At 69.6% G+C, this 54,574-nt stretch carries 56 protein-coding genes and 4 pseudogenes (2 of these 60 only partly in view); 31 read left to right on the plus strand and 29 right to left on the minus strand.

Going from position 1 to position 54,574, the window contains the following annotated elements:
• Positions 1–92, plus strand: partial view of an MFS transporter gene (locus tag ACTWQA_RS34490; protein WP_443163169.1) — the final stretch only. The gene continues 1,309 nt to the left of window position 1, outside the view; the window shows 92 of its 1,401 coding nt (coding positions 1,310–1,401); its start codon lies off the left edge, out of view; its stop codon occupies positions 90–92.
• On the opposite strand, the gene ACTWQA_RS34495 is transcribed toward ACTWQA_RS34490, so the two are convergent.
• Both ACTWQA_RS34495 and ACTWQA_RS34500 read right to left on the minus strand, forming a co-directional pair.
• On the minus strand, positions 85–555 hold the full coding sequence (locus ACTWQA_RS34495) for an SRPBCC domain-containing protein (RefSeq protein ID WP_443163170.1): 471 nt from the start codon (positions 553–555) through the stop codon (positions 85–87). The two genes, ACTWQA_RS34490 and ACTWQA_RS34495, sit on opposite strands and share 8 nt — an antisense overlap.
• A 33-nt stretch (positions 556–588) precedes the next feature.
• Entirely contained in the window at positions 589–1,002 is a 414-nt protein-coding gene (locus ACTWQA_RS34500) for a PPOX class F420-dependent oxidoreductase (RefSeq protein ID WP_443163171.1), read from the minus strand.
• A 117-nt stretch (positions 1,003–1,119) separates the two neighbouring features.
• Between ACTWQA_RS34500 and ACTWQA_RS34505 the strand changes: the two genes are divergently transcribed.
• The 3 genes and pseudogenes from ACTWQA_RS34505 to ACTWQA_RS34515 all read left to right on the plus strand — a co-directional run.
• Positions 1,120–1,701, plus strand: a complete 582-nt coding sequence (locus ACTWQA_RS34505; RefSeq protein WP_443163172.1) for an alpha-amylase family glycosyl hydrolase — start codon at positions 1,120–1,122, stop codon at positions 1,699–1,701.
• On the plus strand, positions 1,688–1,957 hold the full coding sequence (locus ACTWQA_RS34510; protein WP_443163173.1) for a hypothetical protein: 270 nt from the start codon (positions 1,688–1,690) through the stop codon (positions 1,955–1,957). The genes ACTWQA_RS34505 and ACTWQA_RS34510 overlap by 14 nt, the downstream gene beginning before the upstream one ends.
• A 149-nt stretch (positions 1,958–2,106) precedes the next feature.
• Positions 2,107–2,229 (plus strand): annotated as a pseudogene (locus tag ACTWQA_RS34515) (hypothetical protein); the annotation flags it as partial.
• A gap of 177 nt (positions 2,230–2,406) precedes the next feature.
• Here the strand turns inward: ACTWQA_RS34515 and ACTWQA_RS34520 are convergent.
• The 4 genes from ACTWQA_RS34520 to ACTWQA_RS34535 form a co-directional block, all read right to left on the minus strand.
• The gene (locus ACTWQA_RS34520; protein ID WP_443163174.1) at positions 2,407–3,183 is read right to left on the minus strand and encodes a cytochrome d ubiquinol oxidase subunit II; all 777 of its coding nucleotides are present in this window, start codon (positions 3,181–3,183) and stop codon (positions 2,407–2,409) included.
• 9 nt (positions 3,184–3,192) lie between these two features.
• Positions 3,193–4,446 (minus strand): cytochrome ubiquinol oxidase subunit I, encoded by a 1,254-nt coding sequence (locus ACTWQA_RS34525; RefSeq protein ID WP_443163175.1) that lies wholly within the window; start codon positions 4,444–4,446, stop codon positions 3,193–3,195.
• A 97-nt stretch (positions 4,447–4,543) separates the two neighbouring features.
• Positions 4,544–5,212, minus strand: a complete 669-nt coding sequence (locus tag ACTWQA_RS34530; RefSeq protein WP_327587742.1) for a response regulator transcription factor — start codon at positions 5,210–5,212, stop codon at positions 4,544–4,546.
• Positions 5,209–6,333: a sensor histidine kinase gene (locus tag ACTWQA_RS34535; protein WP_443163176.1), complete on the minus strand. Its 1,125-nt coding sequence runs from the start codon at positions 6,331–6,333 to the stop codon at positions 5,209–5,211. Before ACTWQA_RS34535 ends, ACTWQA_RS34530 begins: the two co-directional genes overlap by 4 nt.
• 31 nt (positions 6,334–6,364) lie before the next feature.
• Here ACTWQA_RS34535 and ACTWQA_RS34540 point away from each other — a divergent pair, with 31 nt between their 5' ends.
• The gene (locus tag ACTWQA_RS34540) at positions 6,365–6,583 is read left to right on the plus strand and encodes a hypothetical protein (RefSeq protein WP_305919608.1); all 219 of its coding nucleotides are present in this window, start codon (positions 6,365–6,367) and stop codon (positions 6,581–6,583) included.
• Between the two features lie 9 nt (positions 6,584–6,592).
• Here the strand turns inward: ACTWQA_RS34540 and ACTWQA_RS34545 are convergent, their stop codons facing one another.
• Complete coding sequence (locus ACTWQA_RS34545) at positions 6,593–7,609, minus strand: fatty acid desaturase family protein (protein ID WP_442942103.1); 1,017 nt, start codon at positions 7,607–7,609, stop codon at positions 6,593–6,595.
• 131 nt (positions 7,610–7,740) lie between these two features.
• Positions 7,741–9,021: an FAD-dependent oxidoreductase gene (locus tag ACTWQA_RS34550; RefSeq protein WP_443163177.1), complete on the minus strand. Its 1,281-nt coding sequence runs from the start codon at positions 9,019–9,021 to the stop codon at positions 7,741–7,743.
• Between the two features lie 64 nt (positions 9,022–9,085).
• Here ACTWQA_RS34550 and ACTWQA_RS34555 point away from each other — a divergent pair, with 64 nt between their 5' ends.
• The 3 genes from ACTWQA_RS34555 (at position 9,086) to ACTWQA_RS34565 (ending at position 11,632) form a co-directional block, all read left to right on the plus strand.
• Entirely contained in the window at positions 9,086–9,688 is a 603-nt protein-coding gene (locus ACTWQA_RS34555) for a TetR/AcrR family transcriptional regulator (RefSeq protein WP_443163178.1), read from the plus strand.
• 36 nt (positions 9,689–9,724) lie between these two features.
• Positions 9,725–10,693 (plus strand): NAD-dependent epimerase/dehydratase family protein, encoded by a 969-nt coding sequence (locus tag ACTWQA_RS34560; RefSeq protein WP_443163179.1) that lies wholly within the window; start codon positions 9,725–9,727, stop codon positions 10,691–10,693.
• A 261-nt stretch (positions 10,694–10,954) separates the two neighbouring features.
• Positions 10,955–11,632 (plus strand): glycosyltransferase family 2 protein, encoded by a 678-nt coding sequence (locus ACTWQA_RS34565; protein ID WP_443163180.1) that lies wholly within the window; start codon positions 10,955–10,957, stop codon positions 11,630–11,632.
• On the opposite strand, the gene ACTWQA_RS34570 is transcribed toward ACTWQA_RS34565, so the two are convergent.
• Positions 11,602–12,540, minus strand: a complete 939-nt coding sequence (locus ACTWQA_RS34570) for a beta-ketoacyl-ACP synthase III (RefSeq protein WP_443163181.1) — start codon at positions 12,538–12,540, stop codon at positions 11,602–11,604. The two genes, ACTWQA_RS34565 and ACTWQA_RS34570, sit on opposite strands and share 31 nt — an antisense overlap.
• 47 nt (positions 12,541–12,587) lie before the next feature.
• Between ACTWQA_RS34570 and ACTWQA_RS34575 the strand changes: the two genes are divergently transcribed.
• Positions 12,588–13,187, plus strand: coding sequence for a TetR/AcrR family transcriptional regulator (locus ACTWQA_RS34575; protein WP_443163182.1), 600 nt, complete (start codon positions 12,588–12,590; stop codon positions 13,185–13,187).
• On the opposite strand, the gene ACTWQA_RS34580 is transcribed toward ACTWQA_RS34575, so the two are convergent.
• The 7 genes and pseudogenes from ACTWQA_RS34580 to ACTWQA_RS34610 all read right to left on the minus strand — a co-directional run bounded on the left by ACTWQA_RS34580 (position 13,096) and on the right by ACTWQA_RS34610 (position 16,860).
• Positions 13,096–14,316 (minus strand): MFS transporter, encoded by a 1,221-nt coding sequence (locus ACTWQA_RS34580; protein ID WP_443163183.1) that lies wholly within the window; start codon positions 14,314–14,316, stop codon positions 13,096–13,098. The genes ACTWQA_RS34575 and ACTWQA_RS34580 overlap by 92 nt on opposite strands.
• A gap of 87 nt (positions 14,317–14,403) precedes the next feature.
• Positions 14,404–15,069: a CGNR zinc finger domain-containing protein gene (locus tag ACTWQA_RS34585; protein WP_443163184.1), complete on the minus strand. Its 666-nt coding sequence runs from the start codon at positions 15,067–15,069 to the stop codon at positions 14,404–14,406.
• Positions 15,070–15,214: 145 nt separating this feature from the next.
• On the minus strand, positions 15,215–15,427 hold the full coding sequence (locus ACTWQA_RS34590; protein WP_305919599.1) for a hypothetical protein: 213 nt from the start codon (positions 15,425–15,427) through the stop codon (positions 15,215–15,217).
• Positions 15,428–15,464: 37 nt separating this feature from the next.
• Entirely contained in the window at positions 15,465–15,815 is a 351-nt protein-coding gene (locus tag ACTWQA_RS34595) for a nuclear transport factor 2 family protein (RefSeq protein WP_305919598.1), read from the minus strand.
• 3 nt (positions 15,816–15,818) lie between these two features.
• Complete coding sequence (locus ACTWQA_RS34600) at positions 15,819–16,136, minus strand: DUF3140 domain-containing protein (RefSeq protein WP_443163185.1); 318 nt, start codon at positions 16,134–16,136, stop codon at positions 15,819–15,821.
• A 29-nt stretch (positions 16,137–16,165) separates the two neighbouring features.
• Positions 16,166–16,543 (minus strand): annotated as a pseudogene (locus ACTWQA_RS34605) (LuxR C-terminal-related transcriptional regulator); the annotation flags it as partial.
• Between the two features lie 38 nt (positions 16,544–16,581).
• On the minus strand, positions 16,582–16,860 hold the full coding sequence (locus ACTWQA_RS34610) for an ATP-binding protein (RefSeq protein ID WP_443163186.1): 279 nt from the start codon (positions 16,858–16,860) through the stop codon (positions 16,582–16,584).
• Positions 16,861–16,931: 71 nt separating this feature from the next.
• Here ACTWQA_RS34610 and ACTWQA_RS34615 point away from each other — a divergent pair, with 71 nt between their 5' ends.
• On the plus strand, positions 16,932–17,138 hold the full coding sequence (locus tag ACTWQA_RS34615; RefSeq protein WP_443163187.1) for a hypothetical protein: 207 nt from the start codon (positions 16,932–16,934) through the stop codon (positions 17,136–17,138).
• Between the two features lie 234 nt (positions 17,139–17,372).
• Here the strand turns inward: ACTWQA_RS34615 and ACTWQA_RS34620 are convergent, their stop codons facing one another.
• The 4 genes from ACTWQA_RS34620 to ACTWQA_RS34635 form a co-directional block, all read right to left on the minus strand.
• Complete coding sequence (locus ACTWQA_RS34620; RefSeq protein ID WP_443163188.1) at positions 17,373–18,098, minus strand: CAP domain-containing protein; 726 nt, start codon at positions 18,096–18,098, stop codon at positions 17,373–17,375.
• Positions 18,099–18,214: 116 nt separating this feature from the next.
• Positions 18,215–19,237, minus strand: coding sequence for a LacI family DNA-binding transcriptional regulator (locus tag ACTWQA_RS34625; protein WP_443163189.1), 1,023 nt, complete (start codon positions 19,235–19,237; stop codon positions 18,215–18,217).
• Between the two features lie 67 nt (positions 19,238–19,304).
• Entirely contained in the window at positions 19,305–19,574 is a 270-nt protein-coding gene (locus ACTWQA_RS34630) for a sulfurtransferase TusA family protein (RefSeq protein ID WP_443163190.1), read from the minus strand.
• Positions 19,575–19,638: 64 nt separating this feature from the next.
• Positions 19,639–20,652, minus strand: coding sequence for a LacI family DNA-binding transcriptional regulator (locus ACTWQA_RS34635; RefSeq protein WP_443163191.1), 1,014 nt, complete (start codon positions 20,650–20,652; stop codon positions 19,639–19,641).
• A gap of 111 nt (positions 20,653–20,763) precedes the next feature.
• Between ACTWQA_RS34635 and ACTWQA_RS34640 the strand changes: the two genes are divergently transcribed.
• From ACTWQA_RS34640 to ACTWQA_RS34665, 6 genes are all read left to right on the plus strand, one after another.
• Positions 20,764–22,044: an ABC transporter substrate-binding protein gene (locus ACTWQA_RS34640; protein WP_327587760.1), complete on the plus strand. Its 1,281-nt coding sequence runs from the start codon at positions 20,764–20,766 to the stop codon at positions 22,042–22,044.
• Positions 22,041–22,955, plus strand: a complete 915-nt coding sequence (locus ACTWQA_RS34645) for a carbohydrate ABC transporter permease (RefSeq protein WP_443163192.1) — start codon at positions 22,041–22,043, stop codon at positions 22,953–22,955. Before ACTWQA_RS34640 ends, ACTWQA_RS34645 begins: the two co-directional genes overlap by 4 nt.
• Entirely contained in the window at positions 22,952–23,716 is a 765-nt protein-coding gene (locus ACTWQA_RS34650; RefSeq protein ID WP_443163193.1) for a carbohydrate ABC transporter permease, read from the plus strand. Before ACTWQA_RS34645 ends, ACTWQA_RS34650 begins: the two co-directional genes overlap by 4 nt.
• Positions 23,709–25,505: a glycoside hydrolase family 127 protein gene (locus ACTWQA_RS34655; protein WP_443163194.1), complete on the plus strand. Its 1,797-nt coding sequence runs from the start codon at positions 23,709–23,711 to the stop codon at positions 25,503–25,505. The genes ACTWQA_RS34650 and ACTWQA_RS34655 overlap by 8 nt, the downstream gene beginning before the upstream one ends.
• 98 nt (positions 25,506–25,603) lie before the next feature.
• Positions 25,604–29,515, plus strand: a complete 3,912-nt coding sequence (locus tag ACTWQA_RS34660; RefSeq protein ID WP_443163195.1) for a galactose-binding domain-containing protein — start codon at positions 25,604–25,606, stop codon at positions 29,513–29,515.
• Positions 29,516–29,580: 65 nt separating this feature from the next.
• Positions 29,581–31,617, plus strand: coding sequence for a histidine kinase (locus ACTWQA_RS34665; protein WP_443163196.1), 2,037 nt, complete (start codon positions 29,581–29,583; stop codon positions 31,615–31,617).
• A gap of 47 nt (positions 31,618–31,664) precedes the next feature.
• On the opposite strand, the gene ACTWQA_RS34670 is transcribed toward ACTWQA_RS34665, so the two are convergent.
• Positions 31,665–32,306 carry a TetR family transcriptional regulator gene (locus tag ACTWQA_RS34670; RefSeq protein ID WP_443163197.1) on the minus strand — a complete coding sequence of 214 codons (642 nt, stop codon included), beginning with the start codon at positions 32,304–32,306 and terminating at the stop codon, positions 31,665–31,667.
• Positions 32,307–32,402: 96 nt separating this feature from the next.
• Here ACTWQA_RS34670 and ACTWQA_RS34675 point away from each other — a divergent pair, with 96 nt between their 5' ends.
• Genes ACTWQA_RS34675 through ACTWQA_RS34685 form a run of 3 tightly spaced genes read left to right on the plus strand, consistent with a single transcriptional unit; the run spans position 32,403 to position 36,108 of the window.
• Positions 32,403–32,867, plus strand: coding sequence for a 2Fe-2S iron-sulfur cluster-binding protein (locus tag ACTWQA_RS34675; RefSeq protein ID WP_327590971.1), 465 nt, complete (start codon positions 32,403–32,405; stop codon positions 32,865–32,867).
• Positions 32,864–33,853 carry an FAD binding domain-containing protein gene (locus ACTWQA_RS34680; RefSeq protein WP_443163198.1) on the plus strand — a complete coding sequence of 330 codons (990 nt, stop codon included), beginning with the start codon at positions 32,864–32,866 and terminating at the stop codon, positions 33,851–33,853. Before ACTWQA_RS34675 ends, ACTWQA_RS34680 begins: the two co-directional genes overlap by 4 nt.
• Positions 33,850–36,108, plus strand: a complete 2,259-nt coding sequence (locus ACTWQA_RS34685; protein WP_443163199.1) for a xanthine dehydrogenase family protein molybdopterin-binding subunit — start codon at positions 33,850–33,852, stop codon at positions 36,106–36,108. The genes ACTWQA_RS34680 and ACTWQA_RS34685 overlap by 4 nt, the downstream gene beginning before the upstream one ends.
• Here ACTWQA_RS34685 and ACTWQA_RS34690 read toward each other — a convergent pair.
• The gene (locus ACTWQA_RS34690) at positions 36,086–36,640 is read right to left on the minus strand and encodes a TetR/AcrR family transcriptional regulator (RefSeq protein ID WP_443163200.1); all 555 of its coding nucleotides are present in this window, start codon (positions 36,638–36,640) and stop codon (positions 36,086–36,088) included. The two genes, ACTWQA_RS34685 and ACTWQA_RS34690, sit on opposite strands and share 23 nt — an antisense overlap.
• Before the next feature lie 71 nt (positions 36,641–36,711).
• Here ACTWQA_RS34690 and ACTWQA_RS34695 point away from each other — a divergent pair, with 71 nt between their 5' ends.
• On the plus strand, positions 36,712–37,161 hold the full coding sequence (locus ACTWQA_RS34695) for a nuclear transport factor 2 family protein (RefSeq protein ID WP_443163201.1): 450 nt from the start codon (positions 36,712–36,714) through the stop codon (positions 37,159–37,161).
• Here ACTWQA_RS34695 and ACTWQA_RS34700 read toward each other — a convergent pair.
• A complete protein-coding gene (locus tag ACTWQA_RS34700) occupies positions 37,154–38,437 on the minus strand; it encodes an ArsB/NhaD family transporter (RefSeq protein ID WP_443163202.1) in 1,284 nt (427 codons plus the stop codon). The genes ACTWQA_RS34695 and ACTWQA_RS34700 overlap by 8 nt on opposite strands.
• A 385-nt stretch (positions 38,438–38,822) precedes the next feature.
• On the opposite strand from ACTWQA_RS34700, the gene ACTWQA_RS34705 reads away from it, so the two are divergent.
• The 6 genes from ACTWQA_RS34705 (at position 38,823) to ACTWQA_RS34730 (ending at position 44,676) form a co-directional block, all read left to right on the plus strand.
• Positions 38,823–40,388, plus strand: coding sequence for a pectate lyase family protein (locus ACTWQA_RS34705; protein WP_443163203.1), 1,566 nt, complete (start codon positions 38,823–38,825; stop codon positions 40,386–40,388).
• Between the two features lie 10 nt (positions 40,389–40,398).
• On the plus strand, positions 40,399–41,346 hold the full coding sequence (locus ACTWQA_RS34710) for a pectate lyase family protein (protein WP_443163204.1): 948 nt from the start codon (positions 40,399–40,401) through the stop codon (positions 41,344–41,346).
• A gap of 115 nt (positions 41,347–41,461) precedes the next feature.
• Positions 41,462–42,700 (plus strand): FAD-dependent oxidoreductase, encoded by a 1,239-nt coding sequence (locus ACTWQA_RS34715; protein WP_443163205.1) that lies wholly within the window; start codon positions 41,462–41,464, stop codon positions 42,698–42,700.
• Positions 42,701–42,844: 144 nt separating this feature from the next.
• A complete protein-coding gene (locus tag ACTWQA_RS34720) occupies positions 42,845–43,177 on the plus strand; it encodes a hypothetical protein (protein WP_443163206.1) in 333 nt (110 codons plus the stop codon).
• Positions 43,174–43,887 carry a hypothetical protein gene (locus ACTWQA_RS34725; protein ID WP_443163207.1) on the plus strand — a complete coding sequence of 238 codons (714 nt, stop codon included), beginning with the start codon at positions 43,174–43,176 and terminating at the stop codon, positions 43,885–43,887. The genes ACTWQA_RS34720 and ACTWQA_RS34725 overlap by 4 nt, the downstream gene beginning before the upstream one ends.
• 48 nt (positions 43,888–43,935) lie before the next feature.
• The gene (locus ACTWQA_RS34730) at positions 43,936–44,676 is read left to right on the plus strand and encodes a class I SAM-dependent DNA methyltransferase (RefSeq protein WP_443163226.1); all 741 of its coding nucleotides are present in this window, start codon (positions 43,936–43,938) and stop codon (positions 44,674–44,676) included.
• Positions 44,677–44,681: 5 nt separating this feature from the next.
• Here ACTWQA_RS34730 and ACTWQA_RS34735 read toward each other — a convergent pair whose 3' ends face one another.
• The gene (locus tag ACTWQA_RS34735) at positions 44,682–45,065 is read right to left on the minus strand and encodes a nuclear transport factor 2 family protein (RefSeq protein WP_443163208.1); all 384 of its coding nucleotides are present in this window, start codon (positions 45,063–45,065) and stop codon (positions 44,682–44,684) included.
• Positions 45,066–45,188: 123 nt separating this feature from the next.
• On the opposite strand from ACTWQA_RS34735, the gene ACTWQA_RS34740 reads away from it, so the two are divergent.
• The gene (locus ACTWQA_RS34740; RefSeq protein WP_443163209.1) at positions 45,189–45,848 is read left to right on the plus strand and encodes a maleylpyruvate isomerase family mycothiol-dependent enzyme; all 660 of its coding nucleotides are present in this window, start codon (positions 45,189–45,191) and stop codon (positions 45,846–45,848) included.
• Between the two features lie 153 nt (positions 45,849–46,001).
• Here the strand turns inward: ACTWQA_RS34740 and ACTWQA_RS34745 are convergent.
• Positions 46,002–46,340, minus strand: a pseudogene (locus ACTWQA_RS34745) (SGNH/GDSL hydrolase family protein); the annotation flags it as partial.
• 222 nt (positions 46,341–46,562) lie between these two features.
• On the opposite strand from ACTWQA_RS34745, the pseudogene ACTWQA_RS34750 reads away from it, so the two are divergent.
• From ACTWQA_RS34750 to ACTWQA_RS34760, 3 genes and pseudogenes are all read left to right on the plus strand, one after another.
• Positions 46,563–46,667 (plus strand): annotated as a pseudogene (locus ACTWQA_RS34750) (TetR family transcriptional regulator); the annotation flags it as partial.
• Positions 46,668–46,810: 143 nt separating this feature from the next.
• Positions 46,811–47,104, plus strand: a complete 294-nt coding sequence (locus ACTWQA_RS34755) for a TetR/AcrR family transcriptional regulator C-terminal domain-containing protein (RefSeq protein WP_443163210.1) — start codon at positions 46,811–46,813, stop codon at positions 47,102–47,104.
• Between the two features lie 95 nt (positions 47,105–47,199).
• A complete protein-coding gene (locus tag ACTWQA_RS34760; RefSeq protein ID WP_443163211.1) occupies positions 47,200–47,961 on the plus strand; it encodes a DUF429 domain-containing protein in 762 nt (253 codons plus the stop codon).
• A gap of 101 nt (positions 47,962–48,062) precedes the next feature.
• On the opposite strand, the gene ACTWQA_RS34765 is transcribed toward ACTWQA_RS34760, so the two are convergent.
• From ACTWQA_RS34765 to ACTWQA_RS34780, 4 genes are all read right to left on the minus strand, one after another.
• A complete protein-coding gene (locus ACTWQA_RS34765; RefSeq protein ID WP_443163212.1) occupies positions 48,063–48,347 on the minus strand; it encodes a hypothetical protein in 285 nt (94 codons plus the stop codon).
• Positions 48,348–48,502: 155 nt separating this feature from the next.
• Positions 48,503–49,903 carry a hypothetical protein gene (locus tag ACTWQA_RS34770; protein WP_443163213.1) on the minus strand — a complete coding sequence of 467 codons (1,401 nt, stop codon included), beginning with the start codon at positions 49,901–49,903 and terminating at the stop codon, positions 48,503–48,505.
• Positions 49,900–51,759: a hypothetical protein gene (locus ACTWQA_RS34775; RefSeq protein ID WP_443163214.1), complete on the minus strand. Its 1,860-nt coding sequence runs from the start codon at positions 51,757–51,759 to the stop codon at positions 49,900–49,902. The genes ACTWQA_RS34770 and ACTWQA_RS34775 overlap by 4 nt, the downstream gene beginning before the upstream one ends.
• Before the next feature lie 104 nt (positions 51,760–51,863).
• Positions 51,864–52,094, minus strand: coding sequence for a hypothetical protein (locus ACTWQA_RS34780; RefSeq protein WP_443163215.1), 231 nt, complete (start codon positions 52,092–52,094; stop codon positions 51,864–51,866).
• Positions 52,095–52,363: 269 nt separating this feature from the next.
• Between ACTWQA_RS34780 and ACTWQA_RS34785 the strand changes: the two genes are divergently transcribed.
• Positions 52,364–54,574, plus strand: partial view of a SpoIIE family protein phosphatase gene (locus ACTWQA_RS34785; RefSeq protein ID WP_443163216.1) — the 5' portion only. It continues 501 nt past the right edge of the window; 2,211 of the gene's 2,712 nt are visible here — the first part of the coding sequence; the start codon lies at positions 52,364–52,366; the stop codon falls past the right edge of the window.

The raw sequence follows: 54,574 nt of genomic DNA on the forward strand, positions 1-54,574 counted from the left end.
TCGCCGCCGTGATCGCCGTCACCGGCGTGCTGGCCGGGCTGACCCTTCCCCGCGCGCCCCGGCGGTCATTGGAGTCCGAAATGGTCAGGTGAAGGCCGGGTTTCCCTCGACGAGCGCGGCCAGGTTCGCCAGGGCCATCCGCATGCCCGTCTCGTTGTCGGCGGCCGGCACACTGTCGGGGATCCCATCGTGCACGATGACGACCTCGGTGCCGGGGCCGGCGTCGGTGAGCGTCGTCGTCATCGTCATGGTGCCGCGCAGCGCGGGATCGTCGGTCTCGAACTCGAGCACCTCCACCACCCGCTCGTCCGGAACCAGCTCCGCGAAGTGGCCATGGTAGGTGTCGGTGTGCGAGGCCGACTTGCCGGTCGGTCCTGGCGCGTCGTAGGTGAGGGAGATCCGGAACGAGCCGCCTACGCGAGCGTGGAACTCGTGGACGTGGCTGCTCATCCCCGCCGGCACCCGCCATTTCCTGATCGCGTCCGCTTCCACGAGCGCCCGGTAGACGGCTGAACGCGGCGCATTCACGTGCTGAGAGACCCGCGTCGAGTACACGCGATCGACCTTAGCGACCGACCCGGACAATTCTCAGTGGTGTACTGCGCGCCGCGTCGCGTACCAGGTCTCTCCGGCTGGCTCGCCCGCCAGGTTCCAGCTCCACGACACGGTCGGCGTGATCCGGCTGTAGAGGCCCGGGCCGACCATCCCCACCCGTTCGACCGGCTGCTCGGCCAGTCCGTAGACCCGCACGCCACGCGCGACGAACGGATCGAGCGACAGCAGGTCGTCGACGACCAGGGCCACCTTGAGGTTCCCCGCCTTCAGGTTGCGGAACTTCCGGGTGTTCAGAACCTGCTCGCCGACACCCCCGACCCAGAAGCCCTTCCCGTCGAACTCGAACGCGACGGGCACCACATCGGGCTGCCCGCCCCCGGACACGGTGGACAGCCGGGCGAGCGGCTGCGACTGCAGGTAGGCGATTTCTTCATCGGTGAACGACATGTCTTCTCCTTTCACCGTCCATACGAACGGGATCCTCCGGAATCGACACAGCCGATCTATAGCATGAGCGAAACCGCAGAGCAGGTAGAACGCATCCGTGGCGAGTAGCGGGAGCGGATGCGACTGACGTATACCTCCGACGTCTGGTGGAAAAGCGCCGTCGTCTACTGCCTCGACGTGGAGACGTTCAAGGACGGCAACGGCGACGGCGTGGGCGACTTCCGCGGGCTGACGCAGCAGATCGATTATCTCGCCGGGCTCGGCGTGACGTGCCTGTGGCTCATGCCGTTCTTCCCAACCCCCAACAGGGACGACGGATACGACATCACCGACTTCTACAGCGTCGACCCGCGCCTCGGGACGCTGGGCGACTTCGTGGAGTTCATGCGCACCGCCCACGACCGCGGCCTGCGGGTGATCGCGGACCTCGTCGTCAACCACACCTCCGACCAGCACCCCTGGTTCGCGCAGGCGCGGAGGAGCAAGGACTCGCCGCTGCTTCTACCAGCACCAGCCGGACCTGAACGTCGGCAACCCCGAGGTCAGGGACGAGATCGCGCGCGCCACGTGCTTCGACTTCATCGGCATGCAGAACGCCTGGCTCGCACTGGCCCGTGCGGACGCACGCCCGCTCGCCGCCGCCCTGCACGAGCGCCCCCAGCCGCCGAAGGACTGCCAGTGGGCGATGTTCCTGCGTAACCACGACGAGCTCACGCTGGACAAGCTGAGCGAGGAGGAGCGGCACGAGGTCTTCCGGGCGTTCGGCCCGCGCGAGGACATGCAGATCTACGGCCGCGGGCTGCGCCGCCGCCTGCCCACCATGCTGGGTGGGGACCTGCGGCGCGTCAAGATGCATGGCGGTCCGCATCCCGATGCAGTGGTCGGAGGACGGCGGCTTCAGCCAGACGGAGCCGGTACGAGATCCCCGAGGGCTCCTTCGCCCCCGACCGGGTGAACGTGGCCGGCCAGAAGCGGGACACCGGCTCCCTCCTGCGCTGGTTCCAGCTCCTCATCGAGCGTTACCGGGAGTGCCCCGAACTCGCGTGGGGCGACTACACGGTGCTCGACAGCGGCCACCACGCCGTCCTGGCCCATCGCTGCGACGTGGACGGCGCCACGGTCGTGGTCGCGCACAACCTCTGCGACACGGCGGTGGACTTGGAGCTGACACTGACCGGGCTGGAAGGCAACGAGCTGACGGATCTGCTGGTGGACGGCACGCTCGAAGTGTCGGAAACCGGGCTGGCCCGGGTGCCGCTGGACCCGCACGGCTGCCGCTGGCTGCGTGCCGCGCCGCCGGAGGTGCCGCCGGAGGACGCCTCGGTCAAATCACAGGGAGATACAAGCTCCCGTGGCGGCCGGCCAAGCGGACATCGCCAGTACGGCGCTGATCAGGGACTTCATTCAGAGATAGGACGCGCCGGTCACCCGGTGCCGGAAGGTCCACCACACCCATCCCTGCGCCGCCACCAGCAGCGGGATCAGCGTCAGGATCACCGGCACCAGCAGGGACCCGGCCGTGCCGGGGTGCAGCGGCAGCCGCAGCCCCGCCAGCACTCCGACGGCCACCAGCGCGGCCGCGGTCAGCGCGTACGTGCGGACGTCCACCCCCAACCAACCAGCCCCGACCGACCTCTCGGGTCCAGCTTTGCCGGACAATACGGCCGCCCGCTCCCGCAGCGCCCCGCGCAGCCGCAGCGCCGCGAACGTCAGCCCGTGCGTGGCGAACAACGCGGCCACTGCGAGGGCGGGCAGCAGGGCGATCGGCCCCTGGATGCCCAGCAGCACATGGCTGAGCAGCAGGCCCCAGCTCAGCGCCAGACCCCAGCTGCCCGCCACGGTCGCGCCGTCCCAAAACCCCGCCCACCGCCTGCCCGGCACCCGCCCGCGCAGCCACAGCCCCATGTCCCGCACGACCCACGCCAGCAGCAGCGCCACGACCACCGAATAGTTCCCGCTCAGCAGCTCGCCCTCCAGCTCGGGGAAGAGCCCCGCGAGCACCCCGGCCGTCGCCACCAGCCACACCTCGTTGCCGAGGAAGAACGGCGCGATCGCGGCGATCACCTCGCGCCGCTCGTCCGCCGAGCGCCCCAGGTACGGCAGCGTCATGCCGACCCCGATGTCGGCCCCGGCCAGCACGAGGTAGCCGAGCGCGAAGAAGGCCAGGATGAAGATCTCCATGATCGGCTCCTAGAAACTGAGAACGGGGGCGGCGGGGGTGTCGAGCGGGCGGTCGCCCAGGGCCACGGCGCCGGGCCCGAGCCGGGCGTGCCTGGCCAGCAGCCAGTAGTTGACCAGGATGAGGACGGAGAAGACACCGGTGAAGGCCACGATCGAGAGCCGCATCTGGCCCGCGGTCACCGGCGACATCGCGTCGGACGTTTTCAGCAGCCCGTACACGGCCCAGGGCTGCCGTCCCACCTCACGGAAGATCCAGCCAGAGATCATGGTGACGAACGGCACCGGGATCATCAGCGTCAGCAGCCAGTGCCAGAGCCGGAATCCCCGCACCACCGGCCGGAAGGCCATCAGCAGGAAGCTCAGCAGCGCGACCAGCGTCATCACCACCCACAGCAGCATCATCGTGAGTCCGGCGCCGGACACCCAGCCGATCGGCGGCAGGTAGTCGCCGGGCCCGTGCGCGGCGACCATCGCCGCCTGGACCTCGGCCCGCTCGGCGGCCGATCCCGACCAGGCCGCGAGCTTGCTCGGCTGCATGGTCTCGAACCCGAGCCCGCCGAACGTCACCGTGAACATCGCCGCCGGCAGCGCCACCCCGATCCCGAGCCGCAGGGACTTGCGGAAGAAATCCTGCTCGGCGGTGCGCTTGCGCAGGTGGTACGCGCTCACCCCGGCCATGAAGAACCCGGCGGTGATCATCGCGCCGCCCATCACGTGCCCGAACGCGACCTGTGCCGCCGGGTTGGCCACCATCGCGCCGAAGTCGACCAGCCGCAACGTGTCGCCGTCCACCACGTGGCCGACCGGGTTCTGCAGGAAGCCGTTCGCGATCAGGATCCAGAACGCCGACGCGTAAGCCGTCAGCGTGACGATCCAGATCAGCGCCAGGTGCGCCCACCGGTTCAGCTTGTTCCAGCCGAAGATCCACAGGCCCAGGAACGTGGACTCGATGAAGAACGCCACCAGCGTCTCGATCGCCAGCGCCGAGCCGAAGACGTTGCCCGCGTACTCGGTGAGCCCACTCCACGACAGCCCCAGCTGGAACTCCATGACCAGCCCGGTGACGATGCCCATCGCGTAGTTGATGATGTAGAGCTGGCCCCAGAACCGTGTCATCCTCAGGTGGACCGGGCTGCTGGTCAGCGTCGCCCTGGTCTGGATGACGGCCACCAATGTCGCCAGGCCGAGCGTCAGCGCCACGAAGAGAAAATGCGCGCCCGCGGTGAGCGCGAACTGCAGGCGGGCGAGGTCCACGGTTTCCATGCTCAGAGCATCCGGGCACGGCTACGCCCGCCGCGTCCCCCTCAGGCGGTCACCCGCGTGCATCCCAGGGATGTAGGGCGCCGCTCCGGCGTACAACTCAGGGGGTAAGCCAGCCTGGAGTGATCATGCCGGCCTCGTAGGCGAGCACCACGACCTGGGCTCTGTCGCGGACCGACAACTTCGTCATGATGCGGCTGACATGCGTCTTCGCGGTGGCGGGGCTGAGCACGAGCCGGGCCGCGATCTCGTCGTTCGACAGGCCCGCGGCCACCAGCGTCATGACCTCGCGCTCGCGCTCGGTGAGCGCGTTGAGCTCGGGCCCCGGCTCGGGGCGCTTGACCCGGCCGGCGAACTCGGCGATCAGCCGCCGGGTGACCGACGGTGAGATCAGCGCGTCGCCCCTGGCCACGACCCGGACCGCGTGGATCAGCTCGGCCGGCTCGGTGTCCTTGACCAGGAAGCCGCTCGCGCCGGCCCGCAGCGCGCCGTAGACGTAGTCGTCCAGGTCGAACGTGGTCAGGATGATCACCTTGACGCCGTCGAGCCGCGGGTCGCCGGCGATCTGGCGGGTGGCCTCCAGGCCGTCGAGCTCGGGCATGCGGATGTCCATCAGCACGACGTCGGGGCGGTGCTCGCGGGCCCCGGTGACGGCCGCCGCCCCGTTGGGGGCCTCGGCGACGACCTCGATGTCGTCCTCGTCGCTGAGTATGGACCGGAACCCGGCCCGGACCAGGGTCTGATCGTCGGCGAGTAACACGCGGATCATCGCACTCCGTTCAACGGCAGACGGGCGACGACGCGGAAGCCGCCCTCGGGGCGGGGGCCCGCCTCCAGGGTGCCGCCGAGCGCGCTCGCCCGTTCGCGCATGCCCTGCAGGCCGAAGCCGCTGCCTCCCTCGTAGGAGGCGCCCGGCCCCTCATCCTCCACGCGGATCATGATATTTCCGGACGTGTTGCTGACGGTCAGCGTGGCCTGGGTCGTACCGGAATGGCGGGAGACGTTCGTCAGCGCCTCCCTGATGATGCGGGTGGCGGCCAAGTCGACCTCGGTCGGCACCGCGTCGAGCGGGCCCGCCAGCTCCGTGCGCACCTCCAGGCCGGAGGCGGCGACCAGCGCGTCCAACCGCGTCAGGCTGTCGGCGGGCGCGGTCGGCGCGTGCTCGTCCACCTGCCGCAGCACCCCGAGCGTGGTGCGCAGCTCGCGCAGCGTCTCCTTGCTGGTGTCCTTGATCGTCCGCAGTGCCGCCTCGGCGTCCTCGGGCCGCTTCTTCAGCCCGTGCAGCGCGGCGGCCGCCTGCACATTGATCATCGAGATGTTGTGTCCGAGCACGTCGTGCAACTCGCGGGCGATGCGCAGGCGCTCCTCGCTCTCGCGGCGCATGGCCTCCTCCTCCTTGCTGTGCTCGGCGTCGATCGCGCGCCGCTCGGCCTCCTCCAGGTAGGCGCGCCGGTTGCGGGTGACCCCGCCGAACGCGATGGCCGCCACCACCCAGCCGGCGATCGCGGCGAACATGCTGTCGTCCACGTGCCGAGGGCCGTCGAGCTCGCCGATCCCCATGCCGAGCAGCAACACCGCGCCCACCGTGATGGCCGCGATGAGGCGGCCCCGGTCGGCGGCGGTGTAGAGGACCATGAACGCCAGCACGAGCAGCGGCCCGTCGAGCCCCGCCCCCGGATAGTAGATCGCGACGGACACGGCCACGACGATCAGAGCCGCCACGGGATAGGCGCGCCGCGCCAGCAGTCCGGCGCAGGCGATGATCGGCAGCACCACATCCAGCCCGTTCGGCTGCCTGTCGCCGCGGAAGGCGTAAGTGATCAACACCCCGGCCAGCACCGACGCGATCGCCACGAGTGACACGATCGTGCTGGTGGACGGCCTTCGCATGCCTCCCATTCTGTAAGGGTAGAGCCGATGAATGAGCACCAAGGACGAACTCCGGCAGGTCGAAGAGGACCTGGCACGGCTGCGAGCCGAGAACCGGGACATTCGCGAGCAGATGCGCGACATGGGCGTGACCGACCAGATCGAGAAGGCGGCCATCATCAGCCAGGCGGATGAGCAGATCGAGCTGATCGCCGATCTCGAGCTCCGCCGCGACTGGCTGCTCCAGCGACTGGCCGAGGGAAAAGAGTGATGAGGCGGCTCATCTCCTTAGCGGAGCGCCGACCTCGTGCAGGTGTCGCAACGCCTGCCCGTACGAGTCGAGCAGCCCGGTCTGCAGGTAGCTGACGCCGATCTCCGCGCAGTACTGCTGGACGATGGGTTGCGCCCGGCGCAGGCTCGGGGCCGGCATGTTGGGGAACAGATGATGTTCGATCTGGTAGTTGAGCTGGCCGAGCGCCACGTCGGTGAACCAGCCGCCCCTGACATTGCGCGACGTGAGCACCTGCTTACGCAGAAAGTCGAGCTTGTCCTCCTTCGTCAGCACGGGCATCCCCTTATGGTTCGGCGCGAACGTGCTCCCCAGGTACAGCCCGAACAACCCCTGATGCACCACTAGGAACAGCAGCGCCTTGCCGACCGGCAACACCGCGAAGACCGCTCCGAAATACGCCGCGAAATGCACGACCAGCAGTGCCAGCTCTGGTGCGCGCCGCTTGGCCGAGGGCTTGAACAGCGCTTTGACGCTGGCCACGTGAAGGTGCCAGGCCTCGAGGGTGAGCAGCGGGAAAAACCAGTAAGCCTGATATTTCGCGATGAAGCGCGGCAATCCCCGGCTCTTGATGGCCTGATCGGTCGACCAGACGATGACCGCGGGGGAGACGTCCGGGTCGTGGTCCTCATGGTTGGGATTGGCGTGGTGGCGATTGTGCTTGCTGGTCCACCAGCCCCAGCCGAGCCCGACGCCGAGGTTGCCGATCAGCAGTCCCGCCACGTCGCTCGATTGCCGCCTTCTGAAGACCTGCCGGTGCCCGATGTCGTGGGCGACGAACCCGAACTGCGCGAACACCACGGCCAGCGCGGCCGCGACCAGCAACTGCAGCCACGAGTCGCCGAGCCAGGCGAACAGCGTCCAGCAGCCGACGTAGACGACGACGGCGATGGTGATCCGCGTCGCGTAATAAAAGGGACGCCGGTCCAGTAGACCGGCGTCCGCAATGGTGTGGGCTAGTCGGGCGAAGTCGCTTCCCCGAGTGTCGAGCGTGCCAGGGCTGACCACAGGTCTCCTTACCTCGCGGTGCACGTTGCCTCAACCCTGTCGTATCGGGGCGGCGTGCGGTAGCCCGTCTTGTCACAGGGCTGAGAGCAGTCTCAGCGCCGGCCGCGCGTCCTGGCATGCAACAGCCCGCGTCAGGAGAAAACCTTGGCCTTGAGTGAGGGGACCCTGTGGACGAGGCGGAGGAAGGACTTGAAGCCCATCCGCGCGATCCGGTTCTCTCCGACGAACTGCTGAGCCGAGCGCAGCGAGTCGCGTACGGCGGCGAAGCCGTACTCCCGCATCTCGGCTTCGTACCCGGCGATGGCCTCGATCGGGTCGCCGCCGGCGGTCAGGGCGCGGCACAGCAGGCGGGCGTCGCGCAGGGCGGTGTTCGCGCCGATGCCGCGCATGGGGGTCATGCTGTGGATGGCGTCGCCCAGCAGGGTGATGTTCGTGGTCGGCCAGGGGTCGATCGGGATCGAGGTGCGGATCGGCAGCAGGCTGACGGTGTCGGGATGCGACAGGTCGATCATCCTGCGGAGGTCCGGGTGCCACGACCTGATCATCTGTGCGACGGTGTCCTTGAGCTGCTCGCCCGACATTTCGGAAATGTCGGATGGGAACCGCCCGGCCGCCGCGCCGACCGCCCACAACACGTAACTGCTGGTGTTGTCCATCAGCGCACCCTCCTGCTCGGTCATCCCGATCCCGCCGGCCTGCTCGGTCGTCCCGATCCCGCCGGCCGCGGGCGCGAAATCGCTCAGGTCGTGCGGTGCGCAGAACAGCCCGATGCCCTTGGGCGGGATGATGTTGTTGGGCCCCTCCACTAGCCGTGGCGCCAGCAGCTTCCTGGTCTCGTCGGTGAGCGGGAACTTGCCCGCCACGGTCGTGATCCCGGTGTCCACCCGCTCGGCGTGCGGCAGATACTGCCGGCGCACCCGCGAGTTCCCGCCGTCCGCGGCGACCACGATGTCCGCGGTCTCGCTGGTGCCGTCCGCGAAGAACAGCTCCACCCGCCCGTCGGGCAGGCGCTCATACCTCTCGTACGTCTTCCCGAACCGTACGACGTCGTCCAGCCCCGACAGCAGCACTTGCCTGAGCGTGATGCGGCTGACCGAGTGGTGGTCGTCGGCAGGATCGGCCGCCTGGGGCGTCTCGATCAGCGTCAGCAGGTCGAGTTGCTCGGTAAGGAAGCCGAAGTCCTGGCCGCCCTGCCCGGTCGTGTCCAGGAAGGACCGCCACAGGTGGTCCGGCAGGCAGTCGCGCAGCGCGCGGGCGCCGTTCGGATCGATGTGCACCCGGTATCCCTGCAGCCGGTCGGCCGGTGTCCGGTCCCGCTCGTAGACGGTCACGTCGCAGCCTGCCTTGCGCAGTCCCTGGGCCAGGCAGAGCCCGCCGATCCCGCCACCGATGATCGCAATGTGGTGTGTCATGACTCCAACTATCAACCGTTTGGATAATTCTGTCAACCATCCGGATGGATGATAGAGTGCGGGCATGAGACGAGCACCGGAGGAGAGGCAACGCGATCCCGAGCGCACGAAGGCCCGGATCCTGCAGGCGGCCCTGGAGGAGTTCGCCGCCAAGGGGTTCGCGGGGGCGCGGGTCAACGAGATCGCCGCCAGGGCCGGGGTGAACAAGCAGCTGATCTCGTACTATTTCGGCGGCAAAGAGGGCCTCTACCAGGCGATCACCACCCGCTGGCAGAGTGAGGAGAGCGTGTTCGCCGACCGCTCGTCCTCCCTAGGTGCCCTCGTGGCCGGATATGTGCGGGCCAATGCCGAGCGACGGGACTTCGGCAAGCTCCTGGTCTGGCAGGGGCTGACCGACGACGGCCCGCCCGATGCCGCGTTCGCCGAGGACGTGCGCCGCGACCTGGAGGGGCTGAGGAAGCGCCAGGAGGCGGGTGAGCTGCCCGCGGATCTCGATCCGGCCGCCGTGCTGGTGGCGTTCTTCGCGATGGCCGCGGCCGGCATCTCGTTCCCGCAGCTGGCCCGGGCCGCCTTCGACCTAGATCCCGCCTCGCCCGATTTCGTCGGGCACTATGCCGAGCAGCTGGAGAAACTGGTCGGGCACCTGGCCGAGGTCACCGATTCGTAAGATCCGCCGGACCTGGGCGGGTGTTGGATCGGCGGCATGCGCGTGCTCCTCACCGGCTCCGCCGGCTTCATCGGCAGCCACGTCGCCGAAGCGCTCGACTGCGAGGTCATCTCCGCCGACCTGCGTACCGGCGTGGACGTGCGGGACGGCGCGGCCCTGGACCGCCTCCTGCCCGGCGTCGACGCCGTCGTCCACCAGGCCGCCAAGGTCGGTCTCGGCGTCGACGTGGCCGACCTGCCCGACTACGCCTCGGTCAACGCGTACGGCACGGCGACCCTGCTGGCGGCCATGGCCAGGCACGGCGTCGGGCGGCTGGTGCTGGCCTCCTCCATGGTCGTGTACGGGGAAGGCGCCTACGACTGCTCCCGCCACGGCCCCGTCCGCCCCGGGCCGAGGCGGTCCGCGGACCTGGAGCAAGGCCTCTTCGACCCTCGCTGCCCTCAGTGCGACAGCGTCCTCTCCCCTTCGGTCGTCGAGGAGGACGCCCCGCTCGACCCCCGCAACGCCTACGCCACGACCAAGCTGGCCCAAGAGCATCTGGCCGCCAACTGGGCCCGCGAAACCGGCGGCATCGCCGTGGCTCTGCGCTACCACAACGTTTACGGCCCCCGCATGCCCCGGAACACGCCCTATGCCGGAGTGGCGTCCATCTTCCTGTCGGCTCTGCTGTCCGGGCGGGCGCCCCAGGTCTTCGAGGACGGCGGCCAGCGCCGCGACTTCGTCCACGTACGCGATGTGGCCAGAGCCAACGTGCTGGCGCTCCGGGCCGGCGTGGCGGGGGCGTTGACGCCGTACAACATCGCCAGCGGCACCCCGTACACAGTCGGCGACCTCGCCACGGCCCTGGCCATCCACACAGGCGGCCCAGACCCGGTGACCACAGGCGCCTACCGCCTCGGCGACGTCCGCCACATCGTCGCCTCTCCAGCCCGGGCGGTCGCCGACCTGGGTTTCACGGCCGAGATCTCCTTCGAAGACGGCATGAAGGAGTTCGCCCGGCGTTAGAGGCTTTGACCGTGTTCCGCAAGACAAAGATGCGCGACGATCGCGAGGTCAAGCGGGCGCGGCGGAGGCGTACGAGGCCGCACGTCTCGCCCACGAAGGGGAAAGGCCGTCAGAACGATGCGCGAGCAGCATGACCTGGCGCGTGAGACGGGGATGACGCAGTCGGCGGTGGCGAGACTCGAGGCTGGAATGATCGAGCACGGCCCGCACGTCACCGGTCCGTAAGGATCCGGGCCGGGCGGAGGCTTTAGCGTCGGGCTTGTGATCGATGTCGTGTTGCCCTGCTTGGACGAGGCCGAGGCGTTGCCGTGGGTGCTGGAACGCATGCCGCCCGGCTACCGGCCCATCGTGGCCGACAACGGCTCCACCGACGGCTCCGACCAGGTGGCCGCCGCCCACGGCGCCCTGGTCGTACGGGAGCCGCGGCGCGGTTTCGGCGCCGCCTGCCACGCCGGCCTGCTGGCCGCCACCAGCGACGTCGTCTGCTTCATGGACGCCGACGCATCCCTCGACCCCCGGCAGCTCCCGCTGGTCACGGCCCAGGTCGTCGGCGGGGACGCCGATCTGGTGCTGGGCCGGAGGGTGGCCGCGACGGCGGGCGCGTGGCCGGCGCACGCCCGCTGGGCGAACGCCGTCCTGGCGCGCCGGCTGCGGCGCGCCGCCGGGATATCGGTGCACGACCTCGGGCCGATGCGGGCCTGCCGCCGGACCGCGCTGCTCGGCCTGGAACTGGCCGACCGGCGCTTCGGTTACCCGCTGGAGATGGTGCTGCGGGCCGCCGCCGCGGGGTGGCGCGTCGCGGAGACCGAGGTCGACTATTTGCCGCGCGCCGGGCGTTCCAAGGTGACGGGGACCGTACGGGGCACGTTGCGGGCCATCAAGGACATGCGGTCGGTGCTGTCCGACCATCAGGGGCAGCGGACCACCATGCCCGCATAGGACAGATTGCCCCCGAAGCCGAAGAGCAACATCGGCGCCCCGCGCCGCACCACCCCCTGCTCCAGCAGCTTCGACAGCGCAAGGGGAACGCTCGCAGCCGAGGTGTTCCCCGACTCCACCACGTCGCGCGCCACGACCGCGTTGACCGCGCCGAGCTTCTTGGCGATGGGCTCGATGATGCGCAGGTTGGCCTGGTGCAGCACCACCGCCGCCAGGTCCTCGGGGCGCACGCCGCCGCGCTCGCAGGCCCGCCGGGCGATCTCGGGCAGCCGGGTGGTGGCCCACCGGTAGACGGTCTGGCCATCTTGGGAGAAGCGCGTCGGCGTGCCTTCGATGCGTACGGCGGCGCCCAGCTCAGGCGCCGACCCCCACACGACGGGCCCGACCTCGGCCTCGGCCGCAGCGCTCAGCACGGCGGCCCCGGCGCCGTCCCCGGTCAGCACGCACGTGGTCCGGTCGGTCCAGTCGGTGACCGACGTCATCTTGTCCGCCCCGACGACCAGCGCGTTCGTGGCCGCGCCTGCGCGGATCGTGTGGTCGGCCACCGCCAGGGCGTGCGTGAAGCCCGAGCACGAGACTCCGACGTCCATCAGGGCCGCGGACGGCACGCCGAGCCGGGCCGCGACGCGGGAGGCGATGTTCGGGGCGCGCTCGGTCTGCGTGCAGGTGGCGATCAGTACGAGGTCGATGTCGGCCGGGTCCAGGCCGCTGCCGGCCAGGGCCTTCGCGGCGGCGTGCCCGGCCAGGTCCGCCACGCTCTCGTCGGGCCCGGCCACATGCCGGGTACGGATGCCGACCCGCTGTCTGATCCACTCGTCGCTGGTGTCCACCATGCCTGCCAAATCATCATTTGTCAGGATTTGAACAGGCTGGTGGTGGCCTGTAGCGACAAGTCGTGATCCGCTCATACGCCGGGACTATAGCAACCGAACGTTCGGACGCTAAAGTGGCTCGCATGAGCCCGCGCAAGTCCGTCGCCGAAGCCCTCGGCACCCGTTCAGCCATCCTCGACCGCTCGGTCGCCGTCGCCTCGGTCGAAGGGCTGGAAGGGCTCACCATCGGCCGCCTCGCCGCCGAGCTGGGCATGAGCAAGTCCGGCGTGCTCGGGCATTTCGGCTCCAAAGAGGCGCTGCAGCTCGCCGTGCTCGACCGGGCGGCGGACATCTTCCGCGCCGAGGTCTGGGAGCCCGCCCGGCCCGCCGGCCCCGGGCTGCCCAGGCTACGTGCGCTCTGCGAGGCATGGATCTCTTACCTGGAACGCGGGGTCTTCCCCGGCGGGTGCTTCTTCGTGGCGGCGGCGCACGAGTTCGACGGCCGTGAGGGGCCGGTCCGGGACGCGGTGGAGGCGCAGTTCGATGCCTGGCGTGGGCGGCTGTGCAAGGAGGCGCGCCGCGCCGCGGCGGCCGGCGACCTGCCGGCGGGCACGGACGCCGACCAACTGGCGTTCGAGCTGCTCGGCCTCATCATGGCAATGAACCATACGCTTCAACTGCACCGCGATCCCGATGCCGCGGCCCGGGCCCGCCGCGCCGTGAACGCCCGCCTCGGCGGCTGATCACGAGGGCGAGCGCGGCCAAGCTGAGAAGTCCTCCCACGAGCGCGGTGCTGCGTACGCCGAAGCCGGACAGCAGGCCGCTGCCGATGAGCGCCCCGGCGGTGATCCCGACGTTGAATGCGGTCGACGAGCCCGCCCCGGCGAGATCGACACTGCCGGGGGCGACTTGCAACACCCGGCCGGCCAACGCCGTGGCCAGAGCGGCGAAGGACAGACCGGACAGCGCGACCAGCGCGGCCGCCGCCACCGGCACGCTGCCGAGGACGTACAGCCCGAGGAGCGCCACGGCCTGTGCCGCCACCGGGACGGCGATCGCCGCCCCTGCGTAGCGGTCGACCAGGTGCCCGCTGAGGGCGACGCCCAGGACCGAGGCGATGCCCCGTAACAGCAGCAGCGGCCCGATCGCCCCGGCGGAGAAGGCGCTCACCTCGGTCAGGAAGGGTGTGACGTAGGTGAGCGCAGTGAACGTCCCGGCGACCACGAGGGCGGACATCACCAGCAGTCTCCAGTACGCGCGGGCGTCGGGGGCGGTCCCCGTGGTCGCGGGGGCGTCCGCGGCCACGGTGGCCGGCAGCAGCAAAGCAATCGCCACCAGGGCGAGGAAACCGACCGCGCTGAGCGCGACGAAGGATGCCCGCCAACCGGCCTGCTGGCCGAGCCATGTCCCGGCAGGCACGCCCAGCACTGTGGCGAGATTGCCGCCGGCCAACACCACGGCGATGACACGGCCGTGTACGCGTGGCGGGAACAGACCGGTCGCGGTCGAGATGACGACGGCCCAGAACACCGCCTGGCTGACCGCCATGATCACCCGGGCGCTGAGAAGGACCGCGTAGCTCGTCGCGGCGGCCGAAAGCCAGGCGGCCACGACGAACACGGCGAGCAGGCTCGTCAGCAGGAGGCGGCGCGGCATCCGGTACGTCAGCCGGGTCAGTGGGAGGGTGGTGATGACGACCACGAGCCCGTAGCCGGTCACCAGCAGGCCGACGGCCGAAGGCGAGGTCGACAAATCCGTCGCGATCAATGTCAGCAGCCCGATGGGGAGTGTCTCACTCGTGACGTAGATGAACGTGGACATCGAGAGCGCGGCCAGCGCGCCGATCGACCGTGCCGTGCTGCGCCTGTCCATGCTGCTTCTCCTGTATCCGCTTTTACCGGTAGCAGATCGACGGGTTTCAGGTCTCTGGGCGACGGGCGGACATCGGCGAAGCGGGCTTCAGGACCCCGCCGTCGCCTGCCGGGCGGCGCGCCGGCGTTCGGTGAGACGGCGCGCCTTGACCTCCGTCCCGCAATCGGCCATCCGGCACCATCTCCGTGAGGCGTTGCGGCTGCGGTCGAGGAAGATCCAGCCGCAGCCGCCGCTCTCGGTCGGGCAGCGGCGCACGCGCCCGATGTCGGCCGTGCGCAGCAGGTCGAGGGCGGCGTCCACGGCGCGGTCCGGCACCAGGGACTCGGGGATGACGCCGACCACCAGCCGGACCGCGGAAGCCCCTCGCGGATCCGGTGTCAACCTGGAGCGGCCCGCCGCGGCGAGCCAACGGCAGTGCAGCCGGTCGAGCGCTGCGCTGGAGGCCGCGACGTCGATCGGCCCCACATCCAGTGCGGCGGTGGCGAGCAGAGTGAGGTGCAGTGACTCCCGGATGTCCCGGCAGGCGGCCAGCGCGGCGTGCGCCGCGTCAGGGTCGCGGTCCCAGGCTTCGGCGACCGCCGGGGCCTCGGTTTCGATGATCAATCCGGCTCGGAGCGCCCACAGCAGCAGCGTGGCCGGTGCCGACACGTAGTCCCGTGGCTCCCAGCCGGGGACCGGGACCCCCCGTTCCAGGGTGTTGACCAGATCCAGAGCCGGATGGCCGCCCACCAGCGGCAGCTCGGACACGTCCATACGTCGGGATGCTACCGATCAACTCAGTTTTGGAGGTAGCACCGGAAGGGATACATTAAGGTCGCCCCAGCCGATCAGTGCTTGGGCGTAGCACGTCGAAGACCGGCCCGGCAGCGCGGGCGGGCCGGCGCAGTGCCCTGGGCGGTCAGTTCGCGGCGAGCCGGTCGAAGAGCTCCAGCGCGGCCTTGCGCACGTCCTCGGGAGACAGCCCGTCCAGCGTCTTCCTGGCGTGCGTGATGTCGCGCGTGGTGGCCAGCGTGATGGCCACGGACGAAGCGGCAGCGCGGTCGATCGATCCCGTCGGGGCGGCGTCGGCCAACTGCTGGGCGCTCGCGGCGAGGTCGAGGTTGTCTCTCAACGAATCTCCTCGGGTGAAGACGGTGCGGCCCATTGCATCATCTGGCGTCGTGTCTCATCCACCATTCGGTGAATTCCCGGCATCGCCCGTCTGGCACGAACCGGATCACCCAAAGGTTGCTATAGGTTTTGTCGGGATACGTGGTGACTCCTTGAATGACGCCGACGTCCTCGGTGACGCACACCGGATGCCATTCGAACGTGGCCTCGCCTGGCTTGTCCTTCCGGTCCAGCCATTTCACGACGATCTCGTCGCGTCCGTGCCAGGGCACGCTGTAGGGCTCGGTGTAGTAGAGGGCGTCCTCCGTGAACAGGGCGGAGATGTCGTCGGGATCGTTGGAGTTCCACGCTCGCACGTAGCCCTCGATCCACGGCCGCGGCTCGACCATGGCTCATCCTCTCAGCGGATCGTGCCCGACGGTCATAAGCTCGCGCCGCGAGTCGTCGTCCGTCCGGTCGCCCATGGTCTCGACAAGCTCGACGACCTGCCGCATGACGTCCAGGTCATCCTTGGTCAGATCGCCCTTCCGCTTGCTCAGGACGTGGAGGACGCCCCGCCCCAGCTCATCGATGCCCAAGTCGGGGTCAGGGGGGAAGCTCTTCTCGTCCGAGGCGTCGGCCAGCAGGTACGCGCGCAGCTCCTCGGAGCTCATGTTGACCACGCGGTGGAACTCTTCCCAGAGCATGTCGTTGTCGAAGCCCTCAGTCATAGGGCCTCGTCTACCCGTTGCTCCTCGCGTTACGCACCCGGCACGGCCAGCCCCGACTCGTACGCGGCGATCACGGCCTGCACCCGATCCCGCAGCCCCAGCTTGCTCAGCACGTTGCTGACGTGCGTCTTTACCGTATGCTCGCTGACCACCATGGCCTCGGCGATCTCCGCGTTGGACAGCCCGCGCGCGATCAGCAGCAGCGACTCGCCGGCCGCCACCACCCGCACCGCGTTCACCAGCTCGTCGCGCCGCACGTCCTTGAGCAGGAAGCCGCTCGCCCCCGCCCGCAGCGCGTCGAACACGTAGTCGTCCAGGTCGAACGTGGTCAGCATCAACACCCGGCACCCGCTCTCCGCGCACACGATCCTGGCCGCCTCGATGCCGTCCATCCTGGGCATGCGGATGACGAGCTCCTGATCGTCGGCCACCACGACGTGCACGGTCATGACGCCGCCAGCGGCAGCCGTACCGACACCGCGAAGCCCGGACCATCCTGGCGCGGCCCGGCCGTGGCCGCGCCGCCGTAGGCCGTGGCCCGCTCACGGATGCCGATCAGCCCGTTCCCGCCGGAGGGGAGTGCCCGTCCCGCGCCCGTCCCGTTGTCGGTGATGTCGATCATCAGGGTGTGGTCCTCCCAGGTGAGCCGGATGTCGGCGCGGTCCGCGCCGGAGTGCTTGACGATGTTGGTGAGCGCCTCCTGGGTGATCCGGTACGCGGCCACCGCGCAGTCGGACGCGAGCGGGCGCGGCTCGCCGGACTCGGTGAGCCGCGCCCGAGGCGATCGCGTCGAACGTGGCCTCCGCCTTGTCCGGGTCGCTCCGGACGACCACGGGCCCGGCCTCGGCCTGCGTCCGCGGCCCGCACCACAAGGGCTACCAGTCCGTGCCCGCGGACTTCGAGGACGCCATCGCCTACGGTGCGGGACACGTGGTCGGCATGACCGCGACCAGCGTCACCTCGACCTGGGCCTCGGGCGATCTCATCTCCACCGCCGCGTGATGAGCTCAGGCGAAGCAGCGCCTGAGCTCATGATCCAAAAATCAGCTGATTTCGATGAGGTAGGGAGGTACTCAGGCGGTGGTCCGCGCACTCAGTAGAGCATGGAGCCGTGTGGGGGCCGGCTCCCAGGCGTTTGTCGCGAAGGAGGGGACGGCACGTGCCGCGGCTCGGAACGAGCGGTCTGCCAACCGCTGGGCCGATCCGCGGCACGCGCCGGATTCACGCTGGTGCCGTTCAGCGTGCGGCGAAGACCTGGGTCCAATACGAACCTGAGGCGACATAGCCGACGCCGATGTGGGTGTAGGAGCAGTCCAGGATGTTGCGCTTGTGGCCCGGGCTGTTCATCCAGTCGTCCATGACGGCGGCCGCCGAACGCTGACCGTAGGCGATGTTCTCGCCCCACGAGCTGACGGGTGAGAAGCCCGCGGCCGCGATGCGGTCATCGGCCTCTTTCCCGGTGGGTGAGGTGTGGTCGAAGTAGTCCTTGGCGACCATGTCCTGGGAGTGGCCGTAGGCGGCCCGGCGGAGCTTGCCGTCGTGCTGGAGGGGCTTGCATCCGGCCTTGGCCCGCTGCGCGTTCGCCAGAGTCACGACCTGGTTCTCAAGCGTCGTGCCGACGGTTGACGGCTTCGACGTCGAGCGGGCGGACGGGGACCGGGTGGTCTTCGAGGGCCTTGGGGCGGCTGTCGGCTTCTTGGGGGCTACGGGCTTGCGGGTGGCGGTGGGCCGGGGGGTGGCCTTCCTGGTCGGGGTCCCGGCGGTCGTGGGTTCGGGGGTGATCTCCACGCCGGCGTAGTGGCCAGGAGCAGCTGGGGGCGAGGCGGACTCGCGCGTGGCGGTGGAGGCCATGTCCTGGGCGGAGGTCTGCACCGAAACGGCGGCGAGCAGCCCTACCCCAACCAGTGCCAGAGACGCCGCACCGACGCCGAGCCCGGTTGCGAGCTTTCTGCTGAACGGCACGACGAACCTCCTCGGTGCCAATCGCCTTCGACCCCACGCAGGGCGAACAGGATGAAACGGGCGCTACTGTAGCATCCGCCGACCTGTTTATGGCTGAATGCGGTGTTTAGTCGGATTTACACCCTTGCTGGCGCGGGCGCGGGTCCCGTGCTGCCGCGCGGCGTCAGCACCCCCGCCTGGTCCTCGTACGGCGGCACGCTCTCGCCCGCGATCAAGGCCAGCAACCGCTGGGCCGCGTGTGCCCCGTAGGCCGGGATGTCGCGGGTGAGCGCCGTCAGCGGCGGCCGTACGACCTGGGCCAGCGGCGAGTCGTCCCAGGCCACGATCGAGAGGTCGTCCGGCACCCGCACCCGCATCTCCTGCGCGACGGACAGGCCCGCCACCGCCATGATGTCGTTGTCGTAGATGATCGCGGTGGGCCGGTCGGGTGAGCTGAGCAGCCGACGGGTGGCCCGGGCGCCTTCGTCGCCGGTGTAGTCGGTGTGCACGGTGACGTGCTCGGCCGCTCCCTGGCAGGCCTCGGCGAACGCCTGGTCGCGGACGGCGGTGTGGACCAGCTCCGGCAGCCCCGCCACCCGGGCGATGCGGCGGTGGCCGAGCGCCACGAGATAGCCGACGGTCTCGCGGACGGCCTGGCCGTCGTCTGACCAGATGGCCGACAACGAGCCGGACTGGGAGGGATGGCCGATGACGACGACCGGCATGCCGAGCCGCTCCAGCTCCGTCACGCGGGCGTCGGCATAGTGCAGGTCGACGAGGAAGACGCCGTCGATGCGGCTCTCGCCCCACCAGCGCCGGTAGACCTCGCTCTCCTTCTGGTGGCTGGTGACCACCTGGAGCAGCAGCGCGTACGACCGGTCGGCGAGCACGCCCTCGATGCCGCTGATCAGCTCCATGAAGAACGGCTCGACGCCCAGGATCCTGGCAGGACGGCACAGCGCGAGGCCGACGCAGTTGGCCCGGGCGCCGTTGAGCGCTCGGGCGGCGCTGTTGGGCCGCCAGCCGATCTCGTCGGCGATGGCGATGATCCTGGCCCGCGTCGCTTCGGACACCCCCGGCTGGCCGTTGAGCGCGTAGGACACCGCCACCTTGGAGACGCCCGCCCGGCTGGCGATGTCGGCGATCGTCGGTCGCTTCACGGACTTCCTCTCTGAACCGGGTAATCACTCATACTGTAGGCCAACCCGGATCGGAGGCATTAACCGATTAAGCCACGTGCCAAGGTCTCGCGTCGTCGGTCTCCTCGGCGGCCCCGGCCACGCGCAATGCGTACGTGGGGCGCTCGGCGCCCTCCACCGGCCCCAGATACGTGTGCCCGGTCAGGTGGCACCAGGCGGGCAGGTCCACGGGCGCGGCCGGGTCGATGGCGATCAGGTGGATGACCGCGCCGGGACCGGCCCGGCGCACGTGGCCGCGCAGCTCGATGAGCAGCTGAACGCACAGCTTGTCGCCGCCGTCCACAACGAGATCAGGCATATGCCTAGGAAACCACCCCGGCAGAGCGATCCCGCACGCGGTCACCACGCGCTCAAGGTGACGATCAGGAGACGCCGGGCGGGGACGTGGAGTCGCGGATGACGAGCTGGCAGGGCATCTTGTGCACGCCGGGCGTCGCCTTGCCGTCGATGGCCGCGAACAGGTGCTGGGCCGCCGTCCTGCCGAGCAGCTCCAGGTTCATGTCCACAGTCGTCAGCGCCGGCCGGGTCTCGGTGGACAGCACCTCCCAGTTGTCGTAGCCGACCACCGCGATGTCGTCGGGCACCCGCCGCCCCCGCTCCCGCGCCGTCTCCACGAACCCGGCCGCGACCTGGTCGCTGCCGCAGAAGACGGCGTCGATCTCGGGCTCGGCCATGAGCAGCATCTCGGCCGCGTGCCGCCCCCACCGCTGCGACCACGGCCCCGACAACGTCTGGCCGACCTGCTCGAGACCGGCCTCGGCGAGCGCCAGGCGCAGCCCTTCCTCGCGGTCTCGCGCGGCCTTGTAGTGGGTAGGCCCCGTGATGTGCGCGATCTTGCGGCGTCCCATGGCCAGCAGGTGTTTGACGGCCATGGCCGCGGCCCCCACGTCGTCCGGCACGAACGACACGTCGCCGGGATCCTCGGAGGGCCCGTACGCGTACACGACCGGCACCGGCAGGTCCTTGCTCACCGACGGCCGCGGGTTGGTGCTCTCGCCCACCACGATCAGCCCGTCCACCCGGCGCGACAACAGCGCCCGCAGATGGTACTGCTCCCTGATCGCGTCGCCCCGCGCGTCACACAGCAGCACGGCCATCTCGCCGGCCCCGAACGCGTTCTCCGCGCCGAGCAGCACCGGGATGCCGAACCGGCCGACGCTGTCGGAGGTCAGCAGGCCCACGGTGCGGGTCTGGCCCGACAACAGTCCCCTGGCCAGAGCGTTCGGCTGGAAGGAGAGCTCCGCCGCGGCGGCCAGCACGCGCTCGCGCGTGGCCGCGCGCACATCCTGGCGCCCGTTGAGCGCCTTGGACGCCGTGGCGATCGACACCCCCGCCAGCGAGGCCACATCACTGATGGTCGCCCGCCTAGTCGCCATTCTTCGAAACCCTTTTCGGTCGCCTGTGAACTGCATAGAACCCTAACACCCATTGACAGTGAGACAGGTTTCTTCTACGTTTCCGAAAACCTTTAAGTCCAGGAGCACATCATGAGACGAAGGCTGGCCGGGATCTCCCTCCTCGGTGTGTTAGCGCTCACAGCAGCGGCCTGCGGCAGCAGCGGCGGAGGCGGCGGTGGTGGGGGCAGCACGCAAGCAGCGGACAGTCCCGTGACGATCACGATGTGGACCCGCGCCGCCACGCAGGCGCAGAGCGAGCGGCTGGTCCAGGAGTACAACAAGACCCACAAGAACCAGGTGAAGCTCACCGTCATCCCCACGGACAACTACCAGCCGCGCATCGCCGCCGCGGCCGGCGCCAAGCAGTTGCCCGACGTGTTCGCGGCCGACGTCATCTTCGTCCCGAACTACACCTCCCAGGGCCTGTTCATGGACATCACGGACAGGGTCTCCGCGCTACCGTACAAGGCCGGGCTCGCACCCTCGCATATGAAGCTCGGCACGCTCGACGGCAAGATGTACACCCTGCCGCACACCCTCGACCTGTCGGTCTGGTTCTGGAACAAGGACCTGTACCAGAAGGCCGGGCTCGACCCCGAGCAGGGCCCGAAGACGCTGAAGGAGTTCGCTCAGCACGCCACCACCATCCAGGAGAAGCTGGGCAAGGACGGCAAGGTCCACGGCACGTTCTTCGGCGGCAACTGCGGCGGCTGCTACGTCTTCACGTTCTGGCCGTCCGTCTGGGCGGCCGGCGGTCAGATCATGAACCCCGACGGCACGCAGTCGCTCAACGACCAGCCCGCGATGACCGACGTCTTCAAGATCTACCGCGAGCTGTACGAGAAGAAGGCCACCGGCCCGACGACCAAGGAGGAGCAGGGCCCGACCTGGACCGGCTTCTTCCCCAAGGGCGAGATCGGCGTCATGCCGATGCCCTCGACCACGCTCGGCCAGATGCCCAAGGACATGAAGATCGGCGTCACCCCGATCGCCGGTCCCGACGGCGGCGAGTCGACGTTCGTCGGCGGCGACTCCATCGGCATCTCCTCCACCAGCAAGAACGCCGACGCCGCGTGGGAGTTCCTGTCCTGGACGGTCTCCGACCAGGCCCAGGTCGAGGTCATGGCCAAGAACAAGGACGTGCTCGCCCGTACCGACCTGGCCGGCAACAAGTACTCCGCCGAGGACCCGCGCGTGGTGATGATCAACTCGCTGGTGGCCAAGGGCCAGACCCCGTTCGCCCTGCGCTTCGGGCAGACGTTCAACGACCCGCAGGGCCCGTGGCTGCGCTTCGCCCGCGAGGCCGTGTTCGGTGACACGTCGAAACTCCCGCAGCTCAACACCGAGATCACGAAGTCGCTGCAACAATGACCTTGACGATCACGCGATCCGGGCGGCGGCCGGCACACTCCGCGCCGTCCGCCCGGTGGCGGAGCAGGAAAGTCCAGGGCTGGCTGTACGCGGCGCCGACGGCCGTCATCGTGGGCGTGCTCTTCATCGCGCCCCTGGTGCTGGTCGTCTGGATGTCGCTCAACCGCTGGCCCCTGCTCGGCCAGGCCACGTTCAACGCCCCCACGAACTACCTCAAGATCGCTGACAACCCGCTCTTCGTCGACGCCGTCCTGTTCACCCTCAAGTACACCGCCATCACCACCGTCGTGCTGTCCGCGGCGGCGATGGGCCTGGCCCTGCTGGTGCAGGACCGCAAGCCGGGCATCGCGTTCTTCAGGACGGCGTTCTTCCTGCCCGGCGCGGTCGGCTTCGCCGCAGCCGGGCTGCTGTTCTACGGCATGCTGAACAACGACTTCGGCCCCATCGACCCCATGCTCCAGTCGCTGGGCATCACCGACGAGCCCGTGAAGTGGATCGGCACGCCCAACATGGCGCTGTTCTCCACGATCACGCTGGTGATCTGGCGCTTCGCCGGGTTCAACATGCTCATCCTGCTGACCGGCCTGCAGGCCATCCCGACCGAGGTGTACGAGGCCGCGCGCAGCGACGGCGCCAACCGCTGGCAGGTGTTCACCAAGATCACGCTGCCGCTGCTGCGCCCGACGCTGGCGTTGATGCTCATCCTCAGCGTCACGGGCTCGCTGCTGGCCTTCGACCAGTTCTTCGTCTTCACCAACGGCGGACCGGACAACAGCACGGTGTCCATGGTCATGGTCGTCTACCGAGACGCGTTCTTCCGTTTCGACCTCGGCGGCGCCGCGGCGCTGTCGGTCGTGCTGCTCGTGGCCCTCGTCGGGCTCAACACGGTGATGATGCGGAGGCTGCGATGAGCCGTTACCTCACGCTGTCCGCCCTGGCGGTGCTGTTCCTGTTCCCGCTGGTGTGGAGTGGCTACGCCTCGCTGGAGGAGCCGTCCAACTATCTGGAGATGGCCGGCTTCGGCGAGGGCCTGGGCACGTACTCGACCAACAGCGTGCTGGTCTCCGGCATGACCGTGGCGGGCACGCTGGTCGTCTCGGCGCTCGGCGGCTACGGCTTCGCCCGCTTCGACTTCCCTGGCAAGAACCTGCTGTTCCTCGCCACGCTGGCGATCCTCATGGTGCCGTACGCGACGATCCTCATCCCGCTCTACGTGCTGCTCGGCTACATCGGGCTGCAGAACTCGCTGGTGGGGTTGTCGCTGGTGTTCGTGATGTTCCAGTTGCCGTTCGCGCTGTTCATGATGCGCAATGCGTTCGAGGCGCTGCCGCGCGAGCTGGAGGAGGCGGCGCTGGTGGACGGGTGCGGCACCTTCCGCGCCTTCACCAGGATCCTGCTGCACGCCGTGCGGCCCGCGCTGATCACGGTGGGCCTGTTCGCGTTCCTCGCCTCGTGGAACGACTTCTTCGCGCCGCTCATCCTGCTCAACGACGGTGCCTCGTTCACCCTGCCGGTGGCCGTGGTCAGCATGACGCAGCAGACGTTCGGCGCGGTCGACTACGGCATGCTCCAGGCCGGCGTCATGGTCATGGCCTTCCCCTGTCTCATCCTCTTCATCGTGTTGCAGCGCCACTACGTGCGCGGATTCATGTCAGGAGCTCTGCGTGGCTAACCCCGTCCTGCCCTCATCGGGCGTTCTGTCCCCTCTAGGCCTCGACGCGGTACGCCTCTCGCCCGGTTTCTGGGGCGACCGGGTGGCGCTCAACCGCGAGGTCACCATCGCCCACTGCCAGGAATGGGAAGAACGCGAAGGCTGGATCGGCAACTTCCGGGGTGAGCGTCCCCGCAGGGGCCGGGAGTTCAGCGACTCCGAGATCTACAAGCTCCTGGAGGCCATGGCCTGGGCCGACCACCCGGGGCTGCCCGAGCTGGCCGAGACCGTGGCCCAGGCCCAGGAGGGCGACGGCTACATCAACACCCGCTGGTCCGGCAGCCGCTACACCGACTTCGAGTGGGGGCACGAGCTCTACTGCTACGGCCACCTCATCCAGGCCGGGGTCGCCAGGCTGCGCATGCACGGCGAGGACCGGCTCACGCAGGTGGCGGTGCGGGCCGCCGACCACGTCTGCCGCCGCTTCATGGAGGGCACGGAGACCTGCGGCCACCCCGTGATCGAGATGGCGCTCGTCGAGCTCTACCGCGTGACCGGGACGGAGCGGTACCTGGAGATGGCCAAGCGCTTCGTCGAGCGGCGCGGCCTGCCGGCGCTCGCCGAGGTGCACTTCGGCCGCGGCTACTTCCAGGACGACCTGCCAGTCCGTCAGGCGCAGGTGTTCCGCGGGCATGCCGTGCGGGCGCTCTATCTCGCCTCCGGCGTGGTGGACGTGGCCGTCGAGACCGGCGACGAGGAGTTGCTGAAGGCGGTCGAGGCGCAGTGGGAGCGCACGGTCGCCCGGCGTACGCACCTGACCGGCGGCATGGGCTCGCGGCACATCGACGAGTCGTTCGGCGACGACTACGAGCTGCCGCCGGACCGCGCCTACAACGAGACCTGCGCGAGCATCGCCTCCATCATGCTGGCGCACCGGCTGCTGCTGGCCACCGGCGACGTCCGCTACGCCGACCTGGCCGAGCGGACCCTGTACAACATGCTCGCCACCGGGGTCGCGCTGGACGGCCGGTCGTTCTTCTACGCCAACCCGCTGCAGGTACGGGTGCCCGCCGTGCCGCTCGAAGGCGTCAACCACGCCGCCGAGGGCGGGCTGCGCTCGCCCTGGTTCGACGTGTCCTGCTGCCCGAACAACATCGCCCGCACGCTGGCCTCACTGCCCGCCTACATGGCCACGACCGCGGCGGACGGTCTGCAGATCCACCACTTCACGCCGTCGGAGATGCGGCACGGCGACCTGGCGGTGCGGGTGGAGACCGGCTACCCGTGGGACGGCACGGTGACGGTCCGGATGCTGGAGGACGGCGACGGGCGGATCAAGCTGCGCGTCCCCGCCTGGGCCTCGGACGCGACGCTCGCGCACGGGGGGACCGTCCGTGCGGTGACCCCGGGATACGCGGTCGCCGACGGGCCGTGGCGGGCGGGTGACGAGCTCCGGCTGGAGCTGGCGATGTCGCCGCGGTGGACCTTCCCCAACAGCAAGATCGACGCGCTTCGGGGGTGCGCGGCGGTGGAGCGGGGGCCGCTCGTTTACTGCGCGGAGTCGGTGGCCGACGAGCCGCCGCTCGCCGACCTGGCCGTGCGGGTCGAGCCGCCCGTGGAGCACGAGGCGGACGGCGTGGTCCAGCTGGAGGTCGGGGCATCGCTCGGCGACAGCGACGGCGACGGCTGGCCGTATTCGGCGTCGCAGAACGGCCGCGTGGACGCCTCGGACGCGCGGCTGCGGCTCATCCCTTACCACCGGTGGGGCAACCGGGGCCCCGCGACCATGCGTGTCTGGCTGCCGATCTGAACCCTCTGGAGAATGCCATGCGTTTCTTAGCCGTGTTAGCGCTCACAGCCTCTCTTGTCGCGTTACCGACCTCGGCGGTCGCCGTGGATGATCTCGGGATGCCGGTGTTCACGGGTGCCGACCCCGTGCCCGACGAGCCGGTCGGCTACCACCCGCGCAAGATGATGGAGGAGATCTACAAGAAGGAGAAGGGCGGCGACTCGTACTGGATCGACCGCATGCTGGCCCGGCCGGGCGACGATCCGGCCGGCCCGTGGTTGATGACGCGCGGGCGGGCGCTGTTCATGAAGGAGCACGACCCCCGCAAGATCGGGTTCGGCGGGTACGTCGCGTACTGGGAGAGCATCGACAACCGGGACGCGTACACGATCTCGCTCGGCGGCCCGCTCACCGAGGACGTGTCGAAGCGGCTGCAGATGCCCAGCCACTGGACCGGCCAGTACGCCGGGGACGGGCTGTCGGTCGGCGTGATGAAGTTCATCACGCACGAGAACGTGGCCGTGACGACGCTGGAGATCACCAACACCGGGTCGGCGGCGAAGTCGGTCCCGATCACGGTGACCTCGCCCTACACCAGGACGGCCGACGGCGACCGGGAGCTGACCGGCGCCGTCTTCGCCAAGAACAGGCTGACCACGATCTTCCCCAGGCTCAGCGGTGACGGGCTCAAGGTCGACGACGGCACGCTCAAGGGCGCCGTCACGGTCGAGCCGGGCAAGACGGTGCGCACCAAGGTCCGGATGGGCTTCGTCACCGAGGAGCTCGCCGGGTCGCGCGCCGAGTACGACGGCTACAAGGGCCGCTCGCCGGAGCAGGCGCTGCGGCGGCAGCTGCAGGACTACAACGCCTGGTGGGCGGACAACGTCCCCTACACCGACGTGCCCGACGAGAGCATCAAGAAGTTCATCTACTACCGCTGGTGGCTGATGCGCTTCAACTTCCTCGACGCCGACATCCCCGGGAACGACTACCAGTTCCCGACGTCGGTGGAGGGCGCGCTGGGCTACAACAACGCGATCGTGCTGACCGTGCCGATGTTCGTGCAGGACCTGAAGTACCTGCGCGACCCCATCTACTCGTACGGGCCGTGGGTGTCGGCGGGCGAGGTGTCGCGCAACTCCAAGTACACCGACAACCCGGGCGACCCGGAGAACTGGTCGAACAGCTACACGCAGTACATCTCGGCGGCGGCGCTGGAGAGCTACCAGATCCACGGCGGGCAGCCGCAGATCCTGCGGAACCTGGCCCGGTATGCCGAGAAGGACGTCTACGGGCAGCTCAACGCCTACGACTCCAACAAGAACGGCGTCATCGAGTACGACTGGGAGGCCATGACCGGCAACGACGCCGACGCGGTGTCGTTCCACTACTACGACCGGGCGAACGAGCGGCTCGAAGGCGCCTACGTCTACGCCAACGCGATGGCGGCGGCGCAGGCGTACGAGCTGTCGGGCGACCAGGCGAAGGCCACCGAGATGCGCGGGGTGGCCGACAAGGTCAAGAACGGCATCCTCACTCTGCTCTGGGACGAGCAGAACAAGTTGTTCAAGCACCGCGACCTGCAGACCGGCAACCTGATTCCGTGGAAGGAGTCGAACAACTACATCCCGTACGCGACCGGCCTGGTGCCCACCGATGATCCGAAATATCGGGAGGCGCTGCGGTTGTGGGCCGACCCGGCGGAGTATCCGATCTTCCCGGCGTACACCGCCAACCAGAAGGACAAGGCCGAGGCGGCCGAGGCGGGGAACCCGGGCTCGAACAACTTCTCGCAGATCAACTCGACCCGTAACTTCGCCTTCTTCGGCAAGGCGCTGCGGGAGTACCAGACGCCGTACATCACGGCCGACCAGTACAAGCAGCTGCTCTACTGGAACGCCTGGTCGCAGTTTGTCGGCGGGGACACCCGCTACCCCGACGCCAACGAGTTCTGGGCCGACTGGAACAAGACCACCAAGACCATCGGCTACCGCTCCTGGATCCACCACACGATCCTGGGCAGCAGCAACTGGACGGTGATCGAGGACGTCATGGGCCTGCGGCCGCGCTCGGACGGCAAGGTCGAGCTGTGGCCGGTGGACATCGGCTGGGACCACTTCACCGTCAACGGCATCAACTACCGGGGCAACGACCTCAGCATCGTGTGGGACAAGCCCGGCGACGGCAAGACGCACTACGCCGGCGTGCCCGAGGGGTACTCGATCCTCATCGACGGCAAGCGCAAAGTCACCCTCTCCGGTCTCGCGCACGCGGTCTGGGACCCGGCGACCGGCAAGGTCGAAGGCGGCACCGTGGTGTACGCCGAGAAGGCCGCTGCGATGAAGGCCCCCGCCCAGGTCGAGCTCGAGGGCGACCGGGTCGAGGACCTGTTCCAGAAGGCCGGCGTGGACCTGCGCTCCACCCGCCCGAACCTGGTCAAGTCCGCCACCGCCTCCCACGGCGACCCGGCCGGCGCGGTGGACGGGTTCACGATCAACGAGCCGTACTGGGGCAGCAAGGGCTCCGGCAAGGCCCAGGACTGGCTGGAGGTCGACCTCGGCTCGGCCCAGAAGGTCGACCAGGTCAAGCTGTACTTCTATAACGACCGCAAGGCGGCGGGGTACAGCGAGCCCGCCTTCTACTCGGTGCAGTATCAGGACGGCGACACCTGGAAGGACGTGCCGGGGCAGGCCAGGAAACCGGTCTATCCGCGGGCGAACCTCAACGAGGTCCGCTTCCCGGCCGTCACCGCGCAGAAGCTGCGTGTCCTGGTCACCCACCGTCCCGGCTACGCCACCGGCCTGAAGGAGATCCAGGCGTACCAGAGGGGCGCCGACGCGGGCACGGTCACCAACCGGGCCCCGTACGTGGCGGCCGTGGTCGATCCGGCCTTCAGCCGTCCCGGCCAGGTCAGGATCGACGCGGTGGCCAAGGACGACGCGCTGCCGAAGGGCTCGCTCACCACGCAGTGGGCCAAGGTCGACGGGCCCGGTGAGGCGTTCTTCACAGATCCGATGGGCACGAGCACGGTCGTGTCGTTCTCCGAGCCGGGCACGTACCGGCTCAAGCTCACCGCCTCGGACGGTGAGAAGAGCGGCTCCGCGACCGTGACCGTCACCGCCACGGCCCAGGCCGCGCAGGTGAACGTGGCGCCCAAGGCCACGCCCACCGCCTCCTACACCTCGCCGTGGGAGCGGATCGCGGCGATCAACGACGGCATCGACCCGCCGCGCTCCAACGACGGCGCCAACCCGCGCTGGGGCACCTGGCCGCAGCAGGGCACGCAGTGGGTGCAGCTCGAATGGCCGTCGCCGGTGCGGGTGAACAAGGCCGACGTGTACTTCTTCGACGACGGCGGCGGCGTGCGCCTGCCCGCCTCGTGGAAGATCCAGCAGTGGGACGGGGACTCCTTCGAGGACGTCACCGGCGTCGCCTCCTACCCGACGGCGATCGACGCCTACAACACCGTCTCCTTCGACACCGTCAGCACCTCGAGGCTGCGCGTCCAGCTGGAGGCCGGCGGGGCGTCGCTCGGGTTGCTGGAGGTCAAGGTGTACGAGGTCCCGCCGGACTCCGTGCGCCCCGTGCACGTCCCCACCCTGGTCGACACGCTGCCCAAGCTGCCGGCCACCGTGGAGACCCTGTACGCGGACGGCGCCCGCAGCACCGCCGCCGTCACCTGGCAGCAGGTGACGCCCGACCAGGTGAAGACGGGTGGCACCAGCTTCACCGTCTCCGGGCTCGCCGAGGGCGTGCGCCAGCCCGTCCAGGCCACGGTGTACGTCCGCACCACCGCGGCCGTGACCATCACCTCGATCGCCGAGGAGGCGATCACGACCAAGGCCGGGGCGGCGCCGGTGATGCCGAAGACCGTCGTGGCGACGTACAACGACGGGTCGAAGGACAGCTCGGTCGCCGTCACCTGGGAGGCCATCAGCCCTGATCGGTACGCCCAGCCGGGCACGTTCACCGTGACCGGCCAGGTTCAGGGCACGACCCTCACCGCGAAGGCCACTATCACCGTCCAGTAGCGCCTATTCTGTCCTGGCCCCGCCACATTCGCGGGGCCAGGACAGCGCTTAGGACGGACAAGCCGATGGTCGAATACACCGACCTCTCGGGCCGGGGGAAGGCCGCGCGGGTCGTGGCCGTCCTCATGGCGGTCGTGTCTCCCGTCCTCACCGTCGCCGCGGTGGTCATCTGGAGCCGGCTGCCCGCCGAGTGGATCCCGGCCAGGACCGTGTCGCCCCAGTCGGCCGCCGGGCTGACGTTCCCCGCGGTCGGCGCCTTTCTGCTCTTCCACCGCCCCCGGCTGAACATGGCGTGGCTGATGTGCCTGGGCGGCCTCGCAGCCGGGCTCAGCGACGTCTCCGCCGCGCTGATGTTCCGCGCCGCCTCATCCGGCGACCTGCTCACCGCCGGCTACCTGCGCCTTCCCGCGAACATCGGCTGGGCGGTGTGCGGCGTGCTGCTCACGATGGTGCTGCCGCTGTACTCACCGGACGGCCACCTGCCTTCCAAGCGGTGGCGGGTCGCCCTGGTGCTCGGCTACGCCTCCATCACCGCCAACTTCGTGCGCACGACGTTCCAGCCGCCCCCGCCCCCCGAGGGCTACCCGTTCCCGGTGGTCATCCCCAATCCTCTGCAGATCCCCGCGTTCGCCCCGTACGCGCAGACGATCGCGGTGATCGCCTGGACCGGCATCTACGTCTCCATGGCGCTGGCGGCTCTGTCGCTGGCGTTGCGGATGCGGCACGCGGACCCGATCACCAGGCGGCAGATCGGCTGGCCGCTGCTGGCCTTCACCGGATACATCGTCTTCCTGGTCGCCGCCGCGTTCGACCAGGACCTGATGTGGCCCGCGGTCGCCTGGGCCGCGCTCGTCCCGGTCGCGGTCGCGTTCTCGGTGATGCGTTACCGGCTCTACGGCATCGACACGGTGATCAGCCGCGCCTTCGTGGCCGCCGGGCTGGTGGCCGCGGTCAGCGCGGTCTACTTCGCCGCCGGCACGTTGTCCAGCGTGCTGGTCTCCGGCTACGGCCAGGTGGCCGGGATCAGCGCCGCGCTCTTCGCCGGAGCGTTCTTCCAGCCACTGCGGCGGGCGCTCCAGCGGGCCGTGGACCGGCTCCTGTACGGCGCCGTCGGCGACCCCGGCGTGCTCGCCGAGCGCCTCACCCAGGCCGTGCGCCGCGGCGATCCGGCCAAGGCGCTGACGTCGGTGGTGAGCGTGCTGCGTGACGGGCTGGCGGTCGAGGGTGTGGCCATCGAGGTGGCCGAGGGCGAGCCCCGCTACGTCGAGAGCGGCCGGGTGGGCGACAGCCCGCGCGAGGTGCCCCTGGTGTGGCACGGGGAGCGCGTCGGCCGCCTGCTCGTCGGACCGCCGGGGCCGCGCCGCTTCCCCGCCGCGCACAACGAGCGGGTGCTGGCCACGCTCACCCCGTACGCCGCCGACGTCGCCCACGCCGTCCGCATGGCCGCCGACCTGCAACGCTCCCGCGAGCGCATCCTGACCACGAGGGAGGAGGAACGCCGCCGCCTGCGGCGCGACCTGCACGACGGGCTCGGCCAGACCCTCTCCGCCATGGCCATGACCATCAACATGGCCAGGCTCAGCCTGAAGAGATCCCCGGAGGCGGCCGACGAGCTGCTCCAGGACCTGCACACCGGGATGAGCGCGGTCACCCGGGACATCCGCGAGCTCGTCTACGGCCTGCGCCCGCCCGCGCTCGACGACCTGGGTCTGGCCAGGGCCGTCCGCGACCTGGCCGGCCAGTCATCGCCGGACACGGAGGTCGAGGTGGACGTCGAGGGCAGCCTGCGTGACCTGCCCGCGGCCGTAGAGGTGGCGGTCTACCGGATCGTCCAGGAGGCCCTGACCAACATCCGCAAGCACGCCGAGGCGTCGCTCGCCCGGATCGTGCTGCAGCGGGAGCAGTCGGTGCTGCGCGTGCTGATCAGCGACGACGGCAAGGGGCTGCCCGCGTCGTATCGGGCGGGTGTGGGCCTCGGCTCGATGCGCGAGCGGGCGGCCGAGCTGGGCGGCATCTGCGTGATCGCCGGCGAGCCCGGCGCGAGCACCCGCGTGGAGGTCATGCTCCCGCTCCTGACCGCGCCGTCCCAAGCGCTGACCTGAGCATGGCGGGTGCCCCTTCCCTTGGGTTAACCGGTTAGGTGAAACCTTCAGCGGAGCGTCGGCAGGCCGGCGGCGAGCGCGCTGAGCATGCGGACGAGCATGGGCACCATCTGGGGGCAGGTGGCGCCGAGCTCGGGGTAACGGGCGTAGACCTCGGCCAGCGTGGGGGAGGGGTTGGCGGCGGGATAGAGCAGGCCGCCCAGGCCGGCGGCGCCCATGACGAGCTCGATCGCCTCGTTGACCGTGAGGTCGGTGATGCCCGCCACCTCGGAGCCCAGCTCGCCGACCACGCCCACCACGGCCCGCTTGAACGTGTACGCCGCCTCGACCGACACGTTGTGCTCCAGGCTGGTGGAGGTGTGGCTGAGCAGGTCGCAGAAGAGCGGCCGCGCGGCCAGCGTCTCCGCCAGCACCGTCACCACCTCGGCTGTGCCGGAGGCATGACGCAACCGCTCGCGCACCGCCTCCGCCCACTGCCCCCACTCCTCGGTGGCCAGGTGGAGGTAGATCTCCTCGCGGGTGCCGAAATAGCGCACGATGTTGGACTTCGCCAGGCCGACGGCCTCCGCGACCGCGCCCAGGCTCACGTTCCGCACGCCGGAGGCCATGGCGAGCTCGCGCGCGGCGTCGAGGATCGCCTCGCGCCGCTGCTGCTTGTGCTCCGGCCGCCTGGCCCTGAGGAAAGTCATCGCGGTCTCAGGATAAGGCCCAGAGTTAAAAGAACGTCGTTCTCTTGTTAAGTGGACGATGTTCTGTTAACGTCCCGAGATGTGACCGAGATACGGATGCGAGTGAACGGCACCGAAGAGAAGCTCGACGTCGAGCCATGGGTCAGCCTGCTCGACGCGCTACGCGAGCGCTTGGGCGTGACGGGCCCGAAGAAGGGCTGCGACCAGGGCGCCTGCGGCGCGTGCACGGTCCTCGCCGACGGCGTGCGGATCAACGCCTGCCTGGCCCTGGCCGTCCAATACGCCGACCGGGAGATCACCACCATCGAGGGCGTGACCCCGCACCCCCTGCAGGAGGCGTTCGTCCGCCACGACGGGCTCCAGTGCGGCTACTGCACCTCGGGTCAGATCTGCTCGGCGATCGCCATGCTCGATGAGTATGCGGCGGGCATGCCGAGCGCGGTCTCCGCAGGCGCTCCGGAGCTCACGGAGGCCGAGATCAGGGAGCGGATGAGCGGCAACCTGTGCCGCTGCGGCGCCTACAACGGCATCGTGGACGCGATCAAGGAAGTGGCCGGATGAGACCGTTCGCGTACGTCAAGGCGCCCGACATCGACGCGGCAGTGCAGGCGGTGGCCGCGGACTCCGGCGCCAAGTTCCTCGGCGGCGGCACCAACCTGGTCGACCTCATGCGCGAGGGCATCGAGCGGCCTCTCACCGTCGTGGACGTCACCGGGCTACCGCTCGACGAGGTGGCCGAGCTGCCCGGCGGCGGCCTCCGGATCGGCGCGCTGGTGCGCAACAGCACTCTGGCCGCCGACCGGCGGGTCCGGACCCGCTATCCAGTGCTGTCGCAGGCGATCCTGGCCGGCGCCTCGGCCCAGCTGCGCAACATGGCCACCGTGGGCGGCAACCTGCTGCAGCGCACCCGCTGCCCCTACTTCTACGACCAGGCGTCGGCCTGCAACAAGCGCGAGCCCGGCGCCGGCTGTGACGCGGTCGGCGGGTTCAACCGCTCCCACGCGATCCTGGGCGTGAGTGACAGTTGCATCGCCACGCATCCGTCGGACATGTCCGTGGCCCTGCTCGCCCTGGACGCCGTCGTCGAGGCCCGCAGCGTGCGCGGCACGCGCCGGATCCCGCTGGCGGACTTTCACCTGCTGCCCGGCGACACGCCGCACGTCGAGACCGCGCTCGCGGCCGACGAGCTGATCACGGCCGTCGAGGTGCCGCCGATCGCCGCCCCTTCCCGCTACCGCAAGGTCCGCGACCGGGCGTCGTACGCGTTCGCGCTGGTCTCCGTGGCCGCGGCGGTGGAGGTGCGGGACGGGACGATCACGGACGTCCGCCTGGCGCTGGGCGGCGTCGCCCCCAAGCCGTGGCGGGCGCGCGAGGCCGAGCAGGCGCTGCTCGGCGGCCCGGCGACCGAGGAGGCGTTCCGCCGGGCGGCCGACGCCGAGCTGGCGGCCGCGACCCTGCGGCCGGGCAACGCGTTCAAGAGCGGCCTGGCCCGCGCCACGATCACGGCCACACTGCGCGAGCTGACCGACGGAGGGGAAGCGGCATGACCACGACCGAGATCGAGCGCGCGACCGGCACGAAATACGTCGGCCGGCCGATCGACCGGCTCGACGGCCGGGCCAAGGCCACCGGCGAGGCCCGCTACGCGGCCGAGCACCACTACCCGGACCTCGCCTACGCCGCGCTGGTCCACGCGACGATCGCCCGGGGCCGCATCACCGCCATCGACACCGCGGCCGCCCGTGCCGTGCCCGGCGTGATCGAGGTGCTCACCCATGAGAACGCCCCCGCCATGAAGCCCTTCAAGGTCAGCCTCCTGGACCCCCTCGGTGCGATGGCCTCCGGGACGTCGGTCAACTACCTGGCCACCGACGAGGTGCACTGGAACGGCCAGCCGGTGGCCGTCGTGGTCGCCGAGACGCACGAGGCCGCGCGGCACGCGGCGTCCATGGTGCGGCCCGCGTACGAGGAGCTGCCGGCCGTGGTGGACTTCTCGGCCGAGGAGCCGAACGCCACCCCGCAGAAGCGCAGCATGCTGTTGGAGAGCGAGGCCGACAAGGGCGACGCGAAGGCCGCGCTGGAGGCCGCGCCGGTGTCGGTGGACTTGCGGTTCACCACGCCGCCGCACAACCACAACGCGATCGAGCCGCACGCCACCACCGCCGCCTGGAACGGCGACCACCTGACCGTGCACGAGGCCACGCAGGGCATCCCGTGGGTGCGCAAGCACCTCGCGCTGCGGTTCGGCGTGCCGGAGCGGAACATCCGTGTGCTGTCACCGTTCGTGGGCGGCGGGTTCGGCGGCAAGGGCCCGATCTGGGCGGGTACGCTGCTCGCCGTGCTGGCCGCGCGGGCGACCCGCCGGCCGGTGCGGCTGGCGCTCACGCGGGCGGGCGTCTACCACACGGTCGGCGGCCGTACCCCCAGCACGCAGCGGGTCGCGCTGGGCGCCGACAGGGACGGCACGCTCACCGCCCTGATCCACACCAGTGTGGCCAGGACGGGAAAGGTCGGGGGTTGGCAGGAGCAGATCACCTCGGCCTCCCGGCATCTCTACGCCGCCCCCAACATTCACCTGCGCCAGCACCTCGTGCAGCTCGACCTGCTCCCCAACATCCCCATGCGGGCGCCGGGCGAGTCCATCGGCACCTTCGCCGTGGAGTCGGCCGTGGACGAGCTGGCCTGGGAGCTCGGTATGGACCCGATCGAGCTGCGCATGCGCAACGAGCCCGAGCGCAACCCGGTGGACGGCAAGCGGTTCGCCCGGCGATTCCTGCGGGAGGCGTACGCACTGGGGGCCGAGCGGTTCGGCTGGAATGAGCGGGACCCTCGGCCCGGCGCCATGCGGGACGGGCGCTGGCTCGTCGGCATGGGCGTCGCCACCGCGTACCACCCCGCGATGCACCTGCCGGTGAGCGCCGCCGTGCGGCTGTCCGCGGACGGCGGGGTCGTGGTGCGCTGCGCCATGGCCGAGATCGGGGTGGGCGCCGCCACGGTGCAGGCGCAGATCGCCGCCGATGAGCTGGGCGTGCCGCTGGAGGCCGTACGCGTCGAGTCCGGCGACTCCGAGCTGCCGCTGGGGGCCATGGCGGGCGGCTCGACGCAGACCGCGAGCGTGGCGTCGAGCGTGCTGGCCGCCTGCCGCAAGCTCAAGGAGTCCGCGCTGGCGCTGGCACGCCGGTCCCCGGACTCGCCGTTGCGCGGCCGGCGGCTGCCCGACCTGGAGGCCCGCGACGGCGGCCTCTTCCACGGGGTGAGCGGCGAGACGTACGCGGCCATCCTGACCCGGGCGGGGCGCGATCACCTGGACGCCGCGATCAAGCCGGGCGCGCTCGGCATGGTGGGGACGCTTCGCGAGATGAGGCGCTGGGTGAAGGCGGCGTGCGGGGCGCAGTTCTGCGAAGTGCGGGTGGACCGGGACACCGGTGAGGTGCGGGTGTCGCGGTGGCTCGGTGTGTTCGACGTCGGCAGGGTGATCAACGCCAAGCTGGTGGCCAGCCAGCTTCGTGGCGGCATCGTGATGGGCATCGGCCTGGCGCTGTCGGAGGAGACGCTGGTCGACCCGCGCACCGGACGGATCGTGAACGCGAGCCTGGGCGAATACCACGTGCCCGTGCACGCCGACATCCCCCGCATCGACGTGCACTGGCTGGACGAGCCGGACCCGACCATGCCGCTCGGACTGGTCGGGGTGGGCGAGGTCGGCATCACCGGGGTCGGGGCCGCCGTCGCGAACGCCGTCCGCCACGCCACCGGCAAGCGAGTGCTCGACCTGCCGATCACGCTCGACAAGCTGCTGTGACGGATGCGGCGGCGGCTTGTCCCGCCGCCCGTGCCACCGTCGCCGCGCCCGCTGGATTCACCATCGCGGTGACGGTGGCCCCGTCGACCAGCACGAGCAACTGCTCGGCCAGCACGTCTGGATCCGCCGCCCCCGCCTCGGCGGCCAGCCCGCGCAAGTAGTCACGCAGCCGCTGCTTGTGCCGCCACACCACCTCACGCACGGGCTCCGACGAGGTGCCCAGCTCCCCGTAGGCATTGACGAACCCGCACCCGCGGAAGTCGTCCTCGCCGAACCAGCGCTCCAGCCACTCGAACACGGCGGAGATCGCGTTCTGCCGCCCCTCGACGTAGGCGGTCAGCGAGGACATCCACCGTTCGTCCCGCCGCTCCAGATACGCCACGACCAGCGCCTCCTTGGACGGGAAACTCTGGTAGAGCCGCTTGAGCGACACCCCGGACGCGGCGCGCACGTCGTCCATGCCCACCGCCTGCAGGCCGCGCCGGTAGAACAGCTCGCCCGCCGCGACGAGAACCCGCTCCGCGTGTTCCATGCCACCTCACTTGCGTTGGAGAACGGTCGTTCTCTACGATACCGGAGAACGCACGTTCTCCAGGAGGATCCATGACCCGTCCACCCGTCCCACCGTTCACCGAGGAGACCGCCCGCATCAAAGTCCAGGCCGCCGAGGACGCCTGGAACACCCGCGACCCGGACCGCGTCGCGCTGGCGTACACAGAGGACTCCGTCTGGCGCAATCGCGGCGAGTTCGTGAAGGGCCGCGACGAGATCAGGGAGTTCCTGCGCGGCAAGTGGGACAGGGAGCTGGACTACGCATTGCGCAAGGACCTGTGGGCGTTCTCCGGCAACCGCATCGCGGTCCGCTTTCAGTACGAGTCCCGCGACGCCTCCGGGCAGTGGTGGCGCAGCTACGGCAACGAGCAGTGGGAGTTCGACGAGTCCGGGCTGATGCGGCGCAGGGAGGCGAGCATCAACGACGTGCCCATCGACGAGAGCGAGCGCCGCATCTTCGGCCCGCGCCAGGGGACCGAAGGGCCGTTGCCGCTCAGGTGAGGTAACGCAGCCACAGGTACGGCGTCGACAGCGCGACGGTCACGAACGTCACCACGATCCCGTATTTGGTGAACTGCCAGAAGCTGATCGGGGTGCCGTTGCGGGCGGCGATGCCGAGGATCACCACGTTGGCCGCCGCGCCGACGGCCGTGGCGTTGCCGCCCAGGTCGGCGCCGATGGCCAGGGCCCACCAGAACACCTGGGCCCCGTCGTTCGCCTGGGCCAGGTCGGCGACGATGGGGCTCATGGTGGCGACGTACGGGATGTTGTCGATGACCGCCGACAGCCCGGTGGAGGCCCAGAGCAGCAGCATGGTCGTGAGCGCCAGCTGACCCTGGGTGGCCTGCGCCGCCGCCTCCGAGACCTGCCGGATCACCCCCGTCTCCACCAGCGCCCCGACCATCACGAACAAACCCGCGAAGAACACCAGGGTCGGCCACTCGACCTCGCGGATGGCCTGCTCGGTCGTCACCTTGGTCGCCGCCACCAGCGCCCCGGCACCGAGCAGCGCCACGACCGACGGCTCGTAGTGCAGCACCGGATGCAGCACGAACGCCGCCATCACCAGCGTCAGCACCGCCAGCGACTGCCAGAGCAGCCTGCGGTCGGCGATGGCCTCCCGCTCGTTCAACGACATGATCTCCGCAGCCAAGTCCGGGTCGTACGTGAACGACTTCCTGAACAACCACCGGCACAACCCGACGAACACCGCGACCAGCACGATGATCAGCGGCGCCATGTGGATGAGGAAGTCGTTGAAGGTCAGCCCGGCACGGCTGGCGATGATGACGTTCGGCGGGTCGCCGATCAGGGTGGCGGCGCCGCCGATGTTGGACGCCATGGCCTCGGCGATGAGGAACGGCGCCACCGACAGGCTGAGCCGCTCGCACACCAGGAACGTCACCGGCGCGATCAGCAACACTGTCGTCACGTTGTCCAGGAGCGCCGACGCGGCCGCAGTGATCACGATCAACAGCGCCATGAGCCGGAACGGCCTGCCCTTGGCCCGCTTGGCCGCCCAGATGGCGAGGAACTCGAAGACGCCGGTCTGCTTGAGCACGCCGACGATGATCATCATGCCGAGCAGCAGGAAGATCACATTCCAGTCGATCCCGCTGGCCTCGTCGAAGAACGCGGCGCCGGCGTCGGTGGCGTGGACCAGCAGCATGATCCCGGCCCCGCCGAGCGCCGCCGCCACCCGGTGCACCTTCTCGGTGGCGATCAGCGTGTACGCGGCGAGAAAGGCGGCCACTGCCACCCAGGCCGTAACCGTCAAGGCGTCTCCAGGATCAGAGCGTGGACCGCCGATTCGGACTTTCGGCCCACCTGCCGCCATAACCTATCAAGCATCGTCGCGTTCCAGCCTCGACAATCGCTTGCACGATCTCTCGCTCCGAGCCCATGGACGCCGCACTTCAGTTGCAGCAAACGATTGCAACAAAACTGCACAGCCTACGCATTGACTGTCTTCACAATCGGCTGCATAAAGGTGTGAAGCTCGCGAGTTTACGCGCAACACCACATCCAGTGAGGGACCCGTTCATGCCGCGACGGGTTCCGGTTCGCCACTGCGATCGGGCGCGTACACCCCTCGCGAGGGTCGAGTGCGCCCGGTCGCCTTCACGACCGGAGGCTCCACGGTGCGCAGAAGCAGACGATCAGTGCTCGCCGCGCTCGCGGCGGGCGTCGCCGCCGCGACGGCGGCGGCAACGGTGTTGCTGGGGGTGCCCAGCGCGTCCGCCGCCACGCTCTTCGGCGACGACTTCGAGGACGGTGACGCCACGGGCTGGTCGCGGTCCGGCGGCAGTTGGTCGGTGGTGACCGACGGCTCCAGGGTGTACCGGCAGTCCGGCACCAGCGCGGACGCCCGCGCGGTGGCCGGCGCCGGATGGGGCGACCAGGCGGTGCAGGCGCGGGTCAAGCCGATCGCGTTCAACGGCTCGGGCCGGCACGTCGCGGTGCTGGCCAAGGCGCAGAGCACCAGCACCTACTACTTCCTCGGCCTGAGCAACGCCGGAACGGTGGTCCTGGGCAAGCGGACCGGTGGCGCGCCGATCATGCTGGCCACGGCCATGGTGTCCGCCGGCGACTGGTACACCCTCCGCCTCGAGGCGTTCGGCACGACGTTACGCGGCTTCGTGAACAACGTGCAGGTCGCCACGGCGACGGACGCGTCGATCGGCTCGGGGCGGGCGGGCCTGGCCGGCTACTACGCCAGTGCCTCGTTCGACGACGTGCTGGTGACGGACATCGGCGGCCCGACCGACCCGCCGACCACCCCGACGTTGCCCCCACCCGGCACGTGCGACACCTCGGGCACGCCCACCGGGTTCGCCGCCGTCAACGCCTGGGGCCAGAACGGCACCACGGGCGGCGCGGGCGGCCCCACGGTCGAGGTGGACACGGCCGGCGAGCTGATCAGCGCGATCGGCCAGAGCGGGCCGCTGAACATCTGCGTCCGCGGGATGATCACAGTGCCGGCCGGCATGCACAATGTCGCCTCCGACAAGACGATCGTCGGCGTCGGCGCCGGGTCCGGCATCACCGGGGGCGGGTTCAACATCGGGCTGCCCGCGGACGACTCGATCACCTCGCCGCCGCCCGACGCCGTCCACAACGTCATCGTCCGCAACCTGGTCTTCAGGAACGCCACCGACGACTCGATCAATGTCCAGATGTTCAGCCATCACATCTGGATCGACCACAACGACCTGGCCGCCGGCTACGACGGGCTGGTCGACATCAAGCGCGGTTCGTCGTACGTCACCGTCTCGTGGAACCACGTGCACGACCACACCAAGACCATGCTGCTCGGCCACGACGACGACAACGACGCGCAGGACGTGGGCCGGTTGAAGGTTACCTATCACCACAACTGGTTCGACCGGACGCCGCAACGTAACCCGCGGGTGCGGTTCGGGGAGCCGGTGCACGTGTTCAACAACTACTACGTCTACAACACCGACGTCGGGGTGGCCTGCCAGGCGAACGCCGGCTGCGTGGTCGAAGGCAATTACTTCGAGCGGGTCGAAGAGCCGGTGAGCAACTCGTACGCGGGCCCCGCCGGTCGATGCGTCGCGCGCAACAACGTCTTCGTCGACGAGTCCGGCACGCCCGACTGCAGCGGCAGCGTGCAGGAGCCCAGCACCTACTACAGCTACACCCTGGACGATCCGAACACGGTGAAGGCGGCGGTCACCGCCGGCTCCGGGACCGGGAAGATCTGAGGAGGCCGCCATGCTGTTCCGATTCGCCGCGGCCGCCGCGCTGCTCGTCGCCCTCTTCCCGGCGCCGGCGAGCGCCGCGGACGGCCCGATCGGATTCGCCTCCGTGAACGCCCTCGGCCAGAACGGCACCACCGGCGGCGCCGGCGGCACCGAGGTCACCATCACCACCGGCGCCCAACTGCAGGACTACGCAGGCCGGGCGGGGGCGTACGTTCTCCGCATCCAGGGCCGTATCCAGATCAGCGACATGATCACGGTGGTCGCCAACAAGACCATCATCGGCGTCGGCGCGACCGCCGAGATCACCGGCGGCGGCCTCCAACTCGGCTCCACGACCCGCCCCGGCAACAACGTGATCATCCGCAACATCAGGTTCACCAACGCCGAGGACGACTCCATCAGCGTCACCAACAAGGCCCATCACGTGTGGATCGACCACAACGACCTGTCCGCCGGGTACGACGGCCTGCTGGACATCAAACGGGAGTCGGACTACGTCACCGTCTCCTGGAACAAGTTCCACCACCACAGCAAGGCGATGTTGCTCGGCCACTCCGACACCTATACGGCCGACATCGGCAAGCTGCGGGTCACCTACCACCACAACTTCTTCGACGGCACCGACCAGCGCCACCCGCGCGCCCGCTTCGGCGAGCCGGTCCACGTGTTCAACAACTACTACAGGAACAACTCCCTGTACGGCATCGCCTCCACCCAGAACGCCGGCGTGCTGGTGGAGGGCAACTACTTCGAGAACGTCGCCCACCCGATCCACGTCGGTTACGCGGAGAGCGATCCGGGCCGGGTGGTCGAACGGCGCAACCTCTACGTCAACTCGGGCGCACCGGAGACGGCGGGCAGCGTCGTCGAGCCCGGCACCTACTACTCCTACACGCTCGACGACCCGGCGATCGTCCCCGCGAAGGTCCAGGCCGGGGCGGGCGTCGGCAAGATCTAGAACGACGGCCGAGGGCGGCACGGCGCCGCCCTCGACCTTTTTCATTGCCTGTTGAATTCTTTCGGGTACGGGCGCATGCTAGTGGGCAGGGGGTCCGTGCACGAAAGGGACGGTCATGATGGCTGAAAGCACAGGTGTCCTGGTGTGTGGCGGCGGCCCGGCGGGCATGATGCTGGGCCTCCTGCTGGCCAGGGCAGGCATTGAGGTCACCGTGCTGGAGAAGCACGGCGACTTCCTGCGCGACTTCCGGGGTGACACCGTGCACCCCTCCACGGTCCGGCTCATGGACGAGCTCGGCCTCGGCGAGGCCTTCCGTGCTCTGCCGCAGAGCCGCCTGACCAGGGTGGCGTTCCCCGTCGCCGACGGGAGCATCGTCACCTTGGGAGACTTCGAGTCGCTGCCGGCGCCGTACAACTACATCGCGATGGTGCCCCAGTGGGATCTGCTCTCCTTCCTTGCCAAGGCGGCCGGCGAGGAGCCCGGCTTCGCCCTGCGCATGAACACGGCGGCGACCGGACTGCTGAGGGAGCGCGGCAAGGTCGTCGGGGTCAGCTATCGCACGGCGGACGGCCGGGAAGGGGAGATCCGCGCCGAGCTGACGGTCGCGTGCGACGGCAGGCACTCCACGCTGCGGCGGGACGCGGGTCTCGTGCCCAAGGAGTTTCACGTGCCCTTCGACGTCTGGTGGTTCCGCCTGCCCAGGTTCGAGCACGAGGCAGGCGTGCCAGCCGGCATCACGCCGGTCGCGCGGGGGGCGGAGGCGCTGATCGCCCTGACCCGCGAGGACTACTACCAGCTGGCGTACCTCACCGCCAAAGGCTCTGACGCGCGGCTGCGGGCCGAGGGCGTGGAGCGGTTCCGCGAGCGCATCGCCCACCTGCGGCCCGACTTCGCCGACCGGGTGGACCGGCTGGAGAGCATGGACGAGGTCTTCGTGCTCGACGTCAAGCTCAACCGGCTCAAGCGCTGGCACCTCGACGGGCTGCTGCTCATCGGCGACGCCGCGCACGCCATGTCGCCCGCCGGCGGGGTAGGCATCAATCTGGCCGTCCAGGACGCGGTGGCCGCCGCTGCCATCCTGGCCGCCCCCCTGCGCCGGCACGCGGTCACCCTCAAAGACCTGGCGGCCGTGCAACGGCGCAGGCACCTCCCGACCGTGATCATTCAGGGTCTGCAGCGGCTGGTGCAACGGGGCTTCTTCGAGGCGCAGTTCACGGGCAAACGGTCCGGGCCGCCGAAGTCCCTCCTCTTCCTCATTCGCGCGTTCCCGGGCTTCCGCAAGATTCCTCCCCGGATGGTCGGCTTCGGACCCCGTCCGGAACATGCGCCGGCCTTCGCCCGCAGGTCCGGCTGAGCTGAACGGCTCAGGATCGGTCCTGCTCCCCAGGGCGGACGAGGCCGCTCTCGTACGCGAAGACGACCGCCTGGACACGAGTGCTCAGGTTGAGCTTCCGGCCCGGAGCGCGGCCGCAAGGGTTGCTGGCTCACGGTGTTCGGCGTGCTGGCCACCGCGCTGGGCCTCCTGAACGTGTCCGGCGCGGTACGGGACGACTGGTGGCGAATGGTCACCGGGCAGCAACTCCCTCTCGACGCCGCGGTGCGGATCTCCGACACCGTGGACGGGTCGGCGTTCATGCCCCTGTGGAGCGGGACCGAGATCTTCGCCTTCCTCGGCCTGCTCGCGCTGAGCGCCGGACTCGGCCGGGCGGGGGTCGTGGGCTGGTGGCTGGGGTGGCCGGCGTGCGCATCTTCCAGCGCGCCAGCGCCGCCGCGTGACCCACCCGCTCCTCTAGGCGCATGGTTCAGCTGTGCGGCAGTCTTGGGTGAGTGATGTCGTTCAAGGACGAGCAGATCGTGAGGCTGGCCGAGTCCGGATGGGCTCGATGCCCGTCGGTGGCCGAAGCGGTGGCGCGGGCCGGGCTGCCGGCGGTGACGCCGGGCTACCTGGCGACGGCCTTCCCCAGCGAGCTGTGGGACGCCGCTGAGGAGGTGGTGCTCGCGCTGCGCGAGCACTTCGCCTCGGCGCGCTTCGCCGACGAGACGACGTACGGAATCCTGCTGGTGCCGGACCCGGGCAAGCTGGACACCCGGCGGCCGATGACCGCCGACGTCCGAGCGGACCAACTCGGCACGCCCGTGGATGACGTGTTCGACGACCGGCTACCCGCAGGAGTCCTCGGCGTACGGAAGGGCGCGCCGTGGACCATGGTGGCCACCGTGACCGGCGTCTACGGGCCCTCCCTGGGCAGCCACCAGCACATCGTGGCCGGTCCGGCGGCGGCTTTCACGGTCGCCGGCGTCGACACCAGGGCACTGATGATCCGTCAGCTGTGGGGAGCCAGGGTCCTGCAAGGCGGCCGCGACCTGCCGGACTGCGAATCCAACCCAAGGTGGACGTTCACCCTGTTCCCCGGCGAAGGTCTCACCGATGGCCTGGCCGAGTCCGGCACCGTGCTGAAGGGCAAGGTACGTTTCCGGCTCGGCAAGCCGGACCGCGGCATCGGGTCCGCACGCGTGGCCCCCGCCATCGCCGTCGTCTGACCGAAAACCGTTGGACAACGCGTGCACCTCACGACCATCGTGGGCGGCATGCGTCAGGAGGAGATCTGGGACAGCGAGGTCGCCCAGAGCTATGACACGCCGGGGACCGGCATGTTCGCGCCCGAGGTCCTGGAGCCGACCGTGGATCGTCTCGCCGAGCTCGCGGGCGACGGACGGGCGCTCGAGTTCGCCATCGGGACCGGTCGCGTGGCCGTGCCGCTCGCCGGGCGAGGAGTGCCGGTAACCGGCATCGAGCTGTCATCTCCGATGATCGACCAACTGCGCACGAAGGTGGACGAAGCGACCATCCCAGTGATCGCCGGTGACATGGCGACCGCCGTCGCCCCGGGGGAATACTCGCTCGTCTACCTCGTCTTCAACACGATCTCCAACCTGCTCACCCAGGCCGAGCGGGTCGCGTGCTTCCGCAACGCCGCCCGCCATCTCACGCCCGGCGGGCGGTTCGTGATCGAGCTCTGGGTTCCTGAGCTGCGTAAACTCCCGCCAGGACAGCAGGCCACGGTCTGGCATTCCGAGCCCGGCTACATCGGTTTGGACACCTACGACGTTCTGCGCCAGCACGTGGTCTCGCACCACTTCAGGTTCGACGAGAGCCGGCAGGCTCGGCTTACCCGCAGCCCGCACCGCTACATCTGGCCGGCCGAGCTGGACCTCATGGCTCAGCTGGCCGGGTTCGAGCTGGAGAGCAGGCATGCCGACTGGGCCGGAGCCGAGTTCACCGCCGACTCGCGGTCCCACGTGTCCGTCTACCGCCTTCCGCAGGACTGAAGGTCTTACCAGCGCTCCACAAGGTGCTCACGACCAGGCGGCGGATCATACGGCTCCGGCCAGTAATCAATGATCCGGCTGATCAAGCCCTGGCCGGAGAGCTCGAACCACACGCACGCATCCTGGTGCTCGGCGCCGACGCGCGCGTCGACCCACGCCGCAGCATGGCCGCCATCGGCGACGACGCGCCGAAGCTGAAGGTGCCAATCGCCGGGATATTCCCTGTTGAACTGGAGGTAGGCCGCCTTCCCGCGGATCCGTTCGCGGCTCTGCGGCATCTCGTAGACCACGTCCTCGGCGAACAGCGCGCCGAAGCCTTCCCAATCACGCCGCTCGACGCGCTCAAAGTAGGCGTGCACGGCGCTTCGGGTTCTCGATGTCTCGTCCACGCGCCGGACCCTATAACCGAGCACCGACAGTTGATCTCGCTCGCGAGCGACGATTCTGCCCCATGAGGGCCGTCCTACCGGTGAACGATCGATCGTGTGGACCTTGCCGGGAGGAACCCTGCCATGACGGCCCCGAAATCACCCCTGAGTCGCCGCACCGACCTCTGGCCGCTGGTCCACGCCGAGCGCGCGGCCTTGGCGGCCGACCTCGCTGATCTGACCGAAGAGCACTGGACGACGCCCTCCCTGTGTACGGGGCTGACGGTGCGCGAGGTGCTCGCCCACCTCACCGCCGGAGCGCGGCTCAACGGTGTGCGGTGGCTGGCGGGCGTCATCCGCTGCCGGTTCGACTTCGACAAACAGGTGGCCATGCGGCTGGCCGAGCAGCTCGGCACGTCCCCGGCCGACACACTCGACAGGTTCCGCCAGGTCATCACCAGCACCACCAAGCCGCCCCTGCCGACCATGGCGATGCTGGGCGAGACGATCGTGCACGGCGAGGACATCCGCCGGCCGCTGGGCATCCGCCGCACCTATCCGATCGAGACGCTCACCCTGGTGGCCGACTACTACAGCCGCTCCGACATGGTGGTCATCGCCAAGGGCCGCATCCAGGGGCTCCACCTCGTCGCGAACGATGGGCCCTTCAGCACCGGCTCCGGCCCGCTCGTCACCGGCAGCACGCTGGCGCTGACGATGGCGATGACGGGGCGCACGGCATACTGCGGCGAACTTGCCGGCCCTGGCGTCACAACCCTGCGGGACCGCTGCGGAACCACATGACCACGCCGGGTCCGGATCGAGGTCCGATTCGGCGGATCTGGACCCGGCGTTCCCTGATCGAGCCGCTATCCCGCGGTGGAGCTCAGCCTGGGCGATGTGGTCCCAGGTGCGGCTGAGCAGATAGTGCTGGGCCGCGACGTCCTTGATCGCTGCGTTGTAGGCGGCGTGCCGCTGGTTGATCTCGGTGTTGAGGTCCTTACCCAGGGGCGGAAGGGACATGAGCGCGATCCGGGCGGTGGTACGGGCTTGGACACGATCGACGATCGCGCGGAGGTCGTCCTGGTACTGCGCCGGCGGGACGCCATTGCGGACGTCGTTCGCGCCGATCAGGATCGTGACCGCGGTGGGGCGGCACGCGACGATGTCGGTCTCGACCCGCTGCAGCAGGTCGGCGGCGGTGTTGCCGTTAATGCCCGCGTTGACGACATCCATGTCCCGGTGCCGGGCGTGCAGGGTGGCCACCCAGTCGGCGCCGAGGGTGCCCTGGGTCATGCTGGCGCCGGCGGCGACCACCCGGGCACGCCTGCCTGACTCCCCGGTGCAGGCCTCGGCCGGCGGGTTGCCGGCTGACCGGAGGAAGGTCAAGTGGACGACGGTGTAGGCCAGGCCGAGCACGGCGGCCACGAGCAGGCACAGGCCGGTGAGGATAGGTCTCTTCACGGTCACCGACCTGCGGACGGCTGGCCCACGAGGCGCCGTCCGGTGCCGCCCGTCATGGCCGAGCGTGGCCTGGCCAATGTGACCACACGCCAGATCGAAGGGGCCGCCGGATTCACCGAGGCGGCCCTGTACAGGCACTTCGCCAACAAGGCCGACCTGCTCGTGGCCGTGATGAGGGAACGCTCGCCCGGCTTCTCCCAGCTTGCGCAGGCGCTGAGCGGCAAGGCAGGCACGGGGACCCTGGCGGACAACCCGATCGCTGTGGCGCGGGCGCCATCGGCTTCCACCACGACGGTTTCCCCATGCTGGCCTCGGTGTTCGCCGATTCGGACACCATCGCCGCACACAGGGACGAGCTACGGCACCAGGGCGCCGGTCCGCACAAGGCCAACGAAGCGGTGGCCGCGTACCTGCGCGCCGAGCAGGACCTCGGGCGGCTGCGACCGGAGGCCGACGTCGAGGCCGCCACGGGGCTGCTGCTCGGCGCCTGCTTCCGGCACGCCTTCCTCGGCCACATGTCGCCGCCGGGGCGGCGAGACGACGACAAGGCGGCTGCGGCCTTCGCCCGTACCCTCCCGGAGTCACTCGCCATCTGAGGAGGTGAGGCTGATGTCCTCCGCGGAGTTCCTGGTGCGCGTCTCTGATCCCGCTCCTTCGAGCGGCGGCGAATCAGGCCTCCTATGGTGGGGGCATGGTGACGGTCGGGATCGATCTCGCCGCGGAGGCGGTGCGGACCGCGGTGGCATGGCTCGACTGGTCGGTCGGCCGCGCCCGGCTCGTCCGGGTGGAGGTCGGGGCGGACGACGCCCTGATCGTTGACGCAGTGATGGGTGCCGGCAAGGCGGGGATCGACTGCCCGTTCGGCTGGCCCGACAGGTTCGTCGACTTCGTCACCGCCCACCGCGCTGGGCACGTCCACGTGCCGGAAGGGCTGGTGGGCCGGGCGTGGCGGCGGGATCTGGCGTTGCGGGTCACCGACCAGGTGGTGCACGAGCAGACCGGGCTGACGCCGTTGAGCGTGTCGGCGGACCGCATCGGCCACGCCACCATGCGGTGTGCGGCTGTGCTGGCCGAGCTGGCGCGGCGGGGCCGGCCGGTGGATCGGCGAGGTGGTGGGGAAGTCGTGGAGGTGTATCCGGCGGCCTGCCTGAAGCGGTGGGGATTGCCCTATCGGGGATACAAGCGCACCGCCAACCTCACCGAGTTGGGCCGGCTCGTGGATCAGCTGCTGGAGCTGGCGCCGTGGCTGGATCTGGGCGGGCACGAGGCGATCTGCCGGTCTTCGGACCACGCCGCCGACGCCGTGGTGTCCGCCCTGGCCGCGCGCGCATCGGCGCTCGGTCTTGTTACGGTGCCGACGGCAGAGCAGGCTGGCGCGGCGGCCACGGAGGGCTGGATCGCCCTACCCACCACGCCCTTGAACCGCCTTGCCAACGCTGACCAATGGACCTGACCCGCCTCCTGACCGAGCAGGAGGCGGGTACGCAATTCTGTTTCATTCGGCTCCGACAAACATTCGGAGAGAATCGCAAAGATTGCGGGAACAGGTCCGGTTCAATCGGAATCTGATGTACTGTCGCGGACAATCGCATCGCCGATCACGGCGTCGAACTTGATCTTCGACTCGAATGCCTCCTCGACCCATTTGATCAGGTCCTGCTCTGAGCTGGAGCTGGGCGACAGCCCCCCAGCCTCGAACGACTCCTTGGATTTCGTCTCGGATGTCGTATTCTCGGCGGTCGGGTCCTCATAGGGCTGAGCCATGGCGGCGGTCGGCGCCGCGACCGACACCAGCGCCGCCGAGACGGCTATGAGGCCCGCGCGTGTGAGCTTTTCCATTGTCACCTTTCCCTTCGAAATAGCAGATGACGTGAGCGACCATACCCAGCTGCCTTTTGAGGAATTAGGCGACGCGCCTACCTATAAGATCTTTATACGGAAAGAAGCGCACACTTTGGACACGGGCGTGGACCTGAACCGAATCGAGCCCTGGCTCAACAGGGCGGCCGGTCGTCGGGCACTCTGCCGTTCAGCGCAGCCTCCAGCGCGCCGACGGAGGAGAAGAACGCCTCCTCCGTCACCCTGTTCTCCCAGACGCCGCGAGCGCAGCGGCGGAAGATCTCGCTGAACTGGGCATAGTAGGGCGACTTCGGTCGCGGGTGGGCCAGTCCGATGGACTTCCTGGTCTCCGAGGCCAGCGTGGCAAGCTCGGGCAGGCTCGCGCTGGTGATGTCCGTGCCGGCCTGGCGCGAGCACGCGGGCCCACGGCCGGCCTCGTACCCCTCGTACACCTCGGTCAGGACGGGGCTGTATCCGCCGCAGGCGAACAGCCGGGCCTGCACCTCCTGGCTGGTGAGCCGGTCGATCAGCCGCTGGGCCGCGCGCAGCTTGTCCGGCTTGATGTGCTGGGAGACGGCCAGCACAGAACCGCCGAGCACGCCGCCCTCCGCCGTAGGCGCGCGTACGTCGAACAACAGCCTCATGTCCGATCCGCGCATGCGCGGGTCGGACGCCAGCTGATGGAACGCGATCGGCCAGTTGCGCATGTAGGACACCGGCTGCTCGCCGATCCTGCCCTCCTTGAAGGCCACGACGCTGCGATCCTCGTCCATCTGGAGCGATTCGCGCAGCACGGCGACGCTCTCATCCGTACTGGACAACACGTGCTTGGACGGCTTCAGCGCCTCCCAGGTGTCGTCGCGGTCGTCGTCGAGGGCCACCGTGGTCCTGTCGTCGCCGTCGAGCACCTTTCCGCCGCCAAGCTCGATCATCTCCAGGAAGTTGATCGTGCCCATCTCGTTGTCGTCCAGTTGCAGCAGGTAGCCGCCGGATTGCCGGTCCAGCCGGCGGTACTCCAGCGGCGCGTCGGCGGCGAACGGAACGCCGTACTGCTCCCCGTCGATCTGCCCGGCCTCCAGCGGGCCGGTCAGGAAGCGGTCTCCCTCATCGCTCAGCTCGATCGGCTGGATGTAACCATGCCTGGCGAACTCGGTCACCCACGCCACGTCGAGCACGAGCACGTCGTACTCGCAGCTGCCGGCCTGGGCCAGTGCCGCCATCTGGGCGCGCCGCACGTCGGTGCTGCCGGAGATCTCCAGCAGCTTGGCCGGCGGGTCTCCGGCAGGCTTGTCCTTGTTGTTCCACTCGTCGAAGATTTCGCGCCGTACGCTGCCCGTGCTGACGTCGTCGCCCGTGGCGACGACCAGCTCGCCGTCGTGGCCGCCGCATTCCTCCTGAGGCGTCGAGGGCACAGGGGGAGGGCTGAGCGCGGCCGACGGCGGGGCCGGCTGCGGCGGTCCGTCCGCGCCGCGGGACTGCCACAGCAGGAGCAGCAGCATCAGCGCGGCCCCGCAGACGAGCGCCAAGAGGCCGTGCTTCCTCAGCGGCGCGGTCATCGCCACCCCCGTACCGTGATGATCGCCCGGGTGATCGCCTGTTGCGCGCCGGCGCCCGCCGTCACGCACTGGTACGGCTTCCGCGTGCCCGGCAACGTGGTCACGGCGCACCGATCCTGCCCGAAGACGACCACGTACAGGCCCGAGACAGTGGCGGCGTCCTCGAGCGCCCCGGCGATCACCGTAGCCGCCTGGCTGCCGCCCTCGTTGTCGAACAGGCGGCCGTCGGTCAGCAGCACCACGGGCGCGGGCACCGCCTCGTCGCCCGCGCCGAGCTGGGCGAGCCCGGCCGAGGCGGGGGCATCCCACTTGTCGAACGGAGTGTGCTCGATCTTCGCGGCCACGGTGCCGAGGTGCTCAGGACCGCTCCTGGGGGCGATGCCGGTCACCTCGGCAGGCCCGTTCCTGCTCTGCGCGTGCAGGCCGAACACCTGGAGGCGATCGCGCGGCCCGAGCATTCTGCTGTTGGCGCGCAGCGCCTCGGCGGCCTGGACACGTACGGGACGATCCGCCGATCCCGAGGTGTCGACGATCAGCCGCAGGTCGAGCTGCGGGCGCAGCTGGTCCAACAGCCGCTTTTTCACCTCCTTGAGCTCGTCTTCGTCGACCGTGCCCTTGGCGGGCACTGGCGCGTTGGGGTAGAGCGGGTGTTTCCCCAGCCAGGCGCCGAAGTGGTCGACCAGCGTCTCTCGTTCGGCCGAGCGCTGGCCGTGCCAGGTCACCTTGACGTACTGATAGTCGAGCTTGCTCAGGTCGTGATGACGCACCGCGATGAGGTGCGTGCTCGCGCCCGTGCCCGCGCAGCCGTCGACGCGGCCGGCGTTGAAGTCCTCCACGCTGTGTCCCGGCACGAGCAGCGCGATCTTGGGGTCGCCCCGCTGCTGCCGGGACTCGTCGGCGAGCTCGCCGAACTCGCACAACAGCGAGGTGACCGTGTCCGCACCGAGCCCGTCCTCCACGAGCTCCTGCTCCGCCTGAGCGTAGTCGGCCTCGTCCAGGTTGCGGCCGCCGAACACGTTGCTGGTGCCGATCATCGCGGCCATGGAGGTCTCCGGGAAGGGACGCGCGATCGTCATGCCCATCTTCTTGGTCACGATGTCCCAGACCTTGTCGAACGGGTACTGGGCCGGATCGTCCATGTGTTTGCCCAGTTCCTCGCGCCGCTGCTCGGTCATCGCCAGGACGAGCTGATCCTGTCCCACGCGTACCTCCGACGCGCTGTCGCCCAGCGACTTGAGCCCGCCCGTCCTGAGCTCCTCCACCTCGGCCGGCGAGGTAGCGACCCACGCGTCGGGCTGCAGGGCGTACAGCCGGGCGTACGGCTGGTCGCGGCGGTCCTCCCGCCACTCCCACCCGTTGTTGAAGGCGTCGGCGAGGTGGACGGGCGGCGGCGCGACCGCCACGGTCCACCGGATCGACGGGCAGCCCTCGATCCGGTTCTCCCGCATGTACTGCTGCGTGCGCATGGTGAGCTCGGTGACGTTCTCCGGTGCGGTGACCAGCCGGAGTTCGGCCGACGCCGGGCACTGGTCGTCCGCGGTGAGCGCGTGGAACACCAGCCAGCCCCCGGTGGCCAATCCCGCCCCGGCCAACACCAGCAGGCCCAACCGGATCTGCTTCGCATACCTCTCGTAGATGCCGCGTAACGCCGGAACGTACAGCAGGGCCGCGATGGCGATCCCGAAGCCCACGGGCAGCCACAACTGCATGTAGAGGGGCAGCGTGCGGAACAGGTTGATCCACGGCAGGAGCACCACGCCCACGATGGCGGTGGCCAGGGCGCTGATCAGCGCCTCCTTCACCGAGGTGCGGATGTTCCTCGGCCCGGGTCCCTTGTTGTGATCGGGATCGCTCATGTGAAGGGCTGCCCCCATATGATCGGGATCACATTGAGCTTAATTCCCTTCACAGACGGGTGCGGCTGTTAATCGATAGGTCCGTATCGTCCGCTACTGGTTCGTCACCGGTCACAACCAGCCGCGGGACTCGGCGACGCGGACGGCCTCGGTGCGTACGGGCGCGCTCCTCCTGCCAGAGAGCGCGGCATCCTGCAGCAACGCCCCGACCTCACCCCGTTGGGCCCCAGCACGGCGACCGTCTGCCCTTGTGCTACGTCCAGGTCCACGCCGTCGAGCGCGATGGTGGTGCCGTAGCGCTTGCTGACGGCCTTGAGTTCCAGCGCGATTTCCATGCATCCAGGCTGGCTGAGGGGCGGCGGCTGTAGTGCCGTGCGTCAGCGTGCCCGATGTGACGAATGTCAGATGTGTTCCCCAGGGGACGGTATGGCGTCCGGCGCGATGAAGTGTGTGTTCGGGTAGTTGTACTCTGTACATATCCCCCTATACATGCAGATTCCTCCCGGATTAAGTGCCGCAGACGCGTCCCAGAGCCCGGGCTCCGCAGGATCGCACCTGCCCCTGACGGAGACCCCGGTGACGTGCTGAAGGGATGGAGATGGGGATGGGCGAACGGCGTGCGCCAGGTCTGCGGATCAGGCGGCCGGACCAGGTTTCCGAGAAGCGGAAACGGTTCCTGGCGGTGGCCGGTGACGAGCTGCGGGGGATCGAGCTCCTGCGGTTCGCGATCCAGCAGGCGGTGGCCGATCTTGCCGGGCTGGGCGGCATGGTGCATCTCGGCAGCCCCGGCTACGGCGGCGGACTGCGCCTGGTGGTGTCCAGCGGGCTACCCCCGGCCTTTACCCAAGAATGGGAGCGCCTTGACGGAAACGGCCCGCTCGCCCCGGCCCGCGCGTTCCGGGACAGTACGTTCGTGCGGGTGCCCATGGCGAACCTCGATGGGATGCCCGACCGTGACGCGTCGGCGGGCGGACGCCCGGACAGGGCCGAAGCCGCGGTAAGCACGGCGATGGCGGCCGTCCCGCTGCTCCGCCCCGGCGGGCCGGTCGGCACGCTGTCGGTCGTGACCCTCTCCTCGCGCAGCCCGTCGGCCGGGCAACGAGCCTTCCTCGACACGCTGGGCCGATGGGCCGGCGAACGCCTGAACAGGTCCACCACACCTCCGCCCGGTCTGACCCTCACGGGGTGGCAGGACCCGCCCACCGGCGCGGATCTCCAGCCGGACCTGCAGGCGGTCGGCACCTGGGATTGGGACATTTGGACGGGCGATGTCATCTGGAACGACGAGATGTTCACCGTGCTCGGCGTCGATCCGGATGGCTTCGATGGCCGCATCGATACCTGGACGGGCGCCATCCACCCCGAGGATCTGCCGTGGGTGCTGTCCGACATCGACGAGGCGATCCGTACGGGGAGAATGCACAGCACCGAATATCGGGTGTGCCGCCCGGACGGGACGACCGGCTGGGTACGGGTCCGCGGCCAATTGGTGCTCGATGAGAACGGCGAACCGGCACGCATGGCCGGCACCCTGTGGGACGTCACCAAGATCCATGAGACCCTGGAGCTGGTCACCGAACCGCAGACTCATGACGCCGAGCGCGCTTCCGCGGAGCGGGCCTCCCACATCAGGCAGTTGACCAGAGCGCTGGCCGAGGCGGTCACCGTTCGCGACGTCGTGGACGCCGCCGCCAATCACATCCTGCCGTTGTTCGGCGCCACCGGACTGATGCTCGCCTTCCTAGAGGGCGACCACCTGCGGCCGGTCGGGTTCGCCGGGTTTCCGAAGGAGTTCATCGACCAGGTGGCCCGAATGCCGGCCTCCTGGGGGCTGCCGATCACGGGGGTTCTGCGGGAGCGTACGCCGCTGTTCATCACCTCGGTCGAGGAGTACATCGAGAGTTACCCCACGACGGCCGGCCTTCTGGCGTCGGGGGGCAAGCAAGCGTGGGCCTTCCTGCCGCTGATCGCCTCCGGACGCCCCGTGGGCAGCTGCGTCGTCTCCTTCACCGATCCGCGCCAGTTCACCGACGAGGAGCGCAACCTGCTCACCGCGCTCAGCGGGCTGGTCGCCCAGGCCATGGAGCGCGCCCGCCTGTACGACAGGGAGCACACCCGCGCCAAGGAACTGCAACGCGGCCTGCTCCCGCGCGAACTGCCCGACCTGCCCGCGGTCACCTCCGCAGCCCGCTACCTGCCCGCCGGCGCGGAAATGGAGGTGGGTGGCGACTGGTACGACGTGATCCCGCTGTCGGCGAACCGGGTCGCCATCGTCATCGGCGACGTCATGGGGCACGGCGTGTCCGAGGCCGTCACCATGGGCCGCCTGCGCACCGCGGTCCGCACCCTTGCCGACCTGGAGCTGTCTCCCGACGAACTGCTCGCCCACCTCAACGACCTGGTCAGCGACCTCGGCGACGACTTCTACGCCACCTGCCTGTACCTGGTCTACGACCCCACCAACCGGTCCTGTGTCCTGGCCCGCGCCGGCCATCCCCCGCCTGCCGTGGTGCATCCCGACGGCAGCGTGCACTTCCCCGACGCCGACCCGAACTCGCCCCTCGGCGCCGCCACCCCGCCCTTCGACACCGTGGAAATGGACCTGCCCGACGGCAGTCTGCTGGTGCTGTACACCGACGGCCTGGTCGAGTCGTCCTCCCTCGACATCGACCAGGGCATGGCCAGCCTCTCCAGGGCGCTCAGCAGCACGATCTCAAGAGGTCTGTACGGGCGCCGGGATCACTCCGCCGCGCCGGACGCGACGGGGGCCGAGTACCTCGAATCCCTGTGCGACACTCTCATCGCTACCTTGCTG

Source organism: Nonomuraea sp. 10N515B, assembly GCF_052245915.1.
Taxonomy (GTDB): Bacteria; Actinomycetota; Actinomycetes; order Streptosporangiales; family Streptosporangiaceae; genus Nonomuraea.

What these genes read in the sequence shown, in the direction of transcription:
- ACTWQA_RS34500 (WP_443163171.1), bottom strand. Translation starts at nt 1,002, where the DNA reads ATGTCGTTCACCGATGAAGAAATCGCCTACCTGCAGTCGCAGCCGCTC.
- ACTWQA_RS34505 (WP_443163172.1), top strand. Translation starts at nt 1,120, where the DNA reads ATGCGACTGACGTATACCTCCGACGTCTGGTGGAAAAGCGCCGTCGTC.
- ACTWQA_RS34510 (WP_443163173.1), top strand. Translation starts at nt 1,688, where the DNA reads ATGTTCCTGCGTAACCACGACGAGCTCACGCTGGACAAGCTGAGCGAG.
- ACTWQA_RS34520 (WP_443163174.1), bottom strand. Translation starts at nt 3,183, where the DNA reads ATGGAGATCTTCATCCTGGCCTTCTTCGCGCTCGGCTACCTCGTGCTG.
- ACTWQA_RS34525 (WP_443163175.1), bottom strand. Translation starts at nt 4,446, where the DNA reads ATGGAAACCGTGGACCTCGCCCGCCTGCAGTTCGCGCTCACCGCGGGC.
- ACTWQA_RS34530 (WP_327587742.1), bottom strand. Translation starts at nt 5,212, where the DNA reads ATGATCCGCGTGTTACTCGCCGACGATCAGACCCTGGTCCGGGCCGGG.
- ACTWQA_RS34535 (WP_443163176.1), bottom strand. Translation starts at nt 6,333, where the DNA reads ATGCGAAGGCCGTCCACCAGCACGATCGTGTCACTCGTGGCGATCGCG.
- ACTWQA_RS34540 (WP_305919608.1), top strand. Translation starts at nt 6,365, where the DNA reads ATGAGCACCAAGGACGAACTCCGGCAGGTCGAAGAGGACCTGGCACGG.
- ACTWQA_RS34550 (WP_443163177.1), bottom strand. Translation starts at nt 9,021, where the DNA reads ATGACACACCACATTGCGATCATCGGTGGCGGGATCGGCGGGCTCTGC.
- ACTWQA_RS34555 (WP_443163178.1), top strand. Translation starts at nt 9,086, where the DNA reads ATGAGACGAGCACCGGAGGAGAGGCAACGCGATCCCGAGCGCACGAAG.
- ACTWQA_RS34560 (WP_443163179.1), top strand. Translation starts at nt 9,725, where the DNA reads ATGCGCGTGCTCCTCACCGGCTCCGCCGGCTTCATCGGCAGCCACGTC.
- ACTWQA_RS34570 (WP_443163181.1), bottom strand. Translation starts at nt 12,540, where the DNA reads ATGAGCGGATCACGACTTGTCGCTACAGGCCACCACCAGCCTGTTCAA.
- ACTWQA_RS34575 (WP_443163182.1), top strand. Translation starts at nt 12,588, where the DNA reads ATGAGCCCGCGCAAGTCCGTCGCCGAAGCCCTCGGCACCCGTTCAGCC.
- ACTWQA_RS34580 (WP_443163183.1), bottom strand. Translation starts at nt 14,316, where the DNA reads ATGGACAGGCGCAGCACGGCACGGTCGATCGGCGCGCTGGCCGCGCTC.
- ACTWQA_RS34585 (WP_443163184.1), bottom strand. Translation starts at nt 15,069, where the DNA reads ATGGACGTGTCCGAGCTGCCGCTGGTGGGCGGCCATCCGGCTCTGGAT.
- ACTWQA_RS34595 (WP_305919598.1), bottom strand. Translation starts at nt 15,815, where the DNA reads ATGGTCGAGCCGCGGCCGTGGATCGAGGGCTACGTGCGAGCGTGGAAC.
- ACTWQA_RS34600 (WP_443163185.1), bottom strand. Translation starts at nt 16,136, where the DNA reads ATGACTGAGGGCTTCGACAACGACATGCTCTGGGAAGAGTTCCACCGC.
- ACTWQA_RS34630 (WP_443163190.1), bottom strand. Translation starts at nt 19,574, where the DNA reads ATGCCTGATCTCGTTGTGGACGGCGGCGACAAGCTGTGCGTTCAGCTG.
- ACTWQA_RS34635 (WP_443163191.1), bottom strand. Translation starts at nt 20,652, where the DNA reads ATGGCGACTAGGCGGGCGACCATCAGTGATGTGGCCTCGCTGGCGGGG.
- ACTWQA_RS34640 (WP_327587760.1), top strand. Translation starts at nt 20,764, where the DNA reads ATGAGACGAAGGCTGGCCGGGATCTCCCTCCTCGGTGTGTTAGCGCTC.
- ACTWQA_RS34645 (WP_443163192.1), top strand. Translation starts at nt 22,041, where the DNA reads ATGACCTTGACGATCACGCGATCCGGGCGGCGGCCGGCACACTCCGCG.
- ACTWQA_RS34650 (WP_443163193.1), top strand. Translation starts at nt 22,952, where the DNA reads ATGAGCCGTTACCTCACGCTGTCCGCCCTGGCGGTGCTGTTCCTGTTC.
- ACTWQA_RS34660 (WP_443163195.1), top strand. Translation starts at nt 25,604, where the DNA reads ATGCCGGTGTTCACGGGTGCCGACCCCGTGCCCGACGAGCCGGTCGGC.
- ACTWQA_RS34665 (WP_443163196.1), top strand. Translation starts at nt 29,581, where the DNA reads ATGGTCGAATACACCGACCTCTCGGGCCGGGGGAAGGCCGCGCGGGTC.
- ACTWQA_RS34670 (WP_443163197.1), bottom strand. Translation starts at nt 32,306, where the DNA reads ATGACTTTCCTCAGGGCCAGGCGGCCGGAGCACAAGCAGCAGCGGCGC.
- ACTWQA_RS34675 (WP_327590971.1), top strand. Translation starts at nt 32,403, where the DNA reads ATGCGAGTGAACGGCACCGAAGAGAAGCTCGACGTCGAGCCATGGGTC.
- ACTWQA_RS34680 (WP_443163198.1), top strand. Translation starts at nt 32,864, where the DNA reads ATGAGACCGTTCGCGTACGTCAAGGCGCCCGACATCGACGCGGCAGTG.
- ACTWQA_RS34685 (WP_443163199.1), top strand. Translation starts at nt 33,850, where the DNA reads ATGACCACGACCGAGATCGAGCGCGCGACCGGCACGAAATACGTCGGC.
- ACTWQA_RS34690 (WP_443163200.1), bottom strand. Translation starts at nt 36,640, where the DNA reads ATGGAACACGCGGAGCGGGTTCTCGTCGCGGCGGGCGAGCTGTTCTAC.
- ACTWQA_RS34695 (WP_443163201.1), top strand. Translation starts at nt 36,712, where the DNA reads ATGACCCGTCCACCCGTCCCACCGTTCACCGAGGAGACCGCCCGCATC.
- ACTWQA_RS34710 (WP_443163204.1), top strand. Translation starts at nt 40,399, where the DNA reads ATGCTGTTCCGATTCGCCGCGGCCGCCGCGCTGCTCGTCGCCCTCTTC.
- ACTWQA_RS34715 (WP_443163205.1), top strand. Translation starts at nt 41,462, where the DNA reads ATGATGGCTGAAAGCACAGGTGTCCTGGTGTGTGGCGGCGGCCCGGCG.
- ACTWQA_RS34730 (WP_443163226.1), top strand. Translation starts at nt 43,936, where the DNA reads ATGCGTCAGGAGGAGATCTGGGACAGCGAGGTCGCCCAGAGCTATGAC.
- ACTWQA_RS34740 (WP_443163209.1), top strand. Translation starts at nt 45,189, where the DNA reads ATGACGGCCCCGAAATCACCCCTGAGTCGCCGCACCGACCTCTGGCCG.
- ACTWQA_RS34755 (WP_443163210.1), top strand. Translation starts at nt 46,811, where the DNA reads ATGCTGGCCTCGGTGTTCGCCGATTCGGACACCATCGCCGCACACAGG.
- ACTWQA_RS34760 (WP_443163211.1), top strand. Translation starts at nt 47,200, where the DNA reads ATGGTGACGGTCGGGATCGATCTCGCCGCGGAGGCGGTGCGGACCGCG.
- ACTWQA_RS34765 (WP_443163212.1), bottom strand. Translation starts at nt 48,347, where the DNA reads ATGGAAAAGCTCACACGCGCGGGCCTCATAGCCGTCTCGGCGGCGCTG.
- ACTWQA_RS34770 (WP_443163213.1), bottom strand. Translation starts at nt 49,903, where the DNA reads ATGACCGCGCCGCTGAGGAAGCACGGCCTCTTGGCGCTCGTCTGCGGG.
- ACTWQA_RS34775 (WP_443163214.1), bottom strand. Translation starts at nt 51,759, where the DNA reads ATGAGCGATCCCGATCACAACAAGGGACCCGGGCCGAGGAACATCCGC.
- ACTWQA_RS34780 (WP_443163215.1), bottom strand. Translation starts at nt 52,094, where the DNA reads ATGGAAATCGCGCTGGAACTCAAGGCCGTCAGCAAGCGCTACGGCACC.